We start from the raw sequence: 55,686 nt of genomic DNA on the forward strand, positions 1-55,686 counted from the left end.
GTCTGTTGCTTCATCTTCACCTTCGTGTCTCTGGTGACTCGATACATGCAAACCTCGCGCCACCTCTCGACTTATTCAGCGTAGCCCTAAGTGGCAGCAATCAGTCTGAAGGCGCCTGTCGAGCACCGAACTACGACTGTGCAGAGCTTGCTGTCAGTCACCCTCTGAAGCCAAGCCGTGTTATTCCCTTCGGGTATCGAGTCAGATGTAGTAGCGAAACGGGAGTGGAGGCAGCTCGTTCTTCCGAGGCGCAGCCGTCAAGATTTCACCGACCGCATCGGCGAAGCGTAGTGTCACCGGTACGCCGTCTCCGAAGATGCACGCGTTGTAATTGAGCTTGGTCAGGGCGAGCACGTCCGCCATGACCTGCTTGATGTCCGCCACCCCTCGGCAAATCTCGATCGACAGCGGGTTGGGCACCTCGCGGCCGGCATAGGTCTGCAACCTCGGCACGAAGCCTTTGGTCCAGAGATACGCCATCCACCGCGATCTAACCCAGCCCACACCTCGGGCGATGTTTATCGTGCCGTGCCGGTAGAGCTTCAGGCCCGCGTCCTGGCGGATACGTACGCACACCACATTGGTCTCGGGAGGCACGGTTTCCTTGAAGCCCTCCCACTCCTCGGCCGAGAAACGCGTCTTACCGTGGATGAAGAGCTCCTTGGGGGCCTCACCGCGATGGTTCTTGCGATATGAGTCCACGACCATCGCCATCAGGGATTTGGCCTTCTCCTTGGGGAGGTGAAAGTCGTCCTTGGTCGAGGTGAGCCATGGGCCGACCGCTCCGCGAAACACGACGCCGTCGCCGGAGTCGAGGAACATCTGGGCGCCGCAGCAGGCGTTGCCCGGCTCGGCCGAAGACGAATCCTTCTTGAAGACGATGCCGACATAGCAGACGCCCGGGCGCGATGCCGCAAGCTGCCAAGGCTTGCCGCCGGACTTGAAGAAGCAGGTCGTGGCGAGATTCCACGCAAGGGTCGCAGGGTCTTGAAGGCCACGGCCAGGCATGCCGTTCTCGCGGACGAATTCTTCGGGTGCGAGCGTGGTCTCGCGGACCACTTGCACCGCCGCCTTGTGCTCCAACAGCCGGGCTTTGAGCTGATTGTGGAAGTCGAGCTCGTAGAGGTAAATCTCGGCCGACGCGTTGTCTTCCTCGAACAGGCCCGGAGCCTTGAGCAGCCGGGTCGCCGCCGCCTTGTCCATCAGCACGCCGGAGCGCTGCTTCTGGCTGGCCTCGACTTTGGACTGCGGGCGGCAATACTTGTGGACATCCTCGGGCACGACGGCCATCCACAGATCGATGGTCGATTCGCTGCCGTCGCGCAAGTGGTTGGCGATCGCATCGGAATAGAGAGAGACGGCCTTGTGGATCGCCTGGTGGCGATCTGAGATGCGGATCGCATTGGCAAGCGCGGCAGCGTCGATTTCCAGCCATGTCGCGGGCTGAGTGGGCCACTCCACGCCGAACAGGGCTTGGAAGCCCGGAAACATGGTGTGGTTGGGGTTGTCAGCCAGCGCCGGTGCGATGGGCTTGGCCAAGCGCGCTACGCACGCCGAGTACCGGCGCAGGCCCTCCTTTGTGGAGACCACGCCGATGCGCAGCTTCGACCCCGCCTGAGGGCTCTCCTTTGGGCCATACAGCAGCAGGCCGTCCTTGGGATGCTCCATGGACTGCCCATAGCCGAAAAGCAGCTCGGGCTCAGCGATCTCGATCAGATTGAGTTCGAGGGTCATGCCGGAACGTCGTCGGCGTCGAAGTCATCGACCTCGCCCAATTCGTCGTCGGGCTCATCGACAGGATCGTCGTCGATGGATGGCGCCAAGTCGGAGAGGCCCACGGGCGAACTGAACATGATCGGCGTGGCAGACACAACGACCTCGCGGCCCGAGCCCACTGGCAGCTGGATCTCTGTAGCACCGTCTGCGACTACGGCGAGGAAGGCACGCAGGAAGCCGCGCCAGCGGTCATTCCACCAACTGCGGCAAAAGCTCATTCTCAGGCGGTGCGCCTTTGCTGGCACGTCGAACGGCTTGCCTTCTTCATCGGTGAAGACGATTGTGGCGCGCAGCTCGATCCGCCACGGCTCGTCGAACTGGGGCACCATGCCCACTGCGTAGCACCAATTGGCCTTCTTCTTCTCGCTGCGGCCATTGAGCCCTTTACGGCGCTTCCGGCCATCGACGTCAATGAATGCGACCTTCTCGCCGCGACCCTTGGTGAGCTCGGGCGTGACATAGAAGACCTTGCGCCCGCCAGCTTGCTCAAAGACGCCGAGGCCCTTGGCCTCCATAGCGAGCTCCCAGGCCTGCCGCACGAGGTTGGCGACGCGCTTGCGGGCCTCACGCGCATCGACGTACTTGTCGCCGAAAGTGGCGCCGCTTTGAATGAACATGGTCGAGTCCACGCCAGCGGAGGCCTTGAGCATGACCGACTTGGACATGTTGGAGACGAGGTCGGCCGCCTTGGCGAAGCCGACGATGCGGTCCTCATGCTCGAACCAAGGGATGCCGCGGTTGAGGTCAGTGACCTTGATCTCTCGCTCGCTTCCCAAGATGCGGGCGGTCTCGATCGGTGGCAGCGAGACAACGCTGAGCCATGTCGAGTCCAGCGATTCCTTAGACTCGGTGCGCAATATCGCGCCCTCCTTCACTTCGGCGAGCCAGTGCCTGGCGGAGCGCGGATCGGGGGCCGCCACCTTGGGCGCATTGGCCTCGGTCAACGTGTCGAGCAGGTCGGCCAAGCCCGCGTGCCATCCGTTGGCGAAGTCGATCACGTTCTTGCGGTGGATCCCGATGGGCAGCAGCGAGAAATCGTACTTGTCTAAGCGCAGCGGGATCACGAAGCCCGGCATCGACTTCTCAATGGTCTGAGCCAGCGCCCATTCGTCCTTAACGCCTTGCTTGTCCACCGCGACCGTGGAGACCACGGCCAAGAAGCGGTAGGACTCATTCCGGATGGCCCGTTCAATCTTGTCCCAGAAGTAGTCGCCGCCCTTGAGGCGGCCGAGATCGTGCCAGACGGAGAATCCCGAAAGCTCCAAGCGAGCGCCAAGCCAACTCACAAAGCCATTGTCCTCAGGCGTGGCATGGCTGATGAAAATGGATTGGCGGCTCATCTAGGCATTGTCTGCGATGCTGAGCGAATGTCAGCTTCCGGCATGAGCGGGAGCGTTCGATCGTCCCCCGACGAGAGACTGCCGTCTGGAACGGGCGTTCGACCAGCGTGAGCACGAGCTTCTTGGAGTGCGCAGGATTGGCTTAGTGGGGCTCTTCGTGGCTTGCCCCCAGATACAGCGCTGCTGAACTGGGCGCTCAGCTTGCGGCCAAGCGCCCGGGACACCTTAGAGGGAGGCGTCCTTGATCTTCTTCAGGGGGCGGACCTTCACGCGCACGGTGGCGGGCTTGGCTGCGAATTCGCGCTCGACCTTGGTGAAGGGGTCGATGCCGCGGCGCTTCTTCTTCGCCGGAATCGCCTGCGCGGTGATCTTGAGCAGACCTGGCAGCGTGAACTCGCCCAGGCCCTTCTTGCTCATGGAGGCAACGATCGTGGCTTCCAGTGCTGCCAGGACCGCTTTGGCGGCCTTCGGATCGACGCCGGCGACTTCAGCCAGGTGAGCTTGCAGCGTAGTCTTGTTGAAGGCGGTCTTGATCGGCCTCAGGAGCGCCAGGCTCGCGGCCGGCTTCTTGGCCACAGCGGCCTTGGGGGCTGCGACAGCCTTTTTCGCGACGGGTGCTGCCTTCTTCGCAGCCGTGGTCTTCTTTGCAGTTGCCATGGATTTATCTACTTTCGAGTGATGAAAATGCGCAAAGTGCGCAACACGATTGTAGAAACGTTGAGCGACCACGCGAAGTTCAAGAGCCGTCGAGCCTAATGGCTGGATAGCCCTGAACTTCGCCCAGGGCGACCAGGGTGGAACAGCGGCTACGCAGTCGTTCGTCGCTACGACAACTAGGTAGCTCGCGTCGTCGCGGGCGCCGTGTCAGCTAGGCTGCCGCATTCTTCCATCTAGGGAAACTGCAACTTTCTCACGGTAGTGGTCATTGCTCCCACATATAGAGGATATTGCCAGGGCGTCGAGCCCTTAGATTTGACATGGCGCACTGTGTGAGTGCGTGGCTTCTCGACTTGCTGTTCTAGCTACGCTGGTGGCACGAGAAGATTCTGATTTGCTTCAACCCGAAAAGGAGAACGGATATGAGGAGAGGAATTGCTTTGTTCTTGGTGGCATTGGCGACAGTCTCGTTTGCTCATGCACACTCAGGCGGCACTGATAGGAACGGTTGTCACGCCGGCTCTCAGCCTTATCACTGTCACTAAAGTGCCAAATCGGTGTGAAGGCGCTAGAGGTTGCGCTGCCTCCCGCTATCGGGTGGCGCTTCCGCGGCGTCCTTACTAGCCGGGTCGCGGCTTCAGACTGATTGAGTCATTCAGAGCCGCGGACAGAATCGGCGGCGAACATAAACATCGGTCAGTGGACGCCGGTGGTTCTGACCGACGACTTCACTCTTGGCTCCAGGCGCTGGACCGCGGATCAAACAGCGTACCGGCACGAACGAACGCTCCAGTCGATGGATATGATTCCTGTAGCGGCAGGAACCTGAAGACCCAGGACATGGGCATCTGACCCGTGATTGGTCGCGGGCAAGCAAGGGAGGACCAGTGGCAACACACACGGACAAGTACGCAGCCGGCGAGCAGGGGCTCGGCTACGTCTATCAGATTCGCTTTGCGCTCGCGCACCTGATGAAGCAGGACGAGAGCCAAGCACTGCTCATCGAGGCCGACGACGACGTCGAACTGCGCGACGTCGACGGCAAGAAAACGCTGATATCGCTGAAGCACAAGCAGGTCGGTGAGACCGTGGGCACGCTGTCGACCGACTTCTGGAAGTCCGTCCGCATCTGGCTCGACCGGTACATCCGGGACGGCAACCTCGCCTGCGACCACTCGTACTGCATGGCGACGACGGCGCGCGTCGGTCCCACTTCGCTGCTTCGGTATTTCCTCGACGGTGCCGATGCAAAGCCAGCGGGCTTCGCCATCCAGCTCGTCACTGAACTCAAGGGCTCGAAGGCCGCGCTGAGTGCGCAGATTGAGACCACGTTCAGCTCCCTGACCGCGACCCAACAGGACGACTTTCTGGCCCGCATCGTGATTGCCGACAGTTCGCTGCGCATCAAGGAGCTCGACACCGCCTTCGCCCCGCTCCTGCGGTCGGTAGCAGCGAAGTTCCGCATTGATGTCCGCGAACGCATGGAAGGGTGGTGGCTCAGGGAAGCCATCGAGCTCATCCAGGGTGAGCGCAAGCCCATCACCGGCGCTGAGGTCTGGGCGAAGTTTGCGCAGGTCAACAGCGAGTACTACGACGAGCGCCTGCCAATCACCTTCGACGACGCTTACCCTGATGAGGAAATCGACGCGATGAAGGACACCCGGCAGTTCGTCGAGCAGCTGCGGGCGATTGGCATGTCCAGCGACAGCCTGGAGATGGCAATTCTGGACTTCTACCGCGCGTTCGCCCAACGTGCGCACTGGACCCGAGTCAACGCCCTCGTTGGCGGCGAGATTCGGAAGTTCGAGCTGCGCCTGGTCGAAGAATGGAAGCGCGCCAGAGGCTGGGCAATGATGAAGGCACCACAGAACGAGGCCGAATTCCAAGCTGCGGGCCGCCAGCTGTATGACTGGGCCGAGAACCAATCCAAGGGCCTGCAAATCCGCAAGGACGTCACGGAGGACTTTGTTCGCCGTGGCAGCTTCCACATCCTCGCAGACGAGAAACCGATGCCCCGTGTGCACTGGCATCCCCAGTTCCTCATGCGCCTGAAGGCTGCCACATCGAAGGTGCCTGCATGAGGGACTGGTCCTCTCGACCTTTTGAAGAGCGGAACCTCTTCAACCCGGCGTTCTGCGCGGTGGTCTTGGCTGCAGCCATCCGCGAGTACGAACGCATTGCGAGGAAGCCAATGCCCTACTCCTTGACGCTGATTGTCCTGCCGATGTGCCTGCACCAAGCCTCGCGCGAGGAGATTCTGGAGAACAAGCGGCTTTCCGTCCTGCGTGTGTTCGCGCTTCGCCCGGACTTGCTGGTCGACTTCGCTGAGCGGGCGCGGGCGCTGGTCCAGTACGCCACAGAGGCCTTCGCACTGCTCGCAAGCAAGGACTGCATCAAGGTGGGAGATGACGGCTGCATCAGCCTCATCCCCAGACGGATGTCGCCTCAGCCGTTGAACACCGACGACGCCGAGAGGTGCCGCGCCGCCGCAATCGTCCTCGGTCGCAATTTCGCCCAGATTAACGACCGCGCGACGGTCTACACCAGCTTGTCCATCCGCCCATGAAGATTGCTTCGATTCACATCTACAGCCACGATGGCCGCAGGCGCAACCTCACCCTGAATCCCGATGGGCTCAACATCATCACCGGCCTAGCTTCGACGGGTAAATCTTCCCTGTCGGACATCGTCGAGTACTGCATGGGCGGGGATGAGTGCAAGATTGCGGAGGGCTTCATCCGCGAGAAGGTGTCGTGGTTCGCGGTCACCTTCCAGTTTCCAAACGAGCAGGTGTTCGCTGCCAAGCCAAACCCCAAGCCGGGTCAGGTTCAGTGCTCGCTCGCGATGGTCTTGCGGGGGAGGCAGATTCGCACGCCGGAATTCGACGACCTGAAGCACAACGGTGGCGATGAGCTTGTTCACGAACTGCTCTCTTCCCTGCTCGGCATCCCGGAGACCAAGACTCCGGTTCCGGAGCGCAGCAGCCGCACCGGCTACTCCGTCAACGTTAAGCACACGGCGTTCTATCTCTTCCAGAAGCAAGGCTTGGTGGCCAGCAAGGAGCTCCTGTTCTACCGGCAGGCAGAGGAGCACCTCCCTCAGACCATCCGTGACACTTTTGCCGTCCTCTTCGGCATCTCCAACGTCGGCGACATGGAGACTGAGGCGAACCGACGTGCGACGCAGCGAGAGCTGAAGATTGCTCAGAAAGAACTGAAGCTGGCACAAGAGACGGAGGATGCCCTGGATACGCGCGGCTTGGGCCTGCTGGCTGAGGCGCGGACAGTCGGCATCCCTTTCAGCAACTCCCCAGGCCGTGCCGGGCCAAGCACGGATGGAGCCGAAAGCGACCTGGTCGTGTCCCTTCGAGAGGTCCTTAACTGGCGGCCCGGGCAGGTAGCGCTCATGGCCGAGAGTGAAATGGCGAAGCTCCAGGCTCGTCGTTCAAATCTGCGGGCAGAGCGCCGCCAAGTCCTGGACCAGATTTCATCCGCGCAGCGGTACGTCAAAGGCGCGTCCGACTTCCAGACCGAGGCCCAAGAGCAGCGCTCCCGCCTTGAGTCTATCAATGCACTGCCGCGTGCATCGAATGGCGCCTGGCAGTGGCCATTCCTGAAAGAGGAAGACGCCCGCATGGATGGCATCGCTGAGTCGCTTATGGCCGAGCTATCGAGCCTGGACAGCGAGCTTGAGCAAGTTGGTGGCGCGCGCCCTCGCCTCGATGAGCACCTGGCAGCGCTCACCGACCGCTCCAGCCAACTGAAGGACGCCATCCGCGAGGTCGAGGTCGACCTCAACGTCGCTGTCCTGACCGATGAGAAGGCAGCAGCGCAGGAAGACGCCAACGCACGTGCACTGAAGGTTCAGGGCCGAGTCAGCTTCTATCTGGACAGCTTGAATCCAAGCAATGCCATCAGCACGCTGAAGCTCAAGGTCGAGCGGCTGCAGGCGAAGCTTGACCAGGTTAACCAGAACGCGGGCGCCGACGATGATGCAGACGCGCGTATGGAATCGGTTATCACCCACATTTCCGGCACCATGACCACGTTGGTGAAGGAGTTCAAGGCCTTCTTCTCGGAGTTTCCCTTCCGTCTGGACATGCGCAATCTGACCGTGGTGGTGCAACGTCCAGGAAATCCGGTTCCCATGATTCGAACAGGTGGGGGCGCGAACTGGCTGGCGTATCACATCTCTGCTCTTCTGGCCCTGCACCACTACGCCTCGGAAAACCGTATCCCGATTCCTCGCTTCCTTATGCTGGACCAGCCCACCCAAGTCTATTTTCCGTCGCAGACCATTTATGAATCGGTGGCGGGGGATGCGGAACAGGTCAAGCGTGTGGACGCCGACCTCGAGGCTGCCAAGAAGCTGTTCGAGACGCTGCTGAACTACACCAAGGAGCTGGTACCGGGCTTCCAGCTCATCGTCACCGAACATGCCAACTTCGCTGATGACTGGTTCCAGGACGCGCTGGTTGAAGACCCTTGGATGAACCCGCCCGCGCTAGTGCCGCAGGACTGGCCGAGCTGGCGCAAGTAACGCTTTGACGTCAATACTGCTCGGACGAACAGGTGTTTTCGCCAGACATGCTGACTGGCCTTCGAAGTCGTAGGAGGACATCTGAAGGCTTGATCCGCTGTCCAAGCCTGAACGTCGTGAATGACTGCTGCGCCCTTCGCGCCGGTCATTCGCGGATCACAGGTTCTTCCGAGCGGTTGACGGTTAAGCAGCCGATAGCGTGAATAAGAACATGGCAACCTAAGGACGGCAAATGGCTGCACCGCTGCCCTAAATCGACGAAGTCGAGAACTGCAGCGAAGCGTCGGCTCCTGCCCTTGACGTATCGAAAACACATGTTATCGATACAGGGACCCCCAGATTTTTCTGCACCGTGCAGGGAAGGGGAGACACCCAACTTCGATGCATTCACACGAACAAATTCCCGACAGTGTTTCCTCTCACATCTACGGCCTCCACTGCGACGCCGAGTGCAGCCCAGGGCTGAACCTCAAGCGAGACCCTGAGCGAGACAGCGCCGCAAGACGCTTCGCGCAACTGGGCCTCATGACCATCGAGACCCAGTGGCTTGCCAACTTCGCCAGCGCCTGCACCCGGCGCGCCTACGCCGCCGACGTGCGAGATTTTGCGGCGTTTTCGGGGTTGCAAACCCCGTGCGAGTTGCTGCAGGTCGCGCGCTCCCATGTGCTGGCTTGGCGCCACCACCTGCAGACCCAAGGCCTGTCGCCGAGCACCCAACGCCGCAAGCTCGCAGCCCTGTCCTCGCTGCTGGAGCATCTCGTCGATGAGCAGCTCATCCCCACGAACCCGGCACGCGGCGTGCGCAGGCCGCGCCTGGAAAGCCACGAGGGAAAGACGCCAGCTCTTTCTTTGGAGCAAGCCCAGGCTCTGCTGGAGGCGCCTGATGCGCACACGCTCAAGGGCGTGCGAGACCGTGCGATCTTGGCCGTTATGCTGTTGGGCGGTCTGCGCCGCGCGGAGGTCGTCACTCTTCGCGTGCGGGATTTTGATTGTCAGCGCGCGGGTGTGTCGCACCTGCGAGTGCTCGGCAAGGGTGGCAAGACACGGTTCATTGCCGCCGCACCCCTCATGCGCGATAGGGTGCAGCACTACCTGGCGATGAGGGGCGCGGAGCCTCAAAGCGATGAGCGGCTGTTCGTGCGGATGAAGGCAGTCCGCCGTCACTCCGGTGCCGGGTGCGATGTCAATCCTCAAGTTCGTCATATTGAGGAGGAGGAGGGTGGGTTTTTGAATGACAGAGGGGGTACCGGGCGACGCGCCAGCACGGCCCCAAATATCGAGCCGCACACCGCGGCGTTGGAGCGCGGCTTGGAGGCTCCCCACAATTTGCAGACCAACGCTTCTCAGCAGTCGCGGCGTCAAAGGCAGTCCGACACAGCACTCAAATCTGCTGGACTCACTGCTGGTGCTGTGGCCCAGCGCATTGTGCAGCCCTACCTGGCGCAGATCGGAGTGGTGGGAGAGAGGTTTTCTGCGCATGCGCTGCGGGTCACGGCCGCCACGCTCGCTTTGCGTGAGCGTGCTGACCTCAACGAGGTGCGGCATTTCCTGGGGCACGCCTGCATCACGACAACCACCGCCTACGACCGGCGCTGGAGCGATGAGAACCAGCCAGTGAGCCTGTTGCTTCCGTTGGGCTGAGGTCCTCGGCGGCAGGGGGCTTGAGGCAGTGCAGTTTGTGTCGATGCCCATCTGATTTTGGGCATCGACATCTGAGCGAGAGGATCTGAAAAAAGAGGATTTTGTGGACTTGACGGGGAAAGATTTCGTGAGAGCTTGGATGAAAGGAGATCACGAAATGACAACCGTAGCGACCAAACCATTCCATTACGATGAACCAAATTTCACCACCGAATGCTCGCATAAACGCATAGCCAAGTGCACGCCCGAGGTCGGTCTCGTGCACCGTATCGACGTCGGTGTCCACATGCTCGCCACCGAGCTTCTCATCATCGAGTTGCGCAGCATGGACGCAGGCGAACTGACCACCCTCTATTCTTGGGTGGGTCGGGTTGTCGATCCGGCGTGGGTGCGCACTCTCATTGCAAGTCCACAGGCGCTGGAGTGGCGCGATGTCCGGCGCAACCATCTTCGTGGGGGTGAGTCGTACGCCCGCCAGCACACACTGTATGTGCATATCTACGCACCTTACGAACCTCGTGTGAGCGATGCGAACACCCATGAGCGTGTTCAGCGTCGCTTCCTCGATTGGTACGCCTCAGGGGATGCCATTACTTCACGTCAATCCTGAGCGTTGTGTCCGCAAAAGATTGAGCGCGACCATTTTCCAAGTTAAGCAGCTGCGTTTATCTAATAACGGTTAGGCACCCGTGGTTCTTAAATGCCGAAAATTCCCGCGCCCAGACAACTAAATTTGTAACCCTCAAGACCAGTAAAGTTGTAAACGCTCAGCCCGCGCCGGGGTGGCCGAAGCGCGCGCGGCGGCAGTGACCGCAGGCCACGGCACCAGCTGGTTTGAGCCTTCTCCACGGTGCGGCCCTTGCAAGTTGGGCCGAGTTAGGCAGAATCGCTAGTTATCCCGTTTGAATAACTTAGGCTATGAGTCCCATCTACCACCGCCCCGACCTCGCGCACGACATGGCCAAGCAACTGCTGAGCCCCGGCGTGCTCGACCAGGGCCTTCGCTCAGGCTTGTTCCTCTCTGGCCTGCGCCGCACCGGCAAATCCACCTTCTTGCGCCAGGACCTGATCCCCGCACTGGAGAACGCTGGCGCACTGGTGGTCTATGTCGACCTGTGGTCTGACGTCAGCGCAGACCCCAGCACCCTGATCCACGCCGCACTGCGCTCGGCGTTGAAAGAGTTGCAATCCGCGAGCGGCACCGTGTTGTCTCGTCTGAAGAGGATCAAGAGCCTGGACGTGGGCGGTGCGGGCTTCACCTTCGGCTTTGAGATTGCGGACCTCGGTACGGCCAACAGTGTCACCATCGCTCAGGTCGCGCAGGAAGTCATTGGCCAGGCAAAAACGGATCTGGTATTCATCGTGGACGAAGTCCAGCACATGCTCACCTCAGACGCCGGCATTGCCCTCATGCAAGCCTTCAAGGCCGCGCGCGACGCGGTCAACTTGACCCCGGACACTCCTGGCCACTTCATCTTCATCGGTACCGGCTCACACCGTGCCCAGGTGGTGGGGATGACGGTGCAGGGGAAAAACGCCTTCGAAGGAGCCACGTCGGTCGACTACCCGACGCTGGGAGAGGACTACGTGGAATACGTGCTCCAGACACTGCACCAGGAGGGCGTCAAAGTCATTCCCAGCCAGCCGGTGGCCAGCCACGCATTCGGACTGCTTGGCCGTCGCCCGGAAGAATTGGTTCGAGCGCTGCGCACATTGCAGAAGTACCAGCCCCAGGAGGCCGACCTGTACCTTCCGGTCATCGCCGCCACACTCAAGGAAGCAGCCGCGGACATCGAGATCAAGAAGATCGAGGAGCTGGGCGATCTTGCTTGCGCTGTGTTCGGACGTGTTGCCAACGCCGAGGTGGAAGCAAGTGGCCTTTTCTCGGCCTCGGCACTCGGTGCCTATTCGTCGATGCCGCACGGCTGCAGGGAAGCGGGACGGCTTCTATTGCCGCGAGGCCTCTGGTGCCCAACGTGCTGCCGCTGGCCTGGCCTCAGCTGCCCTTGATCTTCGCCAGCGCGCTTCTGATCGAGCCCGGGCTGTGCTTCCTCGGCGCGGGCGACCCCAATCGGCTGAGTTGGGGCATTCTGATCCAGTCGGGTCAGGCACATGGGCTGCGCGGCTGGTGGCACGCCTGCTTCCCAGGGATGCTGCTGGCGGCGACATGCTTGGGACTCGTGTTGCTGGCTTCGGACGCCGACGGACCAGACGAGCGGGTGTGATGCGATCGAGGACGCGAACTAGCTTTGCACTTTCGGCCGACCAGCCAACAAACTTTGCACTGTGTGTGGGGCGGTGGCGAGCGATGCGGCGTCTGCGCGCGCAATCCAGACCGAAATGAGCCACAGCCAGACTGAGAACCCCGCCATTGGCGGCCTCTCCTTCGTGGTATTCCCTATGTTCTGGGCAAAGAGGCCCAGTCAGGCACGCCTCATGCGTATTTACGGTCGCGATGCAACCGTTTGGCAACGTCATTTACGAACCAGGAGACTCCATGGCAAACCTTTTGTGGCTTCAGGGAGGCGCGTGTTCCGGGAACACGATGTCCTTCCTCAACGCCGAAGAACCCAGTGCTTGTGATCTGGTCACCGATTTCGGCATCAATATTCTCTGGCATCCATCCTTGGGCGTGGAACTGGGCGACAACCTGAAGGCCTTGCTGCTGGACCTGACCAGTGGCCGCAAGCCGCTGGACATCTTCGTGTTCGAAGGCAGCGTGGTCAACGCGCCCAACGGCACCGGCGAGTGGAACCGTTTCTGCGGCCGGCCGATGAAAGACTGGGTCAAGGAGCTTTCGGCGGTCGCTGCTTTCACCGTCGCGGTCGGCGACTGTGCCACCTGGGGCGGCATTCCGGCCACGGCCCCGAACCCGTCCGAGTCGGTGGGACTTCAGTTCCTGAAGCGCGCCAACGGCGGCGCCCTTGGTGCAGCCTACAAGTCCAAGGCCGGCTTGCCTGTCATCAACATCCCCGGCTGTCCGGCGCACCCGGACTGGATCACGCAGATCGTCGTCGCAGTCGCCACGGGCCGCACCGCCGACATCACGCTCGACGAGTTCCAGCGCCCGAAGACCTTCTTCCAGTCGTTCACGCAGACCGGCTGCACGCGCAACATGCACTTCGCCTACAAGGTCAGCGCCACCGAGTTTGGCCAGCGCAAGGGCTGCCTGTTCTACGACCTGGGCTGCCGCGGGCCGATGACGCACTCTCCGTGCAACCGCATCCTGTGGAACCGTCAGTCGAGCAAGACGCGCGCGGGTATGCCGTGCATGGGCTGCACCGAGCCCGAGTTCCCGTTCTTCGACCTCGCGCCCGGCACGGTCTTCAAGACGCAAACCGTCATGGGCGTGCCCAAGGACATGCCGACCGGCGTCGACAAGAAGGGCTACCTCGCGCTCACTGCCGCGGCCAAAAACGCCGCGCCCAAGTGGGCCGAAGAAGACATCTTCGTGGTTTGAATCCCTACACAGAAAGCTAAAACCATGTCTCAAGTTCAAACCCTAGACATTTCGCCAGTCGGTCGAGTGGAAGGCGATCTCGACATTCGTGTTGACATCAAAGATGGCGTCGTCACCAGCGCCTGGACGCAAGCGGAGCTGTTCCGCGGCTTCGAGATCATCCTCAAGGACAAGGATCCGCAAGCCGGCCTTGTCGTGACGCCGCGCGCCTGCGGCATCTGCGGCGCTTCGCACCTGACTTGCGCCGCGTGGGCGCTCGACACGGCCTGGCAGACCGAGGTGCCGCGCAACGCGATCCTGGCACGCAACCTGGGCCAGATCGTCGAAAGCCTGCAGAGCCAGCCGCGCTACTTCTATGGCCTGTACGCGATCGATCTCACCAACAAAAACTACCGCAAGAGCAAGTACTACGAGGAAGCGGTGAAGCGTTTCTCGCCATTCACTGGCACCTCGTACGAGCAAGGCGTGACGATCTCGGGCAAGCCGGTCGAAATCTACGCGCTCCTGGGTGGCCAGTGGCCGCATTCGAGCTACATGGTCCCGGGCGGTGTGATGTGCGCGCCGACACTGACCGACATCACGCGCGCCTGGTCGCTGCTCGAGTACTTCAAGAAGAACTGGCTCGAAAGCCTCTGGCTCGGATGCTCGCTCGAGCGCTACGAACAGATCAAGAGCTACGACGACTTCATGGCCTGGCTGGACGAGTCACCGGCGCACGCGAACTCGGACCTCGGCTTCTATTGGCGTATGGGACAGGACATCGGTCTGGATACCTACGGCGCGGGCTTGGGTAAGTACATCAGCTGGGGTTATCTTCCGCACGAGGACAAGTACCAAAAGCCGACGATCGAGGGACGCAATGCTGCGGTCATCATGAAAAGCGGTGTGTACGACGGGAAGACCGACACGCACAAGGTGATGGACCAGAAGTTCCTGCGTGAGAACACTCTTCACGCTTGGTATGACGAAGGCTCCGCCGACGTGCACCCTTTTGATCGCACGACCAAGCCGGTGCAGAAGAATGCCATCGATCACAACGGCAAGTACTCGTGGTCCACTGCCGTCACGCACACGGACGATGGCCGCCTCGAAGCCGGCCCGCTCGCGCGCCAGTTGATTGCCGGCGGCAAGCATGGCGAGAGCTGGCAGCACTACGATCCGCTCATCCTCGACATGTACAAGAAGATGGGTGGCGCCAGCGTGCACCTGCGCCAGATCGGCCGCATGCACGAGACCATCAAGCTGTACCGGCAAGCCGAACGCTGCCTGCGCGAGTTCAAGCTCAACGACCCCTGGTACATCAAGCCGCGCGAGCGCGACGGCCGCGGCTGGGGTGCGACCGAGGCGATCCGTGGTGCGCTGTGCCACTGGATCGAAGTCAAGGACGGCAAGATCAAGAACTACCAGATCATCGCCCCCACGACCTGGAACGTCGGCCCGCGCGACGGCAAGAGCCAACTCGGGCCGATCGAGCAGGCGTTGATCGGCACGCCGATTGCCGATCCTTCGGATCCGGTCGAGGTCGGGCATGTCGCGCGCTCGTTTGACTCGTGCCTCGTCTGCACAGTGCATGCCCACGACGCCAAGACAGGCAAGGAACTGGCTCGCTTCCGAACCGCCTGAGTGCGGTGGGGGCGCGGCGCGGTGCGGCGCGAGTGACCCTTCGCGCCGCGCTGTTGCATCATGCGAGGGCGAATCAAGAACGACGAACTCACGAGGACAGCACCATGCCGATAGACCCCGACGGCAGCATCCGCGCCCGCATGGCCAAGCTGATGGCCGACGGCCTGCGGACCCAGACGGAACCGTTTCCGTACACGAGCACGGAGTTCGCGGCGCTGCTAGATCAGTGCCGTGACTTGGATGCCGATGACGTGGTGGGAAAGATGGTGCTCACCGGTTGGATCGACAAGCCTTACGGCGAAGACCGCATGCGCTGCCAGGAATGCATGTACTACCTTGTGCACCGCAAGTGGTGCGATCTGCCCGAGCTGGATCTGCCGGCCGAGCCCGACTGGTGGTGTCGTCTGTGGCGTATCTGAGCTCGGGCGGAGGTAAGCATGTCGGAAGAAGAACTCTCACGGCAACGCGAGCTGATCCGCAGCGCTCTGGCCGATGGCCTGCACACAGCGTGGCAGGATCGGGCATATGAGAGCGCTGACGTGCGCAGGACGGTTGACGCGCTGCAAGCGATTGCGCCGGATCGACTGGAAGACAAGCTCCGGGTCGCGGGCTTCACGCTGCAGCCCTACGTTGCCGATGAGGCGCCGGAGATCGAACAAGCCTGTCGCACGTGTATGTACTATGAGTCGCATCGACGGTATTGCGACCTCCCGGAGTTGAAGCTTGGAGTCGAACCCGAGTGGGCCTGCGTGCTGTGGCGTGTCTGATTCTGCTATGGGCAGCCGCGTTCGCTTGGCGGTCATCGGATGCGGCAACCCTGCGCGTCGAGACGATGGGGTCGGTATCGAAGTCGTGCGTCAGCTGCGCCGATGCACCGCAGAGGGCGTCGATCTGATTGATGCCGGCACCAGCGGCATGGATGTGATGTTTCGCGTGCGCGGCGCCGAACGCGTGGTCATCGTCGACGCGTGCCGCAGCGGGAGTTCGGCGGGTGCGATCTTCCGCCTTCCCGCGAAGGAGGCAATGACGCCCGTAGAGCACGGGTTCAGTCTGCATGGTCTGCGTTGGGATCATGCGCTGTATGCCGGCAGCAGGATGTTCGGCGAGTCCTTTGCCGATCACGCGGAGGTCATCCTGATCGAAGCGGGCGATATCGGTTTCGGCCTCGAACTGACCGACCCAGTCCGTGCTGCCGCCGCGCGCGTGGTGTGCATGCTCGAACCCTTGGTACGTGGCGATGGATGAGGACAGCCTCGAGACGCTGGTGGAAGTGCGCGCCGGTCGCTTGCATGTGCCGGCGCAGACCTACGAACGCGTGCTGGACGGGTTCCCCGCCGTGGCGCTGCTCGCCCGCGACGACGGCTGGTGGCTCATTCCGCTCAAGGCAGGAGCGGGTGGGTTGCAGCTGAAGCAACGCAACGCACGCGGAGACAGGGTGATCGAAGCGCAGGAGTTCCTGCGCTCGCAGGGGGTCGATGACGCGCAGGAGCCGATGACCTTCAGCTTGGAGTTCGATACAGGGCGTGGCGCGTACCGGTTCGGGCGCACGCGGTGAATCGAAACGACGCCCGCTCTATGTCAGCGGCTCGAACTGCGAGCGAGCCCTTGGCGAGGTCTCATCGCCAACTGAGTCCTACGCACGCTCTTCTGGAGAGTTCGGCGTAGCTTAGCCATGGGTGATCGCGCATGTCGCGGCCCGGTTCTGAAGGCAAGGGATATCAAGGGTCGCCCAGACGCGGCAGTTGCAGCCCCGCCAGGTCGAAATGCCCGGCCGCCGTCCAGAGCGTCGGCGTCACCACGGTCCAAAGGCCCGCGGCCTCGGCCGCCAGCAGACCGTTGGTCGAGTCCTCGAACGCGATGGCCTGGTCGTGGCGCAGGTTAAGACGAGCCAGTGCGATCTCGTAGACGTCGGGCTCGGGCTTCTTGGCGCGCACATGCTCGCCGCAGACAATCACGCTGAAGAGTTCAGGGCCGCGCGAACCCAGCGCCTTGCGCAGAAGGGCGTGCACGCTCGAGGTCGTGGATGCGCTGGCGATGGCGAGACGACATCCAGCGCTTCGTGCCTCGCAGAGGAGTCGGGCGATGCCGTCACGCAGCGGCGCAGCCCCGTCACGCACGGCGGAAATGTAGAACTTCGTCTTCTCGGTGTGGATCCGCGGTACCAGGCCCAGCAGCCGATTCCTCTCGCGCGCCGTGAGGGGCAGCGAGCGGATATGAAACACGAGGCGTTCCTTGCCCCCCGTCACGGCCAACAGCCGGAGATAGTCGGCGCGGCTCCAGGACCAGCCCACGCCCAGGCGCTCGAATGCCAGGTTGAAGGCCACGCGATGCACCTCTTCGGTGTCCGCCATCGTGCCATCGACGTCGAAGATCAAGGCAGCGACGTTCATCGGCGGGGACGCGGGGGTGGCAGGCTCTGACAGGCGAGTCCGGCGAGGCACTCACTGCGCGCCGGTCACTCGTCACCGGCGCGGCGGATACCGTAGCGCTTGATCTTGTTGGCCAGGCCGACGCGGGACAGCCCCAACTCTTGCGCAGCACGGGTGTGGTTCCACTTCGAACGATCCAGCGTGTCGCGCACCAACCGTTCTTCCAATGCTTCGACTTTCTCCTTCAGCGTCCGGCCGGGAAGCAGGAGGTTCACGTTGCTCAACCGGGCCACCGGCAGTGGAACGATCTTGGCAATCTCCGGCGGCAGGTGTCGTTCGGTGATGATTTCGCCGTCCGAGGCCAAAGCCACAAGCCGTCGGATCTCGGTTTCCAGTTCGCGCACGTTGCCGGGGAACGGAAAGGCGCACAGCCGTGCCATCGCATCGGGCGTCAGGCCGGCCACTCGCCTGGACGTCAATCGCCCGTACTTCTCGATCATGTGCGCGACCAGCGGCGGGATGTCGTCGGGCCTTTCACGCAGCGGCGGTATGCGCAACTCGAAGCCGCGTAGGCGGTAGTACAAGTCCTGGCGGAACTTGCCCTCATCGACCAACTGGCGCAGCGGCCGATTGCACGCTGCGACGATGCGCACGTCGCAGCGGCGCGTCTGGTCGGAACCGATGGGCCGCACTTCCCCTTCCTGCAGGAAGCGCAGCAGCGACACCTGCATGCTGGGTGAGATCTCGGAGATCTCGTCGAGAAACACTGTGCCGCCTTCGGCAGCCTGCAAAAGGCCCAGGCGGTCCGTGGTTGCGCCAGTGAACGCGCCGCGACGGTGACCGAAGAGCTCGCTTTGCAGCAGATCGTCGTTGATAGCCGCGCAGTTGACGGCCATGAACAGCAAGGCGTGGCGCTGGCTGAACAGGTGGATCGCGCGCGCCATCAATTCCTTGCCGGTACCCGTCTCGCCTTCGATCAGCACAGGCAGGTCGGTCGGCGCCGCCTTGCGCGCAAGGTTGCAAACCTCCGCCATGGCGTGGCTGACGAAGACCATGCGGTCGAAGGAGTACACCTCCTGCAGGACGGCGCGCATGCCTTCGCTCTGGCGCGTCACCACGGCGTCGGCGAACTTCAACTCGCGTGACAGGTAGCGATGGATGCGCGCCAGCTCGCGCGACTCGAGCGCCCGCCGCAGCAACAGGCGCAGCGACTCGCTCTGCCAAGGCGTGATCACCACCTGGTAGACAGCGGCATCGTTCACCGCCTGCTGCACGACCTCGGCTTCGGCATTGTCCAGCAGCAACACGCGTATCGTCTCTGGCGCGCGGGTACGCAGATCTCGCAGCAGGTCAACGCCGGCGCCATCGACGAGCGACTGTTCAGCCACCACCACGTCGGCGCGGTCGTGCTCATCGTCCAAAGATGCAGCGGCTTCGCGCAGCCGGCTGAAGACGCGCACCCGGTACTCGGCGCCGAACTGCCGGAGCAAAGCCTTGTCTTCGATCAGGCGCGGACCGACCAGCGTGACCCGCCACGCCTGGACTTGCGATGCCGCCTTGGCCGTGCTCAGCTTGGGCACACTGGGGTGGACCTGGGCCGTGTTCATGTCGACGACCACGCCAGGTGCCCGCCAATCGCCATCGAGCTGCAGGCGATGACGATGGTGAAGCTGCGATGCAAGGCCGTCAGTCGCTTGGCGGTGAGCCGCAAGGTGACGCTCAGCGCGCCGGTGAGGAACGCCATGCCGACGATCGATCCGATGCCGAAGGTCGCGATGTACCCCAGCTGCATCGCTGGAGTTGGCAGAGCGCCCAAGGCCAGCAACGCCAGCGCCGCCGAACCTGCCAAGCCGTGCAGCATGCCAACCAGCATGCTCGCCGCGGGCAAGCGATGTGCATGGCGGTGCGGGTCGGTGGCGTGTGCCGGCCTAGGCTCGGACGCGGCGCGCGGGTCGTGAGAGTGCCCGTGGAAGTGCGGCGCCCGGCCAGGGTGGCCATGGCCGTGAAAGTGCACTCGATCCTTCCACAAGCGCCATGCCAGCCGCGCACCGAGCATGATCAGCAATACACCGACCGCCTGCTCGAAGCGCAGTGCCCATTGGGGCGGCATTACCCAGCCCAAACCAGTCACCGCACCGGCGACGACGAGCAGCACCAGCGAATGGCCCAACCCCCAGGCGGCGCCCAGACGCAGCGCGCGCGCCAATGAGTGCTCGCGGGTGGCCAGCGTCGCAACGGCGGCCAGATGGTCGGCATCGGTGGCGTGCTGCATTCCCAGCAGCAGCCCCAGCCCGAAGATCATGAGGACGTCCATGGCGGACTCAGGCAGAACTCGGCCGCACCAACGGGTCGATGCGGCGCATCGCGCGCAGCCAGCCGTACCACTCGTCGAGCCCTTCGCCCTGCGTGGCCGACAGGCGCAGGCAACGGATGGTCGGATTGACGCTGCGCGCATGGCGCTCCGCGCGGCCGACATCGAAGGCCACGTGCGGCGCCAGATCCATCTTCGTCGTGATCATCAGGTCGGCGCTGCGGAACATGTGCGGGTACTTCAGCGGCTTGTCGTCGCCCTCGGTCACCGACAACACCACCACGCGAGCCCGCTCGCCGAGGTCGAACAGAGAAGGGCAGACCAGGTTGCCGACGTTCTCGATGAAGACCACGCTGCCCGAAGCCGGCGCCAAGCGCTGCACCGCGCGCTCGATCATGTCGGCTTCCAGGTGGCAGCCCGCGCCGGTGTTGATCTGGATCGCTGCCGCGCCGGTCTCGCGAATGCGGTCGGCGTCGGCGCTGGTCTCCTGGTCGCCCTCGACCACGCACATCGGAAACTCGCCGCTCAGGTCACGCAGCGTGCGCACGAGCAGCGTGGTTTTGCCCGAACCGGGGCTGGACATCAGGTTCAACGCCAGCACGCCGCGGCCGGACAACCAGCCGCGATTGCGTTCGGCGATGCGCTGGTTCTTGTCCAGCAACGCCGTCTCCAGTGCCACCAGCTCGGCCGGAGCGTCCTGGCGGTGAGCCGCATGCGAGTGACTGTGACCATGATCGTGATCGTGATCGTGATCGTGATCGTGATCGTGATCGTGATCGTGGGCGTTCAAGACCGGGTGAGCATGCGCACCGCCAGCCTGGCCATGCCCCTCGTCCGGCGCGTGTCGATGGCGCGTGCGCGACCCGTCCGCAAGCACATGCTCGTGCTCGTCGGTGTCCCCTTCGACACGAACATCAGCCTTGCTGTTGCAACCACAGACTACACACATGTTTCCACCTCCATTGCTTTGACGTTGAGTTCCTGTCCGGTGCGGCGGCGCCAGCGGGTCGCGCCGCAGTGGGCGCAAGCCGCGGGCATGGCCTCGGCCTCACCACCCGCAGGCGTGCCGCAGTCTTCGCAGAGCCAGCCCGGCGCGACCTCGACGATCTCGAGTTCGGCCGCCTCCAGTAGCGTTCCCTGCCGAACGACATCGAAGCAAAAACGCACCGAGTCCGGCAGCAGGGCCGTCTGCGTGCCGATTTCGAGCCACACCTTGCGCACCGGCCGCCCCTGCGCTGCCTCGGCAACGATGGCCACCAGGTTTCGTGTGATGCCGAGTTCGTGCATGGCTAGGGTCCTGGCAGCTCAGCAGATGCGCGGCAACTGGTCGCCGTGCAACAGATCCACCACGCGCTCGCCGCCGAAGGCCGAGCGCAACGTCACCAGGCCGGGATGCCCGTGCGCCAGCACTTCGCCCACCACGGCGGCGCGGCGGCCCAGAGGATGCGAGCGCATCGCCGCAAGGACCGCGTCGCAGTCCTGCGGCGCCACCAGCGCCGCCAGCTTGCCCTCGTTGGCCAGATAGAGCGGGTCGAGCCCCAGCATCTCGCAGGCGCCGCGCACCACGTCCGCGACCGGCAAAGCGGACTCCTCCAGGCGCAATGGCATGCGGCTTTCTGCAGCGAACTCGTTGGCCACCGTCGCCAGGCCGCCGCGCGTGCAATCGCGCAGCCAGTGAAGGCGCGGCGCGGCGGCGAACATGGTTTCGATCAGCCCGTTCAGCGGTGCACAGTCGCTTTGCACGGGAATCTGCAGCGCCATGTCGTTGCGTGCAGCCAGCACGGCCACGCCGTGGTCACCAAGGGTGCCGTTGACGATCAGCCGGTCGCCCGGCCGCACCTCGCGTGCGCCAGTCTGGCGCCCCGCGGCAATGGTGCCGATGCCTGCGGTGTTGATGAACAGCCCGTCGGCGGCGCCGCGTTCAACGACCTTGGTGTCGCCGGTGACGATAGCCACGCCGGCCTCGCGCGCACTGCGCGCCATGCTGTGCAACACCTTGCGCAGGGTGTCGAAGGGCAGGCCTTCTTCCAGGATCAGGCCGCAGCTGAGCCAGCGCGGGATGGCGCCGCCGACGGCCAGGTCGTTGACCGTGCCGCAGACGGCGAGCGTGCCGATGTCGCCTCCGGGGAATTCGATCGGGGAAACTACGTAACTGTCGGTCGTGAACGCGAGCGACGAGCCGGCGGGAATCTCTTCGTAAGGAAAGCGTGCCTGATCCTCCAGCGGCGCCAGCCAGCGGTTGTCGAAGGCGGGTGCGATGAGACCGGCGACCAGCTCGCGCATCGCCCGCCCGCCGGCGCCGTGCGCCATCGACACGCGCTTGCCGCTCCAGGCGTCCTTGGGCGTGGGGGTTGGCGTCATGCGGCCACCGCGATCGGGATCACCGGCTCGCGCCGCGCGAACTGGTAATACGCCGCGCACGCCCCTTCGCTGCTGACCATCAACGCGCCGAGCGGCGTCTGCGGCGTGCAGGCGGTGCCGAACACCTTGCACTGCGGCGGCTTGATCGCGCCTTTCAGCACCTCGCCGCACTGGCAGCTCTTGGGGTCGGCAATGCGCGCGCCAGGCACAGAAAAGCGGCGCTCGGCATCAAAGGCCGCGTAGGCCTCGCGCACCCGCACACCCGAGTGGTCGATCGAGCCCAGGCCGCGCCACTCGAAGAACTCGCGCAGCTCGAAGACCTCGGTGATCGCCTCCAGCCCTGCTGCGTTGCCGCCCGGGTCGACGAGGCGCGCGTACTGGTTCTCGACCGCGGCGCGGCCCTGCTCGAGCTGGCGCAGCACCATCAGCAGGCTTTGCAGGATGTCGGTCGGCTCGAAGCCCGAGATCACGAGCGGCCGGCCGTACTCGGCGGCGATGAACTCGAAAGGCGCGGTGCCCGAGACCATCGCAACATGGCCAGGCCCGAGGAAGCCGTCGATCGTCATGCCCGGCGAGTCGAGTATGGCCTTGATCGTCGGCACGATCGTGATGTGGTTGCAGAACAGCGAGAAGTTGCCGATGCCGCGCCGCTTCGCTTCGAGCACCGTCATCGCGGTGGAGGGCATGGTCGTCTCGAAGCCGAGTGCGAAGAACACCACGTCGCGGCCCGGGTTCGCGGCCGCGATCTCGAGCGCGTCCAGCGGCGAATAGACCATGCGGACGTCGGCGCCGTCGGCGCGCGCCTGCAGCAGCGAGCCCTTGGAGCCGGGCACGCGCATCGCGTCGCCGAAGGTGGTGAAGATGACACCGGGCTCATTCGCGATGGCCACGCAGTCGTCGACCCGGCCCATCGGCAGCACGCACACCGGGCAGCCCGGGCCATGCACGAACTCGAGCGCGGGCGGGATCAGGTCCTTCAGCGCATAGCGAAAGATCGAGTGCGTGTGGCCGCCGCATACCTCCATGATCTGCAGCGGGCGTTCGAGGCTGGCGCCCAGGCGCTCGGTGGCGCCGGCGATTTCGCGCAGCAACGCGCGCGCGGCCAGCGGATCGCGGAATTCATCGACGTACTTCATGGAGTTCTTCCTTTCGGGGCCGACGCGCGCGCCGGCCGGTCGTCGGCCAGCAGGCTGTGCACGAGGTCCCACAGCACGTGGTAGATCGCCACATGCGTCTCCTGGATGCGGTGGATGCTGTCGCTGTCCACGAGCAGGGTGAGATCGACGCTCGCCGAGCGCGCCATCGCACCGCCATCGCCACCGGCCAGCGCCAGCGTGCTGGCTTGCAGATCGTGCGCGGCCTCGAGACCGCGCAACACATTGCGCGAGTTACCGCTGGTGGACACGCCCAGCACCATGTCGCCGGCCTTCACCAGCCCCGGCATCTGGCGCGCGAACACCTCGTCGAAGCCGACGTCGTTGCCGACGGCGGTCAGCATGGCCATGTCCTGAGCCAAGTTGTGCGCCGGGAGCGCAGGGCGCCCGGCGGTCACCGGATGCTGGAACTCGACGGCGACATGCGCAGCGTCGCAGCTCGAGCCGCCGTTGCCCATGGTGTACAGGCGCCCGCCGTGACGAAAGCCCTCGGCCAGCAACTGGGCCGCACGCAGCACATCGTTGCCGTGGGCCTCGAAGAAGCGGGTCTTCACGGCCACACTGTCGCGCCACTTGGCCACCATCGCTTCGCGCAGCGCCGCTTCGAGGCGCAGTGCGTCGCGTGCATCCTGCGCAGCTTCGCCCGTGGTCGCCGCGCGAGGCGCGAGATGCGGGTACAGGGCGCCGAGTGCCGCCTTGTCCTTCGATGCGTTCACACCACGGCCCGTGTCTTGTAGCTCTCGAGTTCGACCTGCGCGTCGCCGAGTTCCTTGAGCAATTGCAGCGTCAACATCGCCTCGTGCTCGTCGACGCGGTTCATCGCGAAGCCCACGTGAACGAGCACCCAGGCGCCGATGCATTCCTCGAGCGGCTCGCCTTCGCGCACGATGCAGGCGATGTTGATCTCGCGCTTGACGCCGAGTACGTCCACCAGGGCGAGCTTGGCTTCGGGGCGGGTGATGGCCTCGATGCGGCCCGGGATTCCTAGACACATGGGATCTTCTCCTGTCGTTGTTCGTCCTGGCTGGCGCGGGCCAGTGCGATCAGCGCCTGGCCCCAGGCAAGCCCGCCGTCGTTCACCGGCACCTGGCGCGGCAGCAGGGCCTTCAGCCCCGCCGCCTCGAGCCCGCGCAGAACGAGTTCGGTGAGCACCTTGTTCTGGAACACGCCGCCGCCCAGGGCAACGGTCGTCAGCTCGTGACGTTCGGCCTCTTGCTGCGCCATGCGCACGATGACCGCCGCCAGCCCGCGGTGAAAGCGCGCAGCGATGCGGGCCGCGGGTGTGGCCAGAATCAGGTCGCCGAGCAGGGCCTGCCACATGCCCAGAGGCTCGACGTAGGGCAGGCCCTTGCCCTTGTCCAAGCGAGGAATCGCGAACGGGTAGTCGAGGTCGGCGCTCTCGTCGAGGTCTTGCGCGGTGACCAGAGATTCCAGGCCCATCGCTGCCTCGCCTTCGTAGGCCACGTTGTCGCGGCAGATGCCGATGGCAGCCGCTACCGCATCGAACAAGCGCCCGACGCTGCTGGCACGCGGCGCCAGGGCCGGTTTGGCAAGCATCGCATCAAGCATCTCGCGCGGCTTGGCGCTGAGGAAGCGGTGCAGCTCCAGCTCGTCATAGTTGCTCGTGAAGCGCGGCCAACCCATCTCGGCCATCAACTGCGCATAGGTGTTGCGCCAGGGCTCGCGTGCCGCCAGGTCGCCGCCCGGCAGGGCCACCGGCTTGAAGGTGCCCACGCGTTGCGCCTGCCGGTAGTCGGCGAGCAGGAACTCGCCGCCCCAGAAGCTGCCGTCCTCGCCCATGCCGATGCCGTCGAGCGCTATGCCGAGCACCTTGCCGCCGTGCAGCGGCCACCCGTGCTCGCCCAGGCAGGCGGCGATGTGCGCATGGTGGTGACCGACGCCGACCTGTCGGTCGGCCCAGCGCTCGTGCGCGAGCTGCGTCGAGGCATAACCCGGATGCAGATCGCAGGCGACGAGGTCGGGCTCGAAGGCGTAGAACGCGAGGTAGTCGGCCAGCGCACGCCGCTGGTCGGCCAGGCAGGCGGCATCGTGCAGGTCGCCGATGTGCTGGGACAGCACCGCCTGCCCATCGCGCACCAGCGCGAAGGTGTTCTTCAGGTCGCCGCCGAGCGCCAGCACCTTGGTGCGGTGGTCGAAACCCTCGGGCAGCGGCAGCGGCGCCGGGGCGTAGCCACGCGCGCGACGCATGACCCGGAAGGCGCCGCCGACGACGCGGCCGACCGAATCGTCCACCCGCCGCTGGATCGCACGGTCGTGGTCGAGCACCCACGCGATGGAGGGGCCCAGGCGGGCCGAAGCTTCGTCCAGCCGTATCGCTTGCGGCTCTTCGCTCAGGTTGCCGCTGGTCAGCACGATCGGCGCCTTGCGGCGCCGCATCAGCAGCAGGTGCAGAGCAGTGCTTGGCAGCATCACGCCCAGCGTCGGCAGGCCGGGTGCGACGCCGTCGGCCAGCGGTGCATCGGCGCGCCGCGGCAGCAAAACGATCGGCGCGGCCGGGCTGGCGAGCGCGGCCTCGGCCACGTCGTCGCACAGGCACCACTGGCGCGCCATCTCGACGTCACGCACCAGCAACGCGAAGGGCTTGCCTTCGCGGCGCTTGAGTGCGCGCAACCGCGCCACCGCGTCGGCGTGTGTCGCGTCACAGGCGATCTGGTAGCCGCCCAGGCCCTTGATCAGCACCAACTCGCCGCGCCCCAGCAACGATGTGGCGCCATCCGCGTCGTCGAGCGCGGTCATGGCCTCCAGGCTGAAGGGCTTGCCGTCGATACGGCGCAGCGTGGCGCGCGGGCCGCAGGCGTGGCAGGCCATCGCCTGGGCGTGGAAGCGCCGGTCGTCGGTGTCGCCGTATTCGCGCGCGCAGGCCGCACACAACGGGAAGGGCGCCATCGTCGTACGCGCGCGGTCGTAGGGGGCGCGTTCGAACACGCTCAGGCGCGGGCCGCAGGCGGTGCACGCGGTGAACGCATAGCGGTAGCGGCGCGCGAAAGGATCCAGTGTCTCGGCACAACACGCCGGGCAGATGGCCCAGTCGGGCGCCACGCCGAGGCCCGGCTGCGCCAGCGCGCTGTCGGCGATCGAGAAGGTCGAAGGCAGCGCCGCCGGCACGGCGAGCGGCTGCGCGAGCAGCGCATCGATGCGGGCGCCGCCGTGGTCGAGCGTGCGCAGCCGCTGCTCGAACTCGGCGAGCGCCGGCCCGGGGCCAAAGGCTTCGACGATGGCCATCGTGCCTTCGTTGTGAACGCTGCCCACCACGCCGAGCGCGCGCGCCAGGTGCAGCACCTGCGGCCGGAAGCCGACACCCTGAACGATGCCGCGCACCTGCAAGCGTGCGCCGCACATCGGCGCCGCATGGGGTCGATCGGTCAGCACTGCGGTGGCGGGCGCGGCGCTCATCACGCGACGTCCCACAACAGGATGCGGTTGTTGCCCGAGTCGACGATGATCGCGGTGTTGCCTTGAATCGCGATGGCATACGGCCAGCACAGCGAGTCGCGCACCGCCGGCAGCCAGCGGTTGTCACCCTTGTCGACGAAACTCGCCTGCCCGGCCACCGCGCGCGCCTCGCGCTCGGCAGGTGCGTCCAGGCGCAGCACGCGTGAGTTGGCGGTGTCGGCAACGAAGAGCCGGTCTTCATGCACCGCCAGGCCGTAAGGCATGTTCAGGCTGCGGGCGCTGGGAAAGTACTCACCACGGTTGTGATCCAGCGCGTCAATCTCGCCTTGACCGATGATGAGGTCGCTGCGCGCCATGTTGCTGGCCGGGTCGCCGCGCCACAGCAGCAGGCGGTTGTTGCCGGCATCGGCCACGCATAGATGCCCCTGCCAGACGGCGAGCGCATGGGGCCAGCGCATCGTGGCCTGCGTGACGCCACCGGCGTTTTCGTCGCGGTGCACGAAGTCCGGCTGGCCGAGCACGAGGTTGGCGCGCTGCCCGTCACGCGCCGGCAGGCCGTCGAAGCGCAGCACGCGGCGGTTGCCGGTGTCGGCCACCCACAGGCGCGCACCGTCCCAGAACACGCCATACGGCCAGTGCAGGGTGTCGGCCGCAGGCGTGTCGAGCCCGCGGTTGGCCAACCCGGCGTGCGCATCGGCCTGGCCCAGCACCACGTCGGCCGGCTGTTGACTGTGCCGCGGCGCACGGTGCCAGATCAGCACGCGGTGGTTCCACGCGTCGGCGACTGCAAGGCCCTCGCCGCAAGCGCACACGCCGGTGGGCACGTTCAAGCTGGCGCCGTTGACCTCGGCATGCGCATTGCGGCCCTCGCGGTCGAAGCCGGGTTGTCCGATCACCCACGAAGCGGGTTCGCCATCGCCGGTAGGCACCGCCGGCCAGCCCAGCAGCCGGTGGTGGCCGGTGTCGGCAACCCACAAGGCGCCGTCGGCGGTCACCGCCGCGCCGCGAGGTCCGAACAGGGTGTTTGCGGCGGGCGTCAGGGCGACGCCGGACAGCGGGTCGTGCAGGCCGAGAATGACACGCGCGCCGGCCGCGGCAAGCGCCGCCGGGGCAACTGCGCGCTCGCGCGGCCGTGCGAGCGATACCTTGACGGGCGCGGCAGCCGCGATGCCGTTCATGCCGACGCTCCCAGCTTCACCGCGACGCGCCCACCGCGCACACGAACGGCGTGCACCACCAGTTGCACCTCGGGCACGTCGAGGCATTCGCCGGTATCCAGGCGGTAGCGGAAGCCGTGATGCGGGCACTCGATCACGCCTTCGGCGACAGCGCCATCGTCCAGTGGCATGCCGAGATGCGCGCAGGCGTTCGCCACGCAAAACACCTGCGAGCCGTCGCGGTAGAGCAGCAAGGCCTCGTCGCGCAGCGTACGCGCCGCCACCTGGCCTTGCGGCAGTTCGTCCACGGCGCAAAGATCGACGAAGCCACGATCCTCGGCCTTGGCGAAGGGGCTGACGAAATGAATCGGCACCGCTTCGCCGGGCGCCCGCGTTTCGGCCGAGCGCCGCACCTGGACGACGCGGACGATCTCCGGCGCATGCTCCTTGATCGCACGCTCCACGCCTTCGGACAGCGTCTGGCCCGATGCCGGACAGCTTTGGCAGCTGCCGGTCAAGCGCACCTCGACGGTGTCGGGCAGCTTGATCGCCACCAGCTCGACACCGCCGGCATGCTCGGCCAGCATCGGTGCGACCGACTCCAGCGCGGCGCGGACCCGCGCCTCCAGCGGCTCGCGCACCAGACCATGCAGCCGCAGGACGCCATAAATGAACGGGTCCGACGCCAGCTCGCGCAGCCGGGCCGCGGCCGCCGGCTCGTCGCGCAGCCCCTTGAGCAGGCGCACCAGCGCCTCGCGGTGCAGGGCCTCAATGGCGCCGCGCAGGTTGTCGAGCACGGCGCGCTGCTCCAGCGGCCAGGCCTGGCCGATGGCCTGCAGCGCCGCCACCTCGGTGGCCATGTGGGCCAGCCGCTCGCTGTCGTCGTGGGTCGCTGCGTTCACGGGGCTGGGCCTCGGGTTCTTCAGTTGTACTTGAGGTTGCGGAACAGCCACGGCATCAGCGCGCCGCCGAAGGCACCACCGGCCACCATGCCGAGCCAGGGGTTCAGCCAGCCGAGCGCGAGCATCAGCGCGAGCGTCACGGCAAAGCCGGCGCCGAGCTGGCGGAAGAACGCCCAGTTGTCGCGGAACAGCTTGCCGGCGACGAACAGCTTGATCGAATTGAGCACCATATCGAACATCGTTTGCTCCTTGGCGCGTTCAGCGCAAAGCGTGGATCAGCACGGCCACCACCGCGGCGGGCACCACTGCGGCGAGGCCGAAGAAGGCGCCCATGAAGGCGGCGATCTCGTTGCCCATCGCCTGGCCGCCGAGCTTCACGCCGGTTGCGGCACCGCCCGCCGCGCCCGCCAGCACGGCGGCCAGGCACATCAATACGAGGGTCACAGTCATCGTTTGCTCCATGTTGGTCAATGGTTTGGTGGATGCTCCTGAACCAGGAGTTCTGGTCAATGTTCGGTCGGCCCGGCATCACCGGGGACGCGTGAGGCGCCGAAGTCGGCGTGCGAGGCATCGATGCCGGCGAGTGCGTCGGCCACCGTGGCCGCAGCGTCGTCCAGGCCCGCGGACTGAAAGAGTCGTTGCGCCTCCCGATACAGCGCACGCGCCTTCGCGGTGTTGCCCGGGTTGCCCAGCTCGGGGTGCTCGGGGTCGTCCGGCAGGTTGAGCAGGGCATTGGCCTTGTTGGCCGCGGTGTTGGCGTACTCCACCGGCATGTCGCGCGGGTTGCGCACCTTCAGCGCCTCGTCGTACGCCTCCACTGCACGCAGCAGGTTGGCCACGGGATGACTGCTCGGCGCGTACTGCAGCGCGTTGCCGAGGTTGTTCTGCGTCATCGCGTACTCGCTGGGATGGTCCACCAGCGTCACGATGCCGAGCACCTCCTCGAACGACTGCACGGCGAGCGCCTCGCGCATGCGCGCACGTTCGTCGGTGGCCGGAATCGAGAGGTAGGCGATCGCCAGGTTGTTGTGCAGGATCGAGAACTCGCGCGGCCAAGCTTGTTTGGTGAACACGCGCAGGGCGCGGTGGTAATGCGCGATCGCCTCCTGGATCGTCGCCCGGTGAGCAGCGCAAAGCGTCTGCGTCACGAGGCCCAGGTTCAGGTCGAGTTCGGCCACTTCTTCGGCCAGGCCATGGGTGGCCAGGTCGGCGCGAGCGGCCTCGAAACAGTCGCGCGCCGATTCGAGTGCGGCGGTACCACCATCGGGCAGGGTCTGGTAGGCCGTGCCCTGGCGGGCTCGAATGCGCGCGGCCAGCAACGCGAACGTGGGTGGAACCAGCGCCAGTGCCCGCTCGTACAGCGCCACCGCATCGTGCAACTGGCGCGGCGAGCGCGGCTTGATCTGCAGACCGCGGGCGATCTCCATCAGCATCTCGGCCCGTTCCTCGGGCGCGGCCTCGCCGTCTTCCGCCAGAGCCAGCGCCGATTGCACCTCGGCGTCGGCCACCGTGAAGAGGCTTCGGCCATCCGGTCGGCCCGAAGCGGGCGCCGTGCTTGTCTCCATAAATTTTGTCTCCTTGCTGGCTCTTGGGCCACGCCGGGGTTCGCTACTAGCTGCTATCGCAAGATTAACCAACGGCTCGAGAACGTCTATTAGGTAAACACCTTATGAAAACTAAGTTTGCTATCTAGCCGGCTGGCTATTTGTTGGCGCACCGCGCGGTTGCGTGCCAATGTACTTGCCTGTCAAACATTGTGGACGCGGCTGACCGAGACCCTAAATCGCCTGAAAAAAGGAAACAAATCAAGGATTTGCCAGCCAGTCATCCGTGTTTCGCGGAGGTTCGAACGCAGCTGGCACGAAGCGTGAGCAAGAAGTGACGACCCATCACGCCATTCCGGGCATCCGAGGTCAAGGCCCGGAGACATCTACATGAAGTCGTTCTACGAGGTGACGCGCCGCCAGGGCATGAGAACAAGCCGCGCACACCGATGCTGTGGCGTTATGGGCTGGAGTACACCTGTTGTTCCGAGGACTCCATCCGCTCGACCCACCCCGCTGGCCGAAGACATTGTGGTGTCAATGATCTCGCTGGCCGATGCCGGCAACCAGCCACGGCTGCAGCGGCCATAGCGGACAGGGGCTGCGGCGCTTCTCGGCGTCCATCACTGGCAGCGCTCGCGTTCACGTGAGCGGCCCTACACGGGTGCAGCGGTTCTTGTCGAGATTTCTGGTTGTCGTTGTTGTGGCGCTTGCCATTGAAGGACTTGTTGCAACCTTCAAGGCCGCGCACGAGGACCCACGTCAGTTGTACTTTGCGTCGTGCATCGTCGCCTCTTGCGGTGTTCTGCTCGCAGGCTGGGACTTGTTCATACGGTTCAACAGTTATGCGGAGAAACTTGAGCCGGAGGCCATGGCCGAGGCGAATCAAGAGGGCACTAAGATTAGCTTGGACTAGAGCTTCCACAGCCGGCACCACCATTGCGGCTCGACCGGGACTGGCAACTCGGGCAGGTCGCACCACTTCCGGTGTGGCAGGTAGTAGATGCACTCGGCGCAACGCTGTTCGATGCCACCGAGTTCAACCGGATGCGGCGCGAAGCCGCCGATGTCCAGACGACCCACAAGATCCTCGGCAGGCAGGTCCGCTAGGCGGTCGAGAATGGCCTGGAACTCAATCTGGTTGGCCGGGAACGGTGCCATCTGCGTCGACATGCCAGACGACGGCATCTCCCCGATCCGCATGCGCAGCAGGTTCAGAGCAACGCGGTCCATCGTGCTCCAATCCAAACGAAGTTCTCCAGGTAGTGCGGCTGGTGGAACTCCGCCACCTTCTTGCGTAGGCCCGAGGTGCCGGGCTGCTGGCCGGCAAAGGGCTGGGTCGGCAAGCTGACGATCGCCATCGACGGTTCTCCTGTTGGAGCGGTGCGAGCCTTCAGAGCGGCAGCGCGGCGTAGCTCACCGACAGGGTGTGGCTGCCGCCGGCCGGCACGGTGACCACGTTGTCCAGAGCATTGGCCGACTCCACGCAGACCATCTCGCGCCAACCGCCCTGTCCGGCGCGGCCGGGTCCGAAGTCGCCCATCTTGTCGGCCTTTTCCGCCCAGGGCGTCCAGACCACGGTGGCACGGCTGCCCGTCTTCGCGATCTCTATGCGACGCTGCAGCCCAGGGTCGACGATCACGCAGTCGGCGCCGGTGTTCAGGTAGACGCGGTCCACCTCGCCCGCGAACCGGACGGCGCCCCGCTGCACCTTGCGCACAGCGCCCGCCACCTTGTCCACGTACTCGCACGCGTCCAGGCCCTGCACCTCGACGGCCCCGATGTCGCTGATGCCCAGATAGGTGTGCAAGGCCTCGCCAAGGACGAGGTCCTGCGGGCCGGGGTTGTGCGTGGTCAGCTCGATGCGCAAGCGCCTGCCGACGCTGACCCTCAGCGCCAGCCGGGCTTCGTGCGGCCACTGCGCCCGCGTGGCCTCGGTCGGCGTCAGGGTCAGGCCGATGCTTGTCGAGCCGTCGGGCAGCGCCGCCGTGTCGCAGAGTTCCCAGGGCACCGTGCGTGCAAAGCCGTGGCCGGGCCAGCCGCTTTCCGTGACATGAGGGCCGAACCACGGCCAGCACACGGGCGCACCGCCGCGAATCGACTTGCCCGGCGCGAACGTGGCCAGCGGTGACAACCAGACCACGGGTTCGGCCTGGTCCTTCGGTCGCCAGCTCATCAGGTGGGCGCCTTGCAAGCACAGGCTGGCGCTGCCGTGCGCGTTGTCGATGTCGGCAAAGGCCAGCCCGTTGGTCCCGATGCGCAGGCTCACGTGACCGGGAATCGCGTGGCGCGCGAGCAGTGTGGGGTTCGACATGGCATTCCAATTATGGGCGGGTGAAAGGGTCCGCGCCGAAACCGAGTCCCTGGCTCGACGGTCTTTGCAGCGGGCGCATCGGACTCAATGCCCCTCGACTCGGCTGTGAATCCGGCGCGTCAATCGCCACACGCCCCACAGCACCAGCGGTATCGCGGCGCCGGCGGCGAGTTCAGGGTGGATGGGAACACCCGCCGCCTTGGCCGCTTTGCCAAGGTACAGCAGAAGGCTGACCACGTAGTACGAGATCGCCGCGATCGACAGGCCCTCGACCGTGCTCTGCAGCTTCAACTGGAGTTGCTGGCCCCGAGCCAGCTTGGCCAGCAGCTGCTGGTTCTGCGCTTCGCGGGCGATGTCCACGCGTGTGCGCAGCAGCGCGCCCGCACGCTCGATGCGCTGCGACAGCGATGCCAGTCGCCTGGCGGCCGATTCCACGGTGGCCATCGCGGGCGCGAGCCGGCGCAGCAGGAATTCGCCGAGCGTCTGCGTGCCGGGGATGGCCTGCTCGCGCAGCTCGTCGATGCGCGAGCGCACGAGCGCGTAGTAGGCCTCGGTGGCGCAGAACCGGTAGCTGTGCATCGCCGTGGCCCGCTCGACGCGGGCAGCCACGGCAGTCAGCGTGTCCAGAAGCACGGCGTCGTGCAGGTCCCGCGCCTCCGTCAGCGATGTCAGCTCGGAGACGGCGTGCTCCGCCTCGCGCAGCAGGGTCTGCAAGGACTTGGCCACCGGCAGCCCGCGCAGGGCCAGCAGGCGGTAGGTCTCCATTTCGAGCAGCCGTGCCGCCAGCCGCCCGACGCGCGTTTCGCCGGTACCGGTCTGGGCGATCACCACCATGCGCTCGTAGCCGCTCGCGCGCAGCCGGAAATCGCTCACCACGCAGCTGTGGCCGTTGCGCCCCACGAGTGAAACGACGACCGTGCGATCGCCGAACCAGTGCCGTGCGCGCTCCAGCGGCGCCGCGACCTCCTCGGCGCTGCCGGCGAGGATGACCAGTTCGATCGCCGCCAGCGTGTGCCCGGGGATGCCGCGCAGCCACTCATGGTCGATGACCAGCGCGGCCAGCAACTCGGGATCGCTCGCGCCCTGGGTCGCCTCGGCGGGCAAGGGTTGCACGAGGGAGTAACGCGTGACTTCGGTGTGGCGTTCCCACTTCAGCGTGCCGCAAGGCAGGCGCAGGCGCAGGAAGTGGCCGGCCAACTGCTCGCCCATCAGCAGGCGCTGGCCCGGCAGCTGCCGCAGGTGCTCGAGCTCGCGCTCGATCGGCACACCTTCGTTGAGCACGGCGACCTGCAGCACCAGGGCCGGCAGGCGAATCCGCGCCGTCGGCCGTGCGTGCACCTCGTCGTGCAGGGCGCGCCGCTCGGCGGCGTCGGCAGGCAGGGCCAGCGCGGCGGGGTGGCCCGGTGGTGGTGGCGTGTCAGGGTCGGTCATGGTTTCGGCCCGGCTTCAATCGGGTGGGGCTTCAGCATGCCGTTGCGGAGCGTCTCGGTGATCACCATCCACGGTCCATCGGGCGTCTCGACTGTATAAGTGCGGGTCGCGCTGGCATCGGGCCATCCGACCACTGCCCACGGCCGCGCGCACAGCGCGTCGTCCAATCGGGCCCAAGGTGCCCGCCTGATCCAGAGTCGCTCGAGCAGATGCCCGATCGGTCTCTCGCCGCCTTCGATCTCCTGGGCCACGTCGCGCGGCAGCGTTTGCGTCGTGACGTACGCCAGGCTGTCCAGCATCACTGCACCACGCGAGGCCAGGCAGCTGAAGCGTTCGATCAGGCGCGTGCCGGGCAGGGCGCAGCGCACGGGCTCGGGCGGATCGTTGCACGCACGTTGCTCCAAGACGTGCAGCTGGATCGGTCCGCCGGCAATCGTCTCGCACAGGCGCGTGGTCGAGCCGTCTTGCGCGCACAGCGGCAACAGCGCCCGCGCCACTGCGGCGTCGGCAGGCGTCGACACGCCGGTACCGAAGCGCCGGCGCTTGAGCATCAGAAGCGGTATCCGACACCCACTCCGACCAGCACAGGATTGACCTTGAGCTTGGAAATCGTGGTGCCGCCCGACTTCAGGTCGGTACGGATCCAGGCCTTCTTCACGTCGATGTTCAAAGACCAGGGACCGCCGAGGCCGATATCGATTCCTGCCTGGAGAGCCGGTCCGAAGCTGTTGCGGTCGAGGGTGAGCGGCCCGGTCACGCCGTTGCCCAGTTTGACGCTGGACAGGTTCGTGTAGTTGATGCCGGCGCCGACGTAGGGACGGAACTGCCCGTCGGGGAGGAAGTGCCACTGCACGGTCAGCGTCGGGGGAAGGGCCTTGAACGACCCGGCATCGAATGCACCGACCGCGCTCGAGGTCACCCGCGCGTCGAGCTTGGTGAAAGCCAGCACCAGTTCGGCAGCGATTTGTTTGGTGAAGAAGTACGAGATGTCGAGCTCGGGGGCCCACTTGTCCTTGACAAGGATGGCGTCGGCTGGCACGGCCAGCGAGGGAATCGGACTGGAGTTGTTCGCCGGGTCGATGTGCAGTGCGCGCACGCGAACCAGCCAGGGGCCGGTCTGCGCGTGAGCGGTCGCGGTGCCGAGCACGGGAGCAAGGGCGAGGACGGCGAGTGCCAGGGTTTTGGCAAGGGTCATGAGGTAAGTCTCCAAAGGGTTTGTTTTCGGGCGTGGCCCAAGGCCGCCTCATTCGGGCAAGCCCAATCGGCCGTTGGGTGGCAGTGGTGCAAACGCTGTTTGCACCCGGGAGACTGCGACGCAAGAGGCGTGCCCCGGAGAACCCCTTTTGGCCACCCGCAGCACCGAGTGTCGGGCGCCAGGATCGATGGCGGTCGTGCGGATCATCGCCATCGGCGTTGCCGGTCAAAAGTGAAGCACCTGAACGCCGTCAACCCTGCCGAGCAGGCACAGGTGGGCGTGGTGGCGCGCGAAGAGCCCGACGGTGACCACGCCCGGCCACTGGTTGATCTCGGCTTCCAGCGCGGCCGGATCGGTGATGACCAGGCCATGCACGTCCAGGATCGGATGCCCGTTGTCGGTGACCACGCCCTGGCGCAGAGCCGCGCGCCCGCCGATGGCCTCGAAGCGGCGCGTGATGCGATTCGCAGCGATGCCGATGACTTCCACGGGCAGCGGGAAGCGCCCCAGGACGCCCACTTGCTTGGAGGCGTCGGCGATGCACAGGAAAAATTGCGCCAGATCGGCCACGATCTTCTCGCGCGTCAGCGCCGCGCCGCCGCCCTTGATCATGTGGCCGCGCGGGTCGATCTCGTCGGCTCCGTCCACGTACAACGCCAGCTGTTCGACATCGCCGGCCTCGAGCACGCGGATGCCGTGGCCGCGCAGCCGCGCCGTGCTCGCGTTGCTGCTCGACACCGCGCCGGCGATGCCCTCGCGCAGAGTGGCCAGCGCGTCGATGAAGTGGTTCACCGTCGATCCGGTGCCCACGCCGATGATGCCGCCGGGCGGCACGTGCGTCAGCGCCGCACGGGCGACCATGGCCTTGATCTCGTCCTGCGTCATCAAGTGACCCCCTGCGCCAGCCGCTGTGCCGTAATGGCTACGGCCATGAACTCGTCGACGTTCAACGAGGCCCCGCCCAGCAGGCCGCCATCGACGTCGGGCATCGCCAGCAGCTCGCGCGCATTGGCCCGCTTCATGCTGCCGCCGTAGAGGATGTGCACGCCCGCGGCGATCTCCGCATCCGCCTCGGCCAGGCAGCGGCGGATGAACGCGTGAACGTCCTGTGCCTGCTCGGGCGTGGCCGTGGCACCGGTGCCGATCGCCCACACGGGCTCGTAGGCCACGACCGCATCGGTGAACGCGCTCGCCCCGGCGAGATCGAGCACCGCGCGCAACTGGCGCGCCACCACGGCCTCGGTAGCGCCTTGCTCACGCTCCTGCAGCGACTCGCCGACGCACAGCACGGGCGTCATGCCGGCCCGGCTGGCCGCGAGGAACTTGTGTGCGACGACGGCGTCGCTTTCGCCGAACAGTGCGCGCCGCTCCGAGTGGCCGACCAGCACGCAGGCGCAGCCGAACTCCCGCAGCATCTGGGCCGACACTTCGCCGGTGTAGGCCCCGCTTTCATGCTCCGAGACGTTCTGGGCGCCCCAGGCCATGCCGCTGTCGCCCAGGCATCGTTGCGCCTCGGGCAGGTACAGGAAGGGCGGGAACAACACCAGCTGCACGAGGTTCAGGCGTGCCATGGCACCGTCGGCGTTCGCAGCCGCCAGCGCCTGCACGCCGGCCAAGCTGCCGTTCATCTTCCAGTTGCCGGCCACCAGGAAGTTGCGGCGTCGGCTACCCATAGCGCAGCTCCGTCGCCTTGCCGCCAAACACGCGGTACGAGTAGATGGTGTAGGCAACGATCGCTGGCACCGAGATGCACACGCCGACGAGCGTGACCTTCAGCGTGGCCGGGCTGCTGGCGGCCTGCCACATCGTCAGCTTGTCGATCACGACGTAGGGATAGATGCTGTAGGCCAGGCCGACGAAGCCGAGCACGAACACGGCGATCAACAGCACGAACGGCAGCCAGCACAGCTCGCCGCGCACCAAGCGCGTCGGCAGCACGCGGCGCAACACCAGCAGCGCGCCCGCGGTGGTGGCCGGAATCACCAGCAGCGCGATGATCTGCGGCAGCGCGAACCAGCGCTCGCGCACCGTGGTGCTGATCCAGGGCGTGGCCATCGAGATCAGCACCATGCCCAGCACCACCGGCCACCAGGCCTGCTGCGCCCAGCCGACGGCCTTTGCCTGCAAGTCGCCCTCAGTCTTCATGACGAGCCAGGCGGCGCCCAGCAGCACGTAGGCGGCCGGCAGCGTCAGCGCGATGGCAGCCGCGAACAGCGGGTAGTTCCAGCCCTCGCCGAAGCCGCTGATGTAGCGCCCGAGCATCCAGCCTTGCATCATCGACGCGAGCAGCGAGCCGCCGAAGAAGAGCCGGTTCCAAGCCGCCTTGTGGCTGTCGTGCGCCTTGACGCGGAAGTCGAAGGCCACGCCGCGCAACACCAGGCCGACCAGCATCAGGGTCACGGGCAGGTAGAGCTCGGTCAGGATCAGGCCATGGGCTTTCGGGAAGGCGATCAGCAGCATGCCCACGCCCAGCACGATCCAGGTTTCGTTCGCGTCCCAGAACGGCCCGATCGAGGCCACCATGATGTCCTTCTCGGCGTCGGTGGCGCGTGGCAGCAGCATGCCCACGCCCAGGTCGTAGCCGTCGCTGAGAACATAGACAAGCATCGACAGGCCCATCAGAGCCAGGAAGATCAACGGCAGGGCCTGGTCGAAGCTCATCGGGGCTCGCCACCACGCGTCGGGAACATGGCGGCAGCGACCGGCGCTCCCCCCGGGGCGGCGATGGCCGGCGACAGATCCTCGGGCTTTTCGGCCATGTGCTTCAGAACGAGAACGTAGGCGACGAGCAAGGCCAGGTACAGCGTGACATAGATCGCCAGCGTGAACGCGATCATCGAACCGGGTACGTTCGAGGCCACGTCGGCCACGCGCAGCAGGCCGTAGACGATGAAGGGCTGGCGGCCGATCTCGGTGACGTACCAGCCCGCGACCGTGGCCGCCCAGCCCGAGAAGGTCATGCCCACGAGAACCCACAGCAGCGGTCGCTTCAACGCGGCGGCACGCCAGCCGGCGCGGCGCCCCATCCACCACGACACCCAGCTCACCAGCAGCATCAGCGTGCCGACACCGACCATGACGCGGAACGCCCAGAACACCGGCGCCACGGGCGGGTGCCGATCGCGGAACTCGTCGAGGCCCTTGATCTCTCCGTCCCAATCGTGCGTGAGGATGATGCTGGCGCCTTTTGGGATGCCGATCTCGTAGCGATTGCTGCGTGTGGCCTCGTCGGGCCAGGCAAACAGCAGCAGCGGCGCGCCGCGCTGGGTCTGCCAGACGCCTTCCATCGCCGCGACCTTCTGCGGCTGATGCTCGAGCGTGTTCAATCCATGCAGGTCCCCGACGAAGATCTGCACCGGGATCAGCAATGCCGCGCAGGTGACGCCGACGCGCAGCACTCGCGGGGCCATCTGCGGAGCCGAACCGCGCAGCACCTGCCAGGCGCTCACGCCCGCCAGCACGAATGCACAGGTCAACCCCGAAGCCAGCAGCACGTGGGCGAAGCGGTAGGGGAACGAGGGGTTGAGGATGACCTCGGCCCAATTCTTGACGTGGAACACGCCTTCCACGATCTCGTGCCCGGCGGGCGTCTGCATCCACGAGTTGAGCACCAGGATCCAGAACGCGCTCACGGTGGTGCCGAAGGCGACGAAGAAGGTCGCGAAGCCATGGACGCGCTCGCTCACGCGCCCGTGACCGAAGAGCATGATGCCGAGGAAGCCCGCTTCCAGGAAGAAGGCGGTCAGCACCTCGTAGCCCAGCAGCGGGCCGGCGACGTTGCCGGCGCGCTCCATGAAACCGGGCCAGTTGGTGCCGAACTGGAAGCTCATCGTCACGCCGCTGACCACGCCCAGCGCGAAGGTCAGCGCAAACACCTTGGTCCAGAAGCGGTAGGCCGCAAGCCAGGCGCCCTCTTGCGTGCGGCGCCAGCGCCAGCGGAAGAACATCAGCAACCAGCCCAGCGCGATGGTGATCGACGGGAACAGGATGTGGAAGGTGATGTTGGCGGCGAACTGGGCGCGGGCCAGGAGGAGGGGGTCCATCGGGGGTGCTGCTTTGTGTTCTGTCAGGACGTGGCAGGAATCACACCGTCGCGATGCGCATCAGGTTCGTCGTGCCGGGCGTGCCGAATGGCACCCCCGCGATGGCGACGATGGTCTGGCCACTCTCGGCAAAACCCTCCTGCTGCGCGACGGCGCAGGCTTTGGCAGTCATCTGATCGACATCTGCCGCGTCCTCGATGTGTACCGAGTGGATGCCCCAGGCCAGGGCCAGGCGGCGCGCGACGCCCAGGTTCGGCGTCAGGCTCAGTACCGGCGCTTCGGGGCGCTCGCGGGCGACGCGCAAACTGGTGTGGCCCGAGCTCGTGTAGCAGACGATGGCGCTCGCGTGCACGAGCGCGACGGCATGGCGCACGGCGCAGCACACGGCGTCGGCTGTGCCTGCGGTAGCGGGCGCGCTCGGGCGCGACATACTCATCAGCTGCTGGTGCTGCGGGTCGGCTTCCACTTCGGTGATCAGGCGGCTCATCATGTCCACCGCCTCGACCGGGTAGCGGCCCGCGGCGGACTCGGCAGACAGCATGACGGCGTCGGCGCCGTCGTAGATGGCAGTGGCCACGTCCGAGGCCTCGGCACGCGTGGGCACCGGGCTCGTCACCATCGACTCGAGCATCTGCGTGGCCACGATCACCGGGCGCCCGAGCCGGCGGCAGGTTTGCAAGATGCGCTTCTGGATGCCGGGCACGCGCTCGGCCGGCAGTTCCACGCCCAGATCGCCGCGCGCCACCATCACGGCGTCGGCGCATTCGGCGATGGCGTCCAGCTGCTCGATGGCCGAAGGCTTCTCGAGCTTGGCCACGATGGCCGCGCGCTGGCCAATCAAGGTTCGCGCCTCGGCCACGTCTTCGGGCCGCTGCACGAACGACAGGGCGATCCAGTCCGCGCCGAGTTCGAGCGCCAGCGCCAGATCGCGCCGGTCCTTGGCGGTCAGTGCGCTGATCGGCAGCAGCACGCCGGGCACGTTGACGCCCTTGCGGTCGGACAGCTTGCCGCCAATCACGACACGGGTGTCGGCGAAACTGGCGCCGCAGCGCTCGACGACCAAGCGCAGCTTGCCGTCGTCGAGCAGCAGTTCGGCCCCCGGCGCCAGTGCCGCGAAGATCTCAGGGTGCGGCAGGCCGACGCGGCGCGTGTCGCCCGGCGCATCGTCGAGTTCGAGCCGGAACGGCTGCGACTCGGCCAGCATCACCGAGCCCTCGGCAAACGTGCCCACGCGCAGCTTCGGACCCTGCAGGTCAGCCAGGATGCCGATCGGGCGGCCGGCTTCGCGCTCGAGCTCGCGCAGGATGGTGAAGCGCTCACGATGCGCCACCGCGTCGCCGTGGCTGAAGTTCAGGCGAAAGACATCGACGCCGGCGGCGAACAGCCGCCGGATCGTGTCCTTGTCGGAACTGGCCGGGCCGAGGGTGGCGACGATCTTGGCGTTGCGGTGACGGCGCATGCTGTAGTGCTCTCGCGCGTCACACGTAGCGGGCCGACATTGCCTCGAGCGGCAGCGGCTTGATGCGGGCCCCTTGGCCGGCACAGCCGAAGGCCTCGAAGCGCGCCTTGACCACGCCGCGCGCGGCCTTCTTCGCCGCCTGCAAAGCCTTGCGCGGGTCGAACTCGCTCGGGTGCTCGGCGAACACCTGGCGCATCGCCGCGGTCATCGCCAGCCGAATGTCGGTGTCGATGTTGATCTTGCGCACGCCGCTCTTGATGCCGCGCTGGATCTCCTCGACCGGCACGCCGTATGTCTCCTTGATGTCGCCACCGTACTTGCGGATGATCGCCAGCCACTCCTGCGGCACGCTGGACGAACCGTGCATCACCAGGTGCGTGTTCGGCACCGCGGCGTGGATCTGCGCGATGCGCTCGATGGCCAGGATGTCGCCGGTGGGCTGCCGGGTGAACTTGTAGGCGCCGTGACTGGTGCCGATGGCGATGGCCAGCGCATCGACGCCGGTGCGCGCGACGAAGTCCTTCGCCTCCTCGGGGTTCGTGAGCATCATGTCGTGCGTGAGCTTGCCCGCGGCACCGACGCCGTCCTCCTCGCCGGCCTCACCGGTTTCGAGCGAACCCAGGCAGCCAAGTTCGCCTTCGACCGAGACACCGATCGAGTGCGCCATCTCGCAGACCTTGCGCGTGACCTCGACGTTGTAGTCGTAGCTCGCGGGCGTTTTCGCGTCTTCGAGCAAGGAGCCGTCCATCATCACGCTGGTGAATCCCGAGCGGATCGACTGCTGGCACACCGCCGGCGAGGCGCCGTGGTCCTGGTGCAGCACGATCGGGATATCGGGGTGCATCTCCACGGCCGCCAGCACCAGGTGGCGCAGGTAGGGCTCGCCGGCGTACTTGCGCGCACCGGCCGAGGCTTGCAGGATCACCGGTGACTGCGTTTCCTGCGCCGCCTCCATGATGGCGTGGACCTGTTCGAGGTTGTTGACGTTGAAGGCTGGCACGCCGTAGCCGTATTCGGCGGCGTGGTCGAGCACTTGGCGCAATGAAACGAGGGCCATGGGGTTCTCCGGTGAAGTCGTTGAGTGGGCAGGAAGTCGGTGGGATGCGGGAAGCGGGCTGGCTAGGGGTAGTCGCTGATCGTGTCGCGTTGCGTGAACCAGTCGGCGATGTCGGCCAGACGGATGCGGTCATCCTGGCCAGCGTTTGGCTGCGGAGAGCGAGCACCCGGCGCAGGGCGCCAGCCTTCGCGCGTGTGCAGACCCAGCCCGACGGCGATGGCGCCCTCGACCGCCGCCTGGGCGAAGTAGAAGCTGCGGGTGACGATGACTGGGCAATTGGCGGCACGCGCCGCCGCCACGCCACCCGGCGAGTCCTCGAGGGCGACGGCTTCGAGCGGACCGACGCCCAGCGCCTGCATGGCCTTGACGAAGACCTCGGGATCGGGCTTCTTGCGCTGCACGTCCTCACCGCAAACGACAGCGCCGAACCAATCAGCCCAGCGCTCACCCATGTGCTTGCGCATCAGGGCTTCCAGGTTGGAGCGGCTCGTCGTCGTCGCGATGGCCATGCGAACGCCCTGGTCAAGGCACTCGTGCATCAACTCGAGCACACCCCCGCGCAACGGGATTCCCGTGCCGGCGACCAGTTCGGCGTACAGCGTGTTCTTCTTGGCGTGCAGCGCACGCGCCAGCGCGTCGCGCTCGCCGGCCAGCGGCGGTGCGTCGGGCCGGCTGTTCATATCGTGCATCAGGCGCTCGCGCCCGCCGGTGACCTGCAGGAGTTGCCCATAGCGGGCATCGTCCCAGCGCCAAGGCAGCCCAAAGGCCTCGAAGGCAAGGTTGAACGCGACCCGATGCCCGTCGCGCTCGGTCTCGGCAAGCGTGCCGTCGACGTCCCACAGGAGTGCTTTGAGTTTGCTCATGGGCGGCGTTCCGTCACAGTGCGCGCTTGGCGAGGATCTCGAAAGCCGGCAGCGTCTTGCCCTCGAGCACTTCGAGGAAGGCGCCGCCGCCGGTCGAGATGTAGCCCACGTCGCCCTCGATGCCGTACTTGGCGATCGCGGCCAGCGTGTCGCCGCCGCCGGCGATCGAGAACGCGCTGCTGTCGGCGATCGCCCGCGCGATCATCTCGGTGCCCTTGGCAAAGGCGTCGAACTCGAACACGCCGACCGGGCCATTCCAGACGATGGTGCCGGCGGCCTTGAGTTGGGCGGCGAGCAGTGCCGCAGTCCTGGGACCGATATCGAGAATCAGGTCGTCGTCGGCCACGTCGGCCACGGCCTTCACCGTCGCCGTCGCATCGGCCTTGAACATCTTGGCGCACACCACGTCGACCGGGATCGGCACTGCGGCGCCGCGCGCCTTCATCGCCTCGATCACCGCCTTGGCTTCGTCGACGAGGCCGGGCTCGGCCAGGCTCTTGCCGATCGGCAGCCCCGCGGCGAGCAGGAAGGTGTTGGCGATGCCGCCGCCGACGATCAGGCCATCGACCTTGGCCGCGAGGCTCTGCAGGATGGTCAGCTTGGTGCTGACCTTGCTGCCGGCGACGATGGCCACCAGCGGCCGCTTCGGTTGCGCCAGTGCCTTCGTGATCGCGTCGATCTCGGCGGCCAGCAGCGGGCCGGCGCAGGCGACCTTGGCGAATTGCGCGATGCCGTAGGTGCTGGCCTCGGCGCGGTGCGCGGTGCCGAAGGCGTCGTGCACGAAGATGTCGCACAGCGCAGCCATCTTGCGGGCGAGCGCCTCGCTGTTCTTCTTCTCGCCTTTGTTGAGGCGCACGTTCTCGAGCATCACCACTTCGCCCGGCGCGACCTTGACGCCGTCGAGCCAGTCAGTTGCCAGGCGCACCTCACGACCCAGCAACTCGCCCAGACGCGCAGCCACCGGCTCGAGCGAATCCCCCGGTTTGAACTCGCCTTCGGTCGGCCGGCCGAGGTGCGAAGTCACCATCACCGCCGCACCGGCGTCCAGCGCCATGCGAATACAGGGCACCGAAGCGCGGATGCGCGTGTCCTCGGTGATGCGCCCCGCATCGTCCTGCGGCACGTTGAGGTCGGCGCGGATGAAGACACGCCGGCCCTCGACGGCGCCCTGCGCGATCAGGTCGGCGAAGCGCAGCACCTTCACCGCGACGCTCCCATCACGCGCACCATCTCGAGCACCTTGCTCGAGTAGCCCCATTCGTTGTCGTACCAGGCCACCACCTTGACGAAGGTCGGGTCGAGCATGATGCTGGCCTCGGCGTCGAACACAGAGGTGCAGGCCTCGCCGCGGAAGTCGGTCGAGACGACCTTGTCCGTCGTGTACCCGAGCACGCCTTTCATCGCCCCCTGGCTGGCGGCCTTCATCGCGGCGCAGATCTGTTCGTAGCTCGTCTCTTTCGAGAGTTCGGCCGTCAGGTCGACCACCGACACGTCGCTGGTCGGCACGCGAAACGCCATGCCGGTGAGTTTTTTGTTCAACGCGGGAATCACCCGGCCCACGGCCTTGGCCGCGCCGGTGGACGAGGGGATGATGTTCTCGAGGATGCCGCGGCCACCGCGCCAGTCCTTGTTGCTCGGGCCGTCCACGGTCTTCTGCGTCGCGGTGGCGGCGTGCACCGTGGTCATCAGGCCGCGCTTGATGCCGAAGCTGTCGTTGAGCACCTTGGCCACGGGCGCCAGGCAGTTCGTCGTGCAGCTGGCGTTGCTGACGATCGTCTCGCCGGCGTACTGCGTGTGGTTGACGCCGTAGACGAACATCGGCGTGTCGTCCTTGCTGGGCGCGCTCTGGATCACCTTCTTCGCGCCCGCGTCGAGGTGCTTCTGGCAGGTATCCAGCGTCAGGAACAGGCCGGTCGCTTCCACCACCACGTCGACGCCGACATCGCCCCAGGCCAGCGCGGCCGGGTCCTTGACAGCAGTGAGCCGGATCTTGCGGCCGTTGACGACCAGCGTGCCGCCGTCGACGACTACGTCACCCTTGAAGCGGCCGTGCACGCTGTCGTACTGCAGCATGTAGGCGAGATAGTCGGGTTCGAGCAGGTCGTTGATCGCGACCACCTCGATTTCGTTCTTGAAGTCCTGCACGGCGGCGCGAAACACCATGCGGCCGATGCGGCCGAAGCCGTTGATTGCGATGCGAATTGTCATGATGAACTGGAGAGGTGCTTTGCAGCGGGTGAGCCGTCGGGCGCGCAGGAGCGGCCGGCGATAACAAAGTGGGCAAGTTCGTCGAGACTGCGGAACAGTCGCGCGGGGCGCGCGTCTTCGATCGGCTGACCCGCGTTGTAGCCGTACGGAACGGCCCACGCGGTCACCCCAGCGTTGCGTGCCGCCTCGACGTCGATGCGCGAGTCGCCGACATGGCCGCATCGATCGGCATGGCCGCCCAGCTGCTTGACAACATGGCGCAGCACCCCGGGATCGGGCTTCTTCACGCTCAGTGAATCGCCGCCGATCAGCAGATCGAATTGGTCCCAGAGTCGATGCGCGCGCAGCAATCGCTCGGCGTGGCGTTGTTCCTTGTTGGTGACGCAGGCCAGCTTGACGCCGGCGGCCTTGAGTAAGCGCAGCGCTTCGCGTGCGCCCGGGTAGGGAACGCTCGAGGTACCAGTGGTCAACGCATAGTGTTCGTCCATGCTGGCGAGCACTTGGTCCGGCCGTACGCGCTCGGCGAGATGGGGCTGCTCAATCATGACCCGGCCCAGCAACTTGATCATGAGCTCGCGCGTGCCGGCGCCGATCAGCGCGGTCACCTCCGACGCCGGGCGGCGCGCGATGCCGTGCGACTCGAGCGCGCGATTGGCCGCCTCGGCGATCTCCGAGGCCGTGTCCACCAGAGTGCCATCGAGATCGAAACTAACAATGTCGTAGTGCATGTCGGTGGTTTTCAGTTGGGGGATCGGACGAAGCGATCTTCGAGCGCCACCTGCCGGCGCGCCAGTTCGGCCAGGGCCTTGGCGTTGAGGCCGAAGTGCTCATAGACCTTCGGCCCGGGCGCCGACTCGCCGAAGCTGTTGACGCCCAGTGCCTCTGCACACTGGTACTGCCCCCACCAGGCGGTGACGCCTGCTTCGACGCCAATGCGCGGGATGCCCCGGCCGAGCACTTGCTCGCGCCAGCCGGTCTCCTGCCGATCGAAGACGGTGCTGCTGGGCAGGGAGACCACCCGTGCCGCGATGCCCAGCGCATCGAGCAGGCGCTGCGCCTCGATGGCGAGGGATACTTCGGAGCCGGTGCCGATCAGCACCACTTGCGGCTCCGGACGGTCGGAGAGCACGTAGCCGCCGCGACGGATCTGCATCACCTGTTCCGGCGTTCGTGCTTGCGGCGGCAGGTTCTGGCGCGACAGCAGCAGGGCGCTCGGCCGAGTGCGTTGTTCGAGCGCGAACGCCCAGGCCACCGCCGTCTCGGCGGCGTCTCCGGGCCGCCAGACGTCGAGATTGGGGATCAGGCGCAGGCTGGCGGCATGCTCGACGGCCTGGTGCGTGGGCCCGTCCTCGCCCAGGCCGATGCTGTCGTGCGTGAAGACGTGGACCACGCGCAGCTTCATCAGCGCGGCCATGCGGATGGCGTTGCGGTTGTAGTCGCTGAAGGTGAGGAAGGTGCCGCCGTACGGAATGAAGCCGCCGTGCAGGGCGAGCCCGTTCATGATCGCCGCCATGCCGAACTCGCGCACACCGTAGTTGATATGGCGTCCGCCGCTCTGGCCGGCACGCACGGCACCGCAGCCCGGGAAGTCGGTCAGGTTCGAGCCGGTAAGGTCGGCGCTGCCGCCGAGCATCTCGGGGATCTTGGGTGCCAGGATGGCCAGCGTTTGCTGGGAGGCCTTGCGTGAGGCAACCGCCGCCGTGGCTTGTCCGAGTTCGACCATCGCCGCCAGCGCGGCCTCGTGGAACGATGCCGGCAGTTCGCCGGCAATCCGGCGCTCGTACTCGGCGGCCAGCGCGGGGTGTTCGGTCCGGTAGGCCTCGAAGGCCAAGCGCCATTCGGCCTCGCGTTTGGCGCCCAGATCGCGTGCGCTCCAGCGCGCGCGCACGGCGTCGGGGACCTCGAACGGTCCTGCCTGCCACCCGATCGCGGCCCGCGTGGCGGCGATCTCGTCGGCCCCAAGGGCTTCGCCATGCGCCTTGGCGGTGCCGGCGCGCCCCGGGGAGCCGCGGCCGATGGTGGTGCGGCAGACGATCAGCGTGGGTCGGTCGGCGGATCGGCGTGCCTCGGCAATGGCTTGCCCGACGGCCACGGTGTCGTGGCCGTCGATCGGGCCGATCACGTTCCAGCCGTAGGCGCGAAAGCGCTGTGAGGTGTCGTCGGCGAACCAGGCGTGCACCGCACCGTCGATCGAGATGCCGTTGTCGTCGTACAGCGCGATCAGCTTGCCCAGCTTCCACACGCCGGCCAGCGAGCAGGCTTCGTGGCTGATGCCTTCCATCAGGCAGCCGTCGCCAAGGAAGACGTAGGTGTTGTGGTCGACGACGACATGTCCCGGGCGGTTGAACTCGTCGCCCAGCAGCTTCTCGGCCAGCGCGAAACCCACTGCGTTCGTCAGGCCCTGGCCCAAGGGTCCGGTCGTGGTTTCCACGCCGGGCGTGAGGCCGACCTCGGGGTGCCCTGGGGTTTTGCTGTGCAATTGGCGGAAGCGCTGCAGTTCCTCGATCGGCAGCTCATAGCCCGTCAGGTGCAGCAGTGCGTACAGCAGCATAGAAGCGTGACCGTTGGACAGCACAAAGCGGTCGCGATCCGGCCACTTCGGGTTCGCCGGGTTGTGTCGCAGGTGCCCATTCCACAGCGCCACGGCCATTTCTGCCATGCCCATTGGCGCGCCGGGGTGGCCGGAGTTGGCCTGCTGCACAGCGTCCATGGCCAGGGCGCGCAGCGCGTTGGCGAGTTCGTCGTAGCGGCCGCTGTCGGGGCGCAGTACGCGGTCGGTGGAGGTGCCGGCCATTACAGGGCTCCCAGCGCGCGATGGCGCTGTTCCATCATGCGCCAGATGTAGGGCGTGAAGATCAGCTGCATCGCGATCTCCATCTTTCCGCCCGGCACGACCAGCGTGTTGGCGCGGCTCATCCACGAGTTGTCGATCATGTTCAGCAGGTAGGGGAAGTCAATGCCCTTGGGATTGGCGAAGCGGATCACGCAAATGCTCTCGTCGGCGCTCGGGATGTCGCGTGCAATGAAGGGGTTGCTGGTGTCCACCACCGGCACGCGCTGGAAGTTGACGTGCGTGTGAGAAAACTGCGGCACGATGTAGTGCACATAGTCGGGCATGCGGCGCAGGATCGTGTCGGTGACCGCCTCGGCCGAGTAGCCGCGCACGTTTTTGTCGCGGTACAGCTTCTGGATCCACTCGAGGTTGATCACCGGCACCACCCCGATCAGCAGGTCGGGGTGCTTGGAGATGTTGACCTCGGGGGTCACGACCGCGCCATGCAGGCCCTCGTAGAACAGCATGTCGGTGCCGGCGGGCAGGTCTTCCCAGGGTGTGAAGGTGCCGGGCTCCTGCTTGTAGGGCGCGGCCTCCACGGGGTCATGCAGGTACTTGCGACGCTTGCCCGTGCCCGACTTGCTGTAGCTGGCGAAGAGCTGCTCGATCTCGGCGAACAGGTTGTTGTCGGGCCCGAAGTGGCTGAAGTTCTTGTCGCCGGCCTTTTCGGCTTCGGCCTGGCGCGCGCGCATCTCCTTGCGGTCGTAGCGGTGGAAGCTGTCGCCTTCGATGACCGCGGCGGTGACCTTCTCGCGGCGGAAGATGTTCTCGAACGTGCGCGTGACCGACGAAGTGCCGGCGCCGCTGCTGCCGGTGATGGCGATGATCGGATACTTGTGGCTCATGGCGTTCTCGGATGGTTCTGGTTCAGGCTCTGAACAGGCCGCGCTCGGCAAACAGGGGTGGCGGTGCTGCGCTTGGCCCGGGTTCGCTGTGGTAGCGCTCGATGAGCTCGACCTCGTTCTTCGAACCGAAGATCAGGCCGATGCGCTGGTGCAACGATGTCGGCTGCACGCCCAGCATCGGCTGGCGTCCGGTGGTGCAGCGCCCGCCCGCCTGCTCCATCACGAAGCCGATCGGGTTGGCCTCGTACAGCAGGCGCAGCCGCCCCGGCTTGTTCGGGTCCTTGGTGTCGCGCGGGTACAAGAAGACGCCGCCGCGCATCAGGATGCGGTGCGCCTCGGCCACCATGCTGGCGATCCAGCGCATGTTGAAGTCCTTGCCGCGCGGCCCGGTCTTGCCGGCCAGGCACTCATTCACATAGCGTGTGACCGGCTGCTCCCAGAATCGGCTGTTGGAGCTGTTGATCGCGAACTCCTGGGTGTCGGCTGGCACCTGGATGTTCTTGTGCGTCAGCACGAACTCACCGAGATCCGGGTTCAACGTGAAGCCGGCCACGCCGTTGCCGACAGTCAGCACGAGCATCGTCGTCGGGCCATAGAGCGCATAGCCGGCGGCCACCTGCGTGGCACCGGGCTGCAGGAAGTCGGCTTCGGTCACGTCGCGGCCACTGTCGATCACGTCTTGCGGCGCACGCAGGATCGAGAAGATGCTGCCGACCGAAACGTTCACGTCGATATTGGACGAGCCGTCCAGCGGGTCGAACACGAGCAGGTACTTGCCGCGCGGGAAGACCTGCGGAATCTGGCTCGGCGAGTCCATCTCTTCCGAAGCCATGCCCGCCAGCTCGCCGTTCCACTCGTTCATGTGCAGGAAAATCTCGTTGGACAGCACGTCCAGCGGTTTCTGCACCTCTCCCTGTACGTTGACCGCGCCGCCTTCGGCCGGAACGGCCATGCCGCTGTCGAGCGCGCCGTAGGCGACGATGCGCGCGATGGCCTTGCAGGCGATCGAGACGTCGAGGATCAGCGCGTTGAGGTCGCCGCTGGCCTGCGGGAAGCGGCGGCGTTCCTCGATTAGGTAGCGGGTCAGCGTCCAGCGTTGCGAGAGTGGCATGGTAGGGCCCTGTGGTTCGTGGTTCGGGTGTGGTTGCTACCGCTGTCTGGCAAGCGCGGCGTACGAGATGTGCGTCAGGCGACGAGCGGCCCGGGCGCGCTCAACTCGGCGCGCATGGCCTGGATGACGGAGCGGTAGTCACCGGCACCGAAGATCGCGCTGCCGGCAACGAAGGTGTCGGCCCCGGCATCGGCGGCGCGCCGGATGTTGTCGACTTTGATGCCACCGTCGACTTCGAGCCGGATATCGCGCCCGCTGCGGTCGATCAGCTTGCGCGCCTGCTCGATCTTGCGCAGTGCCGAGTCAATGAAGCTCTGACCGCCGAAGCCCGGATTGACGCTCATGATGAGCACGAGGTCGATCTTGTCCAGCGTCCACTCCAGTATGTCTAGCGGCGCGGCCGGGTTGAACACCAGGCCCGAGCGCTTGCCCTCGGCCTTGATCAACTGCAGCGTGCGGTCGACATGCGCGCTGGCATCGGGATGGAAGCTCACCAAGTCGGCGCCGGCCTTGCAGAAGGCCTGCGCCAGCGTGTCCACCGGCTGCACCATCAGGTGCACGTCGATCGGCGCGGTTGTGTGCGGACGCAGCGCCTGACACACCATCGGGCCGAAGGTGAGATTGGGGACGTAATGGTTGTCCATCACGTCGAAGTGGATCCAGTCGGCGCCGGCTTCGACCACCGCGCGCACCTCCTCGCCAAGGCGGGCGAAGTCGGCCGACAGCAGCGAGGGTGCAATGTGGTAGGTGGTCATGGTGTGTGCGGGGATAAAGTCGGATCTAAGCCGATCCATCTGGGTACTTGCTTCAACGAATGAATGCTAGGTGACTGGTTGGATAAATGAAAGTTAGAATCTCTGTGACTAATGATTAGCAAAAGCTAAACTATCGAGGTGAATCTTGGTATTGATCGAACGTGTTACCCGCAAGATCAGCGCGCTGCGCAGGCACTGTGGCATCTGCAACAGGTTTCGTGCCACGCGCGAATGTCCCTCGGGTAAATCCCGATCCGAAAGTCGCAAGTCCTTGAATTTGAAGGGGCTTAAACGGCTGTCCCACATGCGAAGCGATACAAGAGCGTCGGCCGATCGGCAAGCCGGTTGTCTATTTGCAGGAGCTTCGGCAAGTGATCTTTCATCACGTCAAGGGGAAATGGCCAGGATCCTGACTGGCGCCTGCCGCGCGAACGCCCCATGCACGTGACCTTTCGCCAACTGACCGTGTTCGCCGAGGTCGCCCGGCAGTCCAGCGTGCTGCGCGCTGCCGAGGCGCTGCACCTGACACCCCCTGCGGTCTCGCTTCAGATCAAGGAGCTGGAGAACCAGGTCGGCCAGACGCTGTTCGATCGCACGGGGCGGCGCATGTCGCTGACCACGTCGGGCGAGTACTTCCTCGTCTACGCGCGCAAGCTGCTGGCGACGTTGAAAGATGCGCAGGATGCGATGGCGCGGCTGAGCCGCCTGGAGTCGGGGCGCCTGACGATCGGCATGGTCAGCGCGGCGATGTACTTTCTTCCGCAGTTGCTGGCGAAGTTCCACGCCGAACACCCGGCCGTGGACGTTCGGCTGCGCTTGGGCGTGCGCGACGAACTGGGTGCCATGCTTCGGGCCGCCGAGGTGGATCTGTGCGTGATGGGGCGGGCGCCGAACGACGTGCCCTGCCGCGCCGAGCCGTTCGCGATGCATCCGCACGTACTTGTCACCTCGCCGAGCCACCGCTTCGCACGCGCCGAAGCCGTGCCGGCGGCGGCGCTGGCGGAAGAGCCGTTCGTCGTGCGCGAGGCCGACTCGGGTACGCGAATCGTGCTCCACGAGTACCTGGAGCGGCATCGCATCCAGCCGACCTTCGTGATGGAGATGCCCAGCAATGAGGCGATCAAGCAGGCCGTCATGGCCGGCATGGGGGTCAGCCTGCTGTCGCTGCACACGATCGAACTCGAGTGGAAGAACGGCCTCATCGCCGCGCCCGCAGTGGAAGGCATGCCACTGATGCGCCGCTGGCATGTCGTGTATGCCTCGGGTAAGCATTTATCGCCCGCCGCCGAAGCGTTCAGGTACTTCATGCTCGAGCACGCGGAAGCCCACTTGGCGAGCTTGTTCCGCGAAGCCCAATAAGCAGGGCGGCAGGGCTGACGGAACGTGTCGTTGACCGGGCCAATCAGGTCCGGATCAGGTGCCGTCAAGTCACTGCGGAGTGGTCTGCGAGCGCCGTTGCCAGAGTAACGAGCATTTCGGTGTGCTGTGCGTCCTCCAACTCCCGCTGCGGGCAGAAGGCGAGCACGACGCGCCCACGGATTTCAATGTAGAGCGGGCCAAAGCGCTCCAGCGCATCGAGCACCGCCGGTGGCATGTCCGGGAGCCCCTGTCCCGGCGGCATGTAGAGCCGGTAGCCGGGCGCCGCAGCGACGTCGGAACGCTCGCTCAGGTTGACGAGATAGCGCTCCAGGTAGTGCCCGGGCGTGAGGACGAAGTCGGGCTGCGTCGAGTCGGCCGGGAGCTCGTACATCATGAGCGTGTGCCGGTGCGGCACGTGGTAGTCAGGGGCCGAAGTGTGGCTGTAGTCGAACAGCCGAATCTGCCCACCGGCCCAGGCGCCGTGCATGAGGTTGCTGATCTCGCGCTGATCGCCGCGCCGCAGGTAGACAAAATCGTGGCGGTTGATGATGGCCGCGACCTGCGGCGCGAAGGCCAGCCCCAGCCGCTGGGCCAGCGCCGCCATCTGCTGTGCACGCTCGTCGCGCTGTGCGATTCGCTGCGCAATGTGCGGCTCCTGCATGCGGGCGGCCAGCGGATGCGCCGAGAAGGCATGAAAGCGCTCGATACCGTCCACCGAAAATGGCCGCCCGTGGGCGGCCGCTTCTTCCTCGAAGTGCTGCAGAAACTCGGCCGCCGTGTGGTCGATAATGCGTGCCGACTCGGTGAAGCGCAGCCGCACACCGTCGCTCTGCGGCAGGCGCGCCAGCGCTTTTTCCAGCGGCAGCAGGTTGAAGCCGACCAGCGAGCCCAGCGTCAGCACATGCACGGTCTGGCCCGCGTGCTCCTCGCTGCGGTGCTTGATGACCGGGCTGCGGAACATGCTGGTGAAGTTGGTCCACAGCAGGCGGCTGGAGGTGCCCCAGTCCATTCGCCCGGTCAGCACCAGCCGCACCGACGGCATCAACAAATAAACCAGCAGCACCAGTTCGATGGCCACGCCGATGAACATGCCCAGCAGCAGGTCGGTCAGTAAAATGGCCAACACGGTGCCGACGAACACCACAAAGCGGTCGCGGCCGATGGCCAGCATGCGCGTGAACAGCGCGGGCTCGCACAGGCGCCAGCCGATGTAGATCAGGATGCCGGCAATGGCCGCCAGCGGGATGAGCCGGAGCACATCGGGCAGCACCAGCACGAACAGCAGCAGGAACAGACCGCTGTACAGGTTGGACCACAGGGTGCGCGCACCGGCGTCGATGTTGGCGCGGCTGGGCACCGCGTTCGGGATCACGGTGAGCCCGCCGATCATGCCCGAGGTGAGGTTGCACACGCCCATGGCGCGCAGGGTCTTGTTGGCATCGGACTTGCGCCGCCAGGGGTCGAGCTTGTCCACCGCCTTCACGCTGGCGACCGACTCCACGCCGTCGATCATGGTGAAGGTGAACACTACCAGCGCCATCGTCAGCCACAGATCGGGGCTGGACAGGAAATGGGCAAACGCCGGAAAGTGAATGCCATCCAGCACGTGCTCGGGCATGGCGATGCGCAGCTTCGCATCAAAGCCCAGCAGCGAGCTGGCCAGCACGCCAAAACCGGCCACGACGATCGCCGCCGGAAGCCAGCGCCAAAGTCCGTTGAGCTTGCGCCGCAGTGCAAACATCAGCCCCAGGCTGACGATGCCCACCCCCGCCACCAACCACTGCGCTTGCACCAGCTGTTGCGGCAAATTGCCGATGGAGTCCAGCACCGATTTGGAGGGAATGGACGGCGCACCCAGCAGCGCTGGAACCTGGCGCACGATGATCATGATGCCAATCGCCGCGAGCATGGCCTCCACCACGGTGGCCGGCAGCATGGCGGCGTACTGCCCGGCGCGCAGGGCGCTGAGCAACAGTTGCAGCACGCCCGTGAGCACGATGGCCACCAGCACCAGCGGGTAGCCCAGCGCCAGATCGCCGTGCCCCAGCAGCAGCATGCCCCACAGCAGCACCGGAGCCAGCGCCGCCGCCGGCCCGCTGACGGTGACGTGCGAGCCGCCCAGCAGGGGATACAGCAGGCCCGCGACGATGGCCGAAATCAGGCCGGCGATGGCCGGGGCGCCCGATGCCAGCGCCACCCCGAGGGAAAACGGCATCCACAGCAGCGCCACCTGCAGGCCGGCTGTCGCGTCATGGCGCCAGTGCCTGAGCCCGGCAAAGCCGCTGGCGGGCGTGGTCTCTAATCCCATCTCACCTCCCCGATGGGTCGCGACTGGGCGGTATCAAAGTCAGACATGGTTTGACCCCAAAACGATGAACAAACACAAAACGAACGCTGCCTGACGCGGCGCCAGGCCATACAGCGCCCAGGACGCAGCGCGCACTACGCCCTACTCGTCGTCACCCAGCTCAGGATTCCAGCCCAGCCCTCGGCCACGCGCCGCGGCCCAGGCATACAGTTCGGCATGGCTTTGCTGCAACGCGGGCGGCAACCGGCTGGGTAAGGCGCCGTGTTCGTCCCAGGTCTTCGACACCTTGTCCATGAGTTGCTGCATGCGGCTCAGGTCCCAACCCGCGCAGTCTTCACTGCGCGGCAGCAGCTGGAACAACCATGCATCGAGCACGACACGCCCGAGCGTGGTCATGCCGTGCGAATCCTGGTTGAAACCGCTGTAGATGATCTTGTCTTGCATGTTGTCTCGGCACTGTTGTGGTTGTGGTTGTGGTCGGATCAGGGCAGGGGCCCTATTCGAGCCATTTGCCCAGGTACGCGTTGATGACTTCGACCACCGCCTGCGACTTGATGACCAGGCCCAGGTCGATCATTTCCGAGCCCATGACCATGCCCTGGTTGTTGGGCGGCACGGGCGCCACCACCGGGTGATTGGCCTCTTCGCGGAAGAAAACCGCCGCCACCACGCCCGCGAACAGGAATCTCTTGCCCACGCTCTGCTGCGGACGCAGCGTCTCGGGCAGGTAGACGAACACCGGGCTGCCGCTGGAGCCGGGGTAAACGGCGGCATCGATCAGGAATTCGGCCCGCCCCTCGAAGTTCAACGCCATGGGTGTGGCCGTGGTGCCGCGCCGCAGGATGGGCATCAGGTTGACCTGGTCCCACACGCCGCTGGGGTAGCCCACGAACAGCACTTCTTCCAGTGCGTCCAGCGCGCGGGTGGCGGCCTCATCGGGCACCAGACGCGTGTCGATGGGCTGGTAGTACAGCTCAACATCCTGGGCGTTGGCGGCCTGCTCCAGCGGGCGCATGGGCACGATGGCCAAGTCCACCGCCGGGTCGGGATGCCCGAACCAGGCCTGCGGAAAATCATCGATGTTGAGCTGGAAACGCTGACCCAACAGCGGCTGACCATGGCGCTTCTGGGTGAACACCAGCCCCCCGCGCCGCACCCCTTCGACCAGATGCCGGTTGGTGACGATGAAGGTGTGGCTGCCGCGCGCGTGCGCATGGCTGACGACAAACGCGGTGCCCGAGCCCTCGCTGCCATCTTCCAGCACCGTGTCCACGCGAACGGTGTTGAACAGCAGCTTCTTGGTAGTGGAGTTGATGTCCATGGGCTATTTCAGTCCTGCCGCGCCTGGCGGTTGAGCTGGTCAATGGCGCGGTGCGCGGCCTGCGCGGCCGCCTCGGCCTCGGCCTCGGTGCCCATCATGGTGAGGCGGCCAAAACTGCCGAAAGCCTTGACATCCACCAAGGTCACGTTGGCGGCCTTTTCGGCCTCGTTGGCAGCATAGACGATGTAACCGGCCGGCTCGGTTTCCAGGATGAACATGCTCTTGCCCGGCAGCAACATCGAGCCCTTGCGCAGTTGCCGGTTGATCAGCGTGGCATGGTCGGGGGTGACGGCGCAGATGACCTCGCTCCAGGCGATGCGGCAGGCCATGCGGTCC

The 55,686-nt window shown here is 65.8% G+C and carries 56 protein-coding genes (1 of these 56 only partly in view); 14 read left to right on the plus strand and 42 right to left on the minus strand.

The window, feature by feature from the left end; translation table 11 throughout:
* Positions 1-201 precede the first annotated feature (201 nt).
* The 3 genes from ACTIF6_RS20400 to ACTIF6_RS20410 form a co-directional block, all read right to left on the minus strand.
* Entirely contained in the window at positions 202-1,734 is a 1,533-nt protein-coding gene (locus ACTIF6_RS20400; protein WP_204735898.1) for an argonaute/piwi family protein, read from the minus strand.
* Entirely contained in the window at positions 1,731-3,116 is a 1,386-nt protein-coding gene (locus ACTIF6_RS20405) for a toll/interleukin-1 receptor domain-containing protein (protein ID WP_204735897.1), read from the minus strand. The genes ACTIF6_RS20400 and ACTIF6_RS20405 overlap by 4 nt, the downstream gene beginning before the upstream one ends.
* A 225-nt stretch (positions 3,117-3,341) precedes the next feature.
* Complete coding sequence (locus ACTIF6_RS20410; RefSeq protein ID WP_204735904.1) at positions 3,342-3,773, minus strand: HU family DNA-binding protein; 432 nt, start codon at positions 3,771-3,773, stop codon at positions 3,342-3,344.
* A gap of 971 nt (positions 3,774-4,744) precedes the next feature.
* Here ACTIF6_RS20410 and ACTIF6_RS20415 point away from each other — a divergent pair.
* The 13 genes from ACTIF6_RS20415 (at position 4,745) to ACTIF6_RS20475 (ending at position 16,591) form a co-directional block, all read left to right on the plus strand.
* Positions 4,745-5,854, plus strand: coding sequence for an ABC-three component system protein (locus tag ACTIF6_RS20415; RefSeq protein WP_439589768.1), 1,110 nt, complete (start codon positions 4,745-4,747; stop codon positions 5,852-5,854).
* Positions 5,851-6,339, plus strand: a complete 489-nt coding sequence (locus ACTIF6_RS20420; RefSeq protein WP_204735895.1) for a three component ABC system middle component — start codon at positions 5,851-5,853, stop codon at positions 6,337-6,339. Before ACTIF6_RS20415 ends, ACTIF6_RS20420 begins: the two co-directional genes overlap by 4 nt.
* The gene (locus ACTIF6_RS20425) at positions 6,336-8,312 is read left to right on the plus strand and encodes a DUF3732 domain-containing protein (protein WP_204735894.1); all 1,977 of its coding nucleotides are present in this window, start codon (positions 6,336-6,338) and stop codon (positions 8,310-8,312) included. The genes ACTIF6_RS20420 and ACTIF6_RS20425 overlap by 4 nt, the downstream gene beginning before the upstream one ends.
* A gap of 525 nt (positions 8,313-8,837) precedes the next feature.
* Entirely contained in the window at positions 8,838-9,953 is a 1,116-nt protein-coding gene (locus ACTIF6_RS20430) for a tyrosine-type recombinase/integrase (RefSeq protein ID WP_439589769.1), read from the plus strand.
* A gap of 157 nt (positions 9,954-10,110) precedes the next feature.
* On the plus strand, positions 10,111-10,563 hold the full coding sequence (locus ACTIF6_RS20435; protein ID WP_182120457.1) for a hypothetical protein: 453 nt from the start codon (positions 10,111-10,113) through the stop codon (positions 10,561-10,563).
* 308 nt (positions 10,564-10,871) lie between these two features.
* Positions 10,872-11,963 (plus strand): AAA family ATPase, encoded by a 1,092-nt coding sequence (locus ACTIF6_RS20440; RefSeq protein ID WP_182120458.1) that lies wholly within the window; start codon positions 10,872-10,874, stop codon positions 11,961-11,963.
* Complete coding sequence (locus tag ACTIF6_RS20445) at positions 11,930-12,178, plus strand: hypothetical protein (protein WP_322315763.1); 249 nt, start codon at positions 11,930-11,932, stop codon at positions 12,176-12,178. Before ACTIF6_RS20440 ends, ACTIF6_RS20445 begins: the two co-directional genes overlap by 34 nt.
* A gap of 272 nt (positions 12,179-12,450) precedes the next feature.
* Positions 12,451-13,413 (plus strand): hydrogenase, encoded by a 963-nt coding sequence (locus ACTIF6_RS20450; RefSeq protein ID WP_182120460.1) that lies wholly within the window; start codon positions 12,451-12,453, stop codon positions 13,411-13,413.
* A gap of 24 nt (positions 13,414-13,437) precedes the next feature.
* Positions 13,438-15,036, plus strand: a complete 1,599-nt coding sequence (locus tag ACTIF6_RS20455) for a nickel-dependent hydrogenase large subunit (protein WP_182120461.1) — start codon at positions 13,438-13,440, stop codon at positions 15,034-15,036.
* Between the two features lie 104 nt (positions 15,037-15,140).
* Entirely contained in the window at positions 15,141-15,455 is a 315-nt protein-coding gene (locus ACTIF6_RS20460; protein WP_182120462.1) for a hypothetical protein, read from the plus strand.
* An 18-nt stretch (positions 15,456-15,473) separates the two neighbouring features.
* The gene (locus ACTIF6_RS20465; RefSeq protein ID WP_182120463.1) at positions 15,474-15,803 is read left to right on the plus strand and encodes a hypothetical protein; all 330 of its coding nucleotides are present in this window, start codon (positions 15,474-15,476) and stop codon (positions 15,801-15,803) included.
* A 25-nt stretch (positions 15,804-15,828) separates the two neighbouring features.
* Positions 15,829-16,281 carry a hydrogenase maturation protease gene (locus ACTIF6_RS20470; protein WP_182120464.1) on the plus strand — a complete coding sequence of 151 codons (453 nt, stop codon included), beginning with the start codon at positions 15,829-15,831 and terminating at the stop codon, positions 16,279-16,281.
* A complete protein-coding gene (locus tag ACTIF6_RS20475) occupies positions 16,274-16,591 on the plus strand; it encodes a hypothetical protein (RefSeq protein WP_182120465.1) in 318 nt (105 codons plus the stop codon). Before ACTIF6_RS20470 ends, ACTIF6_RS20475 begins: the two co-directional genes overlap by 8 nt.
* Before the next feature lie 163 nt (positions 16,592-16,754).
* On the opposite strand, the gene ACTIF6_RS20480 is transcribed toward ACTIF6_RS20475, so the two are convergent.
* The 35 genes from ACTIF6_RS20480 to rpe form a co-directional block, all read right to left on the minus strand.
* The gene (locus ACTIF6_RS20480; protein ID WP_220459087.1) at positions 16,755-17,426 is read right to left on the minus strand and encodes an HAD-IA family hydrolase; all 672 of its coding nucleotides are present in this window, start codon (positions 17,424-17,426) and stop codon (positions 16,755-16,757) included.
* A gap of 65 nt (positions 17,427-17,491) precedes the next feature.
* Entirely contained in the window at positions 17,492-19,012 is a 1,521-nt protein-coding gene (locus tag ACTIF6_RS20485) for a sigma-54 dependent transcriptional regulator (protein ID WP_182120466.1), read from the minus strand.
* Positions 19,009-19,719 carry an urease accessory protein gene (locus ACTIF6_RS20490; RefSeq protein ID WP_182120467.1) on the minus strand — a complete coding sequence of 237 codons (711 nt, stop codon included), beginning with the start codon at positions 19,717-19,719 and terminating at the stop codon, positions 19,009-19,011. The genes ACTIF6_RS20485 and ACTIF6_RS20490 overlap by 4 nt, the downstream gene beginning before the upstream one ends.
* Positions 19,720-19,726: 7 nt before the next feature.
* Complete coding sequence (gene hypB, locus ACTIF6_RS20495; protein ID WP_439589770.1) at positions 19,727-20,665, minus strand: hydrogenase nickel incorporation protein HypB; 939 nt, start codon at positions 20,663-20,665, stop codon at positions 19,727-19,729.
* Positions 20,656-21,003 (minus strand): hydrogenase maturation nickel metallochaperone HypA/HybF, encoded by a 348-nt coding sequence (locus tag ACTIF6_RS20500; protein WP_182120469.1) that lies wholly within the window; start codon positions 21,001-21,003, stop codon positions 20,656-20,658. Before ACTIF6_RS20500 ends, hypB begins: the two co-directional genes overlap by 10 nt.
* An 18-nt stretch (positions 21,004-21,021) precedes the next feature.
* A complete protein-coding gene (gene hypE / locus ACTIF6_RS20505; RefSeq protein ID WP_182120470.1) occupies positions 21,022-22,077 on the minus strand; it encodes a hydrogenase expression/formation protein HypE in 1,056 nt (351 codons plus the stop codon).
* On the minus strand, positions 22,074-23,213 hold the full coding sequence (gene hypD / locus ACTIF6_RS20510; protein ID WP_182120471.1) for a hydrogenase formation protein HypD: 1,140 nt from the start codon (positions 23,211-23,213) through the stop codon (positions 22,074-22,076). Before hypD ends, hypE begins: the two co-directional genes overlap by 4 nt.
* Positions 23,210-23,947: a D-sedoheptulose-7-phosphate isomerase gene (locus ACTIF6_RS20515; protein WP_246331027.1), complete on the minus strand. Its 738-nt coding sequence runs from the start codon at positions 23,945-23,947 to the stop codon at positions 23,210-23,212. The genes hypD and ACTIF6_RS20515 overlap by 4 nt, the downstream gene beginning before the upstream one ends.
* Positions 23,944-24,225, minus strand: a complete 282-nt coding sequence (locus ACTIF6_RS20520) for a HypC/HybG/HupF family hydrogenase formation chaperone (protein ID WP_182120472.1) — start codon at positions 24,223-24,225, stop codon at positions 23,944-23,946. The genes ACTIF6_RS20515 and ACTIF6_RS20520 overlap by 4 nt, the downstream gene beginning before the upstream one ends.
* Positions 24,216-26,645, minus strand: a complete 2,430-nt coding sequence (gene hypF / locus ACTIF6_RS20525) for a carbamoyltransferase HypF (RefSeq protein ID WP_220459088.1) — start codon at positions 26,643-26,645, stop codon at positions 24,216-24,218. Before hypF ends, ACTIF6_RS20520 begins: the two co-directional genes overlap by 10 nt.
* The gene (locus ACTIF6_RS20530) at positions 26,645-27,823 is read right to left on the minus strand and encodes an NHL repeat-containing protein (RefSeq protein ID WP_182120473.1); all 1,179 of its coding nucleotides are present in this window, start codon (positions 27,821-27,823) and stop codon (positions 26,645-26,647) included. Before ACTIF6_RS20530 ends, hypF begins: the two co-directional genes overlap by 1 nt.
* Positions 27,820-28,704, minus strand: a complete 885-nt coding sequence (locus ACTIF6_RS20535) for a NifU family protein (protein WP_182120474.1) — start codon at positions 28,702-28,704, stop codon at positions 27,820-27,822. Before ACTIF6_RS20535 ends, ACTIF6_RS20530 begins: the two co-directional genes overlap by 4 nt.
* Positions 28,705-28,724: 20 nt before the next feature.
* Positions 28,725-28,943, minus strand: coding sequence for a hypothetical protein (locus ACTIF6_RS20540; RefSeq protein ID WP_182120475.1), 219 nt, complete (start codon positions 28,941-28,943; stop codon positions 28,725-28,727).
* A gap of 19 nt (positions 28,944-28,962) precedes the next feature.
* Complete coding sequence (locus ACTIF6_RS20545; protein ID WP_182120476.1) at positions 28,963-29,154, minus strand: hypothetical protein; 192 nt, start codon at positions 29,152-29,154, stop codon at positions 28,963-28,965.
* A 56-nt stretch (positions 29,155-29,210) separates the two neighbouring features.
* The gene (locus ACTIF6_RS20550; RefSeq protein ID WP_291210621.1) at positions 29,211-30,269 is read right to left on the minus strand and encodes a hypothetical protein; all 1,059 of its coding nucleotides are present in this window, start codon (positions 30,267-30,269) and stop codon (positions 29,211-29,213) included.
* Between the two features lie 891 nt (positions 30,270-31,160).
* On the minus strand, positions 31,161-31,481 hold the full coding sequence (locus tag ACTIF6_RS20555; protein WP_182120478.1) for a hypothetical protein: 321 nt from the start codon (positions 31,479-31,481) through the stop codon (positions 31,161-31,163).
* Positions 31,463-31,609: a hypothetical protein gene (locus ACTIF6_RS20560; protein WP_182120552.1), complete on the minus strand. Its 147-nt coding sequence runs from the start codon at positions 31,607-31,609 to the stop codon at positions 31,463-31,465. The genes ACTIF6_RS20555 and ACTIF6_RS20560 overlap by 19 nt, the downstream gene beginning before the upstream one ends.
* A gap of 32 nt (positions 31,610-31,641) precedes the next feature.
* Positions 31,642-32,562, minus strand: a complete 921-nt coding sequence (locus tag ACTIF6_RS20565; RefSeq protein WP_182120479.1) for a D-hexose-6-phosphate mutarotase — start codon at positions 32,560-32,562, stop codon at positions 31,642-31,644.
* Positions 32,563-32,646: 84 nt separating this feature from the next.
* Positions 32,647-33,993, minus strand: coding sequence for a DUF3422 family protein (locus ACTIF6_RS20570; protein ID WP_182120480.1), 1,347 nt, complete (start codon positions 33,991-33,993; stop codon positions 32,647-32,649).
* Complete coding sequence (locus ACTIF6_RS20575) at positions 33,990-34,544, minus strand: hypothetical protein (protein WP_182120481.1); 555 nt, start codon at positions 34,542-34,544, stop codon at positions 33,990-33,992. Before ACTIF6_RS20575 ends, ACTIF6_RS20570 begins: the two co-directional genes overlap by 4 nt.
* Positions 34,544-35,188: an OmpW/AlkL family protein gene (locus ACTIF6_RS20580; protein WP_182120482.1), complete on the minus strand. Its 645-nt coding sequence runs from the start codon at positions 35,186-35,188 to the stop codon at positions 34,544-34,546. The genes ACTIF6_RS20575 and ACTIF6_RS20580 overlap by 1 nt, the downstream gene beginning before the upstream one ends.
* 225 nt (positions 35,189-35,413) lie before the next feature.
* Positions 35,414-36,073, minus strand: a complete 660-nt coding sequence (gene rpiA, locus ACTIF6_RS20585) for a ribose-5-phosphate isomerase RpiA (protein WP_182120483.1) — start codon at positions 36,071-36,073, stop codon at positions 35,414-35,416.
* Positions 36,073-36,861: a triose-phosphate isomerase gene (gene tpiA, locus ACTIF6_RS20590; protein WP_182120484.1), complete on the minus strand. Its 789-nt coding sequence runs from the start codon at positions 36,859-36,861 to the stop codon at positions 36,073-36,075. The genes rpiA and tpiA overlap by 1 nt, the downstream gene beginning before the upstream one ends.
* The gene (locus ACTIF6_RS20595) at positions 36,854-37,849 is read right to left on the minus strand and encodes a cytochrome d ubiquinol oxidase subunit II (protein WP_182120485.1); all 996 of its coding nucleotides are present in this window, start codon (positions 37,847-37,849) and stop codon (positions 36,854-36,856) included. Before ACTIF6_RS20595 ends, tpiA begins: the two co-directional genes overlap by 8 nt.
* On the minus strand, positions 37,846-39,231 hold the full coding sequence (locus ACTIF6_RS20600; protein WP_182120486.1) for a cytochrome ubiquinol oxidase subunit I: 1,386 nt from the start codon (positions 39,229-39,231) through the stop codon (positions 37,846-37,848). The genes ACTIF6_RS20595 and ACTIF6_RS20600 overlap by 4 nt, the downstream gene beginning before the upstream one ends.
* 40 nt (positions 39,232-39,271) lie before the next feature.
* Positions 39,272-40,690, minus strand: coding sequence for a pyruvate kinase (gene pyk, locus ACTIF6_RS20605; protein WP_182120487.1), 1,419 nt, complete (start codon positions 40,688-40,690; stop codon positions 39,272-39,274).
* A 19-nt stretch (positions 40,691-40,709) separates the two neighbouring features.
* On the minus strand, positions 40,710-41,747 hold the full coding sequence (fba, locus tag ACTIF6_RS20610; RefSeq protein WP_182120488.1) for a class II fructose-bisphosphate aldolase: 1,038 nt from the start codon (positions 41,745-41,747) through the stop codon (positions 40,710-40,712).
* 62 nt (positions 41,748-41,809) lie between these two features.
* Positions 41,810-42,610, minus strand: a complete 801-nt coding sequence (locus ACTIF6_RS20615) for an HAD-IA family hydrolase (RefSeq protein ID WP_182120489.1) — start codon at positions 42,608-42,610, stop codon at positions 41,810-41,812.
* Positions 42,611-42,623: 13 nt separating this feature from the next.
* Positions 42,624-43,814: a phosphoglycerate kinase gene (locus ACTIF6_RS20620; protein ID WP_246331029.1), complete on the minus strand. Its 1,191-nt coding sequence runs from the start codon at positions 43,812-43,814 to the stop codon at positions 42,624-42,626.
* Complete coding sequence (gene gap / locus ACTIF6_RS20625; protein ID WP_182120491.1) at positions 43,811-44,818, minus strand: type I glyceraldehyde-3-phosphate dehydrogenase; 1,008 nt, start codon at positions 44,816-44,818, stop codon at positions 43,811-43,813. Before gap ends, ACTIF6_RS20620 begins: the two co-directional genes overlap by 4 nt.
* Complete coding sequence (locus tag ACTIF6_RS20630; RefSeq protein ID WP_182120492.1) at positions 44,815-45,546, minus strand: HAD-IA family hydrolase; 732 nt, start codon at positions 45,544-45,546, stop codon at positions 44,815-44,817. The genes gap and ACTIF6_RS20630 overlap by 4 nt, the downstream gene beginning before the upstream one ends.
* Before the next feature lie 11 nt (positions 45,547-45,557).
* Positions 45,558-47,612, minus strand: a complete 2,055-nt coding sequence (gene tkt / locus ACTIF6_RS20635; protein WP_291210648.1) for a transketolase — start codon at positions 47,610-47,612, stop codon at positions 45,558-45,560.
* The gene (locus ACTIF6_RS20640) at positions 47,612-48,496 is read right to left on the minus strand and encodes a phosphoribulokinase (RefSeq protein WP_182120494.1); all 885 of its coding nucleotides are present in this window, start codon (positions 48,494-48,496) and stop codon (positions 47,612-47,614) included. The genes tkt and ACTIF6_RS20640 overlap by 1 nt, the downstream gene beginning before the upstream one ends.
* A gap of 22 nt (positions 48,497-48,518) precedes the next feature.
* Entirely contained in the window at positions 48,519-49,607 is a 1,089-nt protein-coding gene (locus tag ACTIF6_RS20645) for a class 1 fructose-bisphosphatase (RefSeq protein WP_182120495.1), read from the minus strand.
* Between the two features lie 74 nt (positions 49,608-49,681).
* Positions 49,682-50,362 carry a ribulose-phosphate 3-epimerase gene (gene rpe, locus ACTIF6_RS20650; RefSeq protein WP_182120496.1) on the minus strand — a complete coding sequence of 227 codons (681 nt, stop codon included), beginning with the start codon at positions 50,360-50,362 and terminating at the stop codon, positions 49,682-49,684.
* Positions 50,363-50,800: 438 nt separating this feature from the next.
* On the opposite strand from rpe, the gene ACTIF6_RS20655 reads away from it, so the two are divergent.
* Positions 50,801-51,721 carry a LysR substrate-binding domain-containing protein gene (locus ACTIF6_RS20655; protein WP_291210650.1) on the plus strand — a complete coding sequence of 307 codons (921 nt, stop codon included), beginning with the start codon at positions 50,801-50,803 and terminating at the stop codon, positions 51,719-51,721.
* A 64-nt stretch (positions 51,722-51,785) separates the two neighbouring features.
* Here ACTIF6_RS20655 and ACTIF6_RS20660 read toward each other — a convergent pair whose 3' ends face one another.
* The 4 genes from ACTIF6_RS20660 to ACTIF6_RS20675 form a co-directional block, all read right to left on the minus strand.
* Positions 51,786-54,029 (minus strand): SulP family inorganic anion transporter, encoded by a 2,244-nt coding sequence (locus tag ACTIF6_RS20660; protein ID WP_291210652.1) that lies wholly within the window; start codon positions 54,027-54,029, stop codon positions 51,786-51,788.
* A gap of 141 nt (positions 54,030-54,170) precedes the next feature.
* Positions 54,171-54,473 (minus strand): hypothetical protein, encoded by a 303-nt coding sequence (locus ACTIF6_RS20665; protein ID WP_291210656.1) that lies wholly within the window; start codon positions 54,471-54,473, stop codon positions 54,171-54,173.
* A gap of 52 nt (positions 54,474-54,525) precedes the next feature.
* Positions 54,526-55,350 (minus strand): S1 family peptidase, encoded by an 825-nt coding sequence (locus tag ACTIF6_RS20670; protein WP_291210659.1) that lies wholly within the window; start codon positions 55,348-55,350, stop codon positions 54,526-54,528.
* Positions 55,351-55,358: 8 nt separating this feature from the next.
* Positions 55,359-55,686: the 3' portion of a BMC domain-containing protein gene (locus ACTIF6_RS20675; RefSeq protein ID WP_291210662.1), read on the minus strand. The gene runs 302 nt beyond the window's last position; only the last 328 of its 630 coding nucleotides appear in the window; its start codon lies off the right edge, out of view; its stop codon occupies positions 55,359-55,361.

This window comes from Hydrogenophaga sp., from assembly GCF_051860785.1.
Lineage (GTDB): Bacteria > Pseudomonadota > Gammaproteobacteria > Burkholderiales > Burkholderiaceae_C > Hydrogenophaga.

Coding starts and splice junctions, on each gene's coding strand:
- ACTIF6_RS20655 (WP_291210650.1), top strand. CDS start 50,801: ATGCACGTGACCTTTCGCCAACTGACCGTGTTCGCCGAGGTCGCCCGG.
- ACTIF6_RS20630 (WP_182120492.1), bottom strand. CDS start 45,546: ATGCACTACGACATTGTTAGTTTCGATCTCGATGGCACTCTGGTGGAC.
- tpiA (WP_182120484.1), bottom strand. CDS start 36,861: ATGGGTAGCCGACGCCGCAACTTCCTGGTGGCCGGCAACTGGAAGATG.
- ACTIF6_RS20640 (WP_182120494.1), bottom strand. CDS start 48,496: ATGAGCCACAAGTATCCGATCATCGCCATCACCGGCAGCAGCGGCGCC.
- hypD (WP_182120471.1), bottom strand. CDS start 23,213: ATGAAGTACGTCGATGAATTCCGCGATCCGCTGGCCGCGCGCGCGTTG.
- ACTIF6_RS20520 (WP_182120472.1), bottom strand. CDS start 24,225: ATGTGTCTAGGAATCCCGGGCCGCATCGAGGCCATCACCCGCCCCGAA.
- ACTIF6_RS20575 (WP_182120481.1), bottom strand. CDS start 34,544: ATGCTCAAGCGCCGGCGCTTCGGTACCGGCGTGTCGACGCCTGCCGAC.
- ACTIF6_RS20480 (WP_220459087.1), bottom strand. CDS start 17,426: ATGAACGTCGCTGCCTTGATCTTCGACGTCGATGGCACGATGGCGGAC.
- ACTIF6_RS20555 (WP_182120478.1), bottom strand. CDS start 31,481: ATGGACCGCGTTGCTCTGAACCTGCTGCGCATGCGGATCGGGGAGATG.
- ACTIF6_RS20545 (WP_182120476.1), bottom strand. CDS start 29,154: ATGACTGTGACCCTCGTATTGATGTGCCTGGCCGCCGTGCTGGCGGGC.
- ACTIF6_RS20500 (WP_182120469.1), bottom strand. CDS start 21,003: ATGCACGAACTCGGCATCACACGAAACCTGGTGGCCATCGTTGCCGAG.
- pyk (WP_182120487.1), bottom strand. CDS start 40,690: ATGCGCCGTCACCGCAACGCCAAGATCGTCGCCACCCTCGGCCCGGCC.
- ACTIF6_RS20660 (WP_291210652.1), bottom strand. CDS start 54,029: ATGGGATTAGAGACCACGCCCGCCAGCGGCTTTGCCGGGCTCAGGCAC.
- ACTIF6_RS20530 (WP_182120473.1), bottom strand. CDS start 27,823: ATGAACGGCATCGCGGCTGCCGCGCCCGTCAAGGTATCGCTCGCACGG.
- ACTIF6_RS20405 (WP_204735897.1), bottom strand. CDS start 3,116: ATGAGCCGCCAATCCATTTTCATCAGCCATGCCACGCCTGAGGACAAT.
- ACTIF6_RS20450 (WP_182120460.1), top strand. CDS start 12,451: ATGGCAAACCTTTTGTGGCTTCAGGGAGGCGCGTGTTCCGGGAACACG.
- gap (WP_182120491.1), bottom strand. CDS start 44,818: ATGACAATTCGCATCGCAATCAACGGCTTCGGCCGCATCGGCCGCATG.
- ACTIF6_RS20465 (WP_182120463.1), top strand. CDS start 15,474: ATGTCGGAAGAAGAACTCTCACGGCAACGCGAGCTGATCCGCAGCGCT.
- ACTIF6_RS20460 (WP_182120462.1), top strand. CDS start 15,141: ATGCCGATAGACCCCGACGGCAGCATCCGCGCCCGCATGGCCAAGCTG.
- ACTIF6_RS20475 (WP_182120465.1), top strand. CDS start 16,274: ATGGATGAGGACAGCCTCGAGACGCTGGTGGAAGTGCGCGCCGGTCGC.
- ACTIF6_RS20485 (WP_182120466.1), bottom strand. CDS start 19,012: ATGAACACGGCCCAGGTCCACCCCAGTGTGCCCAAGCTGAGCACGGCC.
- ACTIF6_RS20665 (WP_291210656.1), bottom strand. CDS start 54,473: ATGCAAGACAAGATCATCTACAGCGGTTTCAACCAGGATTCGCACGGC.
- rpe (WP_182120496.1), bottom strand. CDS start 50,362: ATGACCACCTACCACATTGCACCCTCGCTGCTGTCGGCCGACTTCGCC.
- ACTIF6_RS20560 (WP_182120552.1), bottom strand. CDS start 31,609: ATGGCGATCGTCAGCTTGCCGACCCAGCCCTTTGCCGGCCAGCAGCCC.
- ACTIF6_RS20435 (WP_182120457.1), top strand. CDS start 10,111: ATGACAACCGTAGCGACCAAACCATTCCATTACGATGAACCAAATTTC.
- ACTIF6_RS20670 (WP_291210659.1), bottom strand. CDS start 55,350: ATGGACATCAACTCCACTACCAAGAAGCTGCTGTTCAACACCGTTCGC.
- ACTIF6_RS20565 (WP_182120479.1), bottom strand. CDS start 32,562: ATGTCGAACCCCACACTGCTCGCGCGCCACGCGATTCCCGGTCACGTG.
- fba (WP_182120488.1), bottom strand. CDS start 41,747: ATGGCCCTCGTTTCATTGCGCCAAGTGCTCGACCACGCCGCCGAATAC.
- ACTIF6_RS20600 (WP_182120486.1), bottom strand. CDS start 39,231: ATGGACCCCCTCCTCCTGGCCCGCGCCCAGTTCGCCGCCAACATCACC.
- hypE (WP_182120470.1), bottom strand. CDS start 22,077: ATGACGCCAACCCCCACGCCCAAGGACGCCTGGAGCGGCAAGCGCGTG.
- ACTIF6_RS20400 (WP_204735898.1), bottom strand. CDS start 1,734: ATGACCCTCGAACTCAATCTGATCGAGATCGCTGAGCCCGAGCTGCTT.
- ACTIF6_RS20570 (WP_182120480.1), bottom strand. CDS start 33,993: ATGACCGACCCTGACACGCCACCACCACCGGGCCACCCCGCCGCGCTG.
- ACTIF6_RS20420 (WP_204735895.1), top strand. CDS start 5,851: ATGAGGGACTGGTCCTCTCGACCTTTTGAAGAGCGGAACCTCTTCAAC.
- ACTIF6_RS20410 (WP_204735904.1), bottom strand. CDS start 3,773: ATGGCAACTGCAAAGAAGACCACGGCTGCGAAGAAGGCAGCACCCGTC.
- ACTIF6_RS20440 (WP_182120458.1), top strand. CDS start 10,872: ATGAGTCCCATCTACCACCGCCCCGACCTCGCGCACGACATGGCCAAG.
- hypB (WP_439589770.1), bottom strand. CDS start 20,665: ATGTGTGTAGTCTGTGGTTGCAACAGCAAGGCTGATGTTCGTGTCGAA.
- ACTIF6_RS20580 (WP_182120482.1), bottom strand. CDS start 35,188: ATGACCCTTGCCAAAACCCTGGCACTCGCCGTCCTCGCCCTTGCTCCC.
- ACTIF6_RS20645 (WP_182120495.1), bottom strand. CDS start 49,607: ATGCCACTCTCGCAACGCTGGACGCTGACCCGCTACCTAATCGAGGAA.
- ACTIF6_RS20615 (WP_182120489.1), bottom strand. CDS start 42,610: ATGAGCAAACTCAAAGCACTCCTGTGGGACGTCGACGGCACGCTTGCC.
- rpiA (WP_182120483.1), bottom strand. CDS start 36,073: ATGACGCAGGACGAGATCAAGGCCATGGTCGCCCGTGCGGCGCTGACG.
- ACTIF6_RS20550 (WP_291210621.1), bottom strand. CDS start 30,269: ATGGAGACAAGCACGGCGCCCGCTTCGGGCCGACCGGATGGCCGAAGC.
- ACTIF6_RS20540 (WP_182120475.1), bottom strand. CDS start 28,943: ATGTTCGATATGGTGCTCAATTCGATCAAGCTGTTCGTCGCCGGCAAG.
- ACTIF6_RS20415 (WP_439589768.1), top strand. CDS start 4,745: ATGAAGCAGGACGAGAGCCAAGCACTGCTCATCGAGGCCGACGACGAC.
- hypF (WP_220459088.1), bottom strand. CDS start 26,645: ATGAGCGCCGCGCCCGCCACCGCAGTGCTGACCGATCGACCCCATGCG.
- ACTIF6_RS20425 (WP_204735894.1), top strand. CDS start 6,336: ATGAAGATTGCTTCGATTCACATCTACAGCCACGATGGCCGCAGGCGC.
- ACTIF6_RS20490 (WP_182120467.1), bottom strand. CDS start 19,719: ATGGACGTCCTCATGATCTTCGGGCTGGGGCTGCTGCTGGGAATGCAG.
- tkt (WP_291210648.1), bottom strand. CDS start 47,612: ATGGCCGGCACCTCCACCGACCGCGTACTGCGCCCCGACAGCGGCCGC.
- ACTIF6_RS20455 (WP_182120461.1), top strand. CDS start 13,438: ATGTCTCAAGTTCAAACCCTAGACATTTCGCCAGTCGGTCGAGTGGAA.
- ACTIF6_RS20430 (WP_439589769.1), top strand. CDS start 8,838: ATGACCATCGAGACCCAGTGGCTTGCCAACTTCGCCAGCGCCTGCACC.
- ACTIF6_RS20595 (WP_182120485.1), bottom strand. CDS start 37,849: ATGAGCTTCGACCAGGCCCTGCCGTTGATCTTCCTGGCTCTGATGGGC.